49 protein-coding genes and 3 rRNA genes (2 of these 52 cut by a window edge) are annotated in these 57,671 nt (G+C 60.8%); 13 read left to right on the forward strand and 39 right to left on the reverse strand.

The features are described 5' to 3' along the window. From OGM60_09580 to OGM60_09610, 7 genes are all read right to left on the reverse strand, one after another. Positions 1-16, reverse strand: the beginning of a protein-coding gene (locus tag OGM60_09580; protein ID UYI99120.1) for a phospho-sugar mutase. It extends 1,679 nt beyond the left edge of the window; only the first 16 of its 1,695 coding nucleotides appear in the window; it begins with the start codon at positions 14-16; its stop codon lies beyond the left edge, outside the window. Positions 17-263: 247 nt separating this feature from the next. Continuing rightward, positions 264-379 (reverse strand): 5S ribosomal RNA (gene rrf / locus OGM60_09585). A 145-nt stretch (positions 380-524) separates the two neighbouring features. Beyond that, positions 525-3,501: ribosomal RNA gene (locus OGM60_09590) — 23S ribosomal RNA — on the reverse strand. A 396-nt stretch (positions 3,502-3,897) separates the two neighbouring features. Beyond that, positions 3,898-5,403: ribosomal RNA gene (locus tag OGM60_09595) — 16S ribosomal RNA — on the reverse strand. The 16S, 23S and 5S rRNA genes sit together here, the layout of an rRNA operon. 406 nt (positions 5,404-5,809) lie before the next feature. Beyond that, positions 5,810-7,210, reverse strand: coding sequence for a phosphoglucomutase/phosphomannomutase family protein (locus OGM60_09600; protein UYI99121.1), 1,401 nt, complete (start codon positions 7,208-7,210; stop codon positions 5,810-5,812). Between the two features lie 175 nt (positions 7,211-7,385). Beyond that, a complete protein-coding gene (locus OGM60_09605; protein UYI99122.1) occupies positions 7,386-8,279 on the reverse strand; it encodes a homocysteine S-methyltransferase family protein in 894 nt (297 codons plus the stop codon). A gap of 10 nt (positions 8,280-8,289) precedes the next feature. Then, entirely contained in the window at positions 8,290-8,712 is a 423-nt protein-coding gene (locus tag OGM60_09610) for a metal-dependent transcriptional regulator (GenBank protein ID UYI99123.1), read from the reverse strand. Between the two features lie 120 nt (positions 8,713-8,832). Between OGM60_09610 and pepT the strand changes: the two genes are divergently transcribed. Continuing rightward, complete coding sequence (pepT, locus tag OGM60_09615; protein UYI99124.1) at positions 8,833-10,080, forward strand: peptidase T; 1,248 nt, start codon at positions 8,833-8,835, stop codon at positions 10,078-10,080. 252 nt (positions 10,081-10,332) lie between these two features. On the opposite strand, the gene OGM60_09620 is transcribed toward pepT, so the two are convergent. From OGM60_09620 to OGM60_09755, 28 genes are all read right to left on the reverse strand, one after another. Then, positions 10,333-11,559, reverse strand: coding sequence for an LCP family protein (locus OGM60_09620; GenBank protein ID UYI99125.1), 1,227 nt, complete (start codon positions 11,557-11,559; stop codon positions 10,333-10,335). A 12-nt stretch (positions 11,560-11,571) separates the two neighbouring features. After that, positions 11,572-12,855 (reverse strand): UDP-N-acetylglucosamine 1-carboxyvinyltransferase, encoded by a 1,284-nt coding sequence (gene murA / locus OGM60_09625; GenBank protein UYI99126.1) that lies wholly within the window; start codon positions 12,853-12,855, stop codon positions 11,572-11,574. Positions 12,856-12,943: 88 nt separating this feature from the next. Then, positions 12,944-13,336, reverse strand: a complete 393-nt coding sequence (atpC, locus tag OGM60_09630) for an ATP synthase F1 subunit epsilon (protein UYI99127.1) — start codon at positions 13,334-13,336, stop codon at positions 12,944-12,946. 3 nt (positions 13,337-13,339) lie between these two features. Continuing rightward, on the reverse strand, positions 13,340-14,794 hold the full coding sequence (atpD, locus tag OGM60_09635; protein UYI99128.1) for a F0F1 ATP synthase subunit beta: 1,455 nt from the start codon (positions 14,792-14,794) through the stop codon (positions 13,340-13,342). Next, positions 14,794-15,702, reverse strand: coding sequence for an ATP synthase F1 subunit gamma (gene atpG / locus OGM60_09640; protein ID UYI99129.1), 909 nt, complete (start codon positions 15,700-15,702; stop codon positions 14,794-14,796). The genes atpD and atpG overlap by 1 nt, the downstream gene beginning before the upstream one ends. A gap of 5 nt (positions 15,703-15,707) precedes the next feature. Then, positions 15,708-17,306: a F0F1 ATP synthase subunit alpha gene (gene atpA / locus OGM60_09645; GenBank protein UYI99130.1), complete on the reverse strand. Its 1,599-nt coding sequence runs from the start codon at positions 17,304-17,306 to the stop codon at positions 15,708-15,710. Continuing rightward, positions 17,306-17,782: a F0F1 ATP synthase subunit delta gene (locus tag OGM60_09650; GenBank protein ID UYI99131.1), complete on the reverse strand. Its 477-nt coding sequence runs from the start codon at positions 17,780-17,782 to the stop codon at positions 17,306-17,308. The genes atpA and OGM60_09650 overlap by 1 nt, the downstream gene beginning before the upstream one ends. Further along, a complete protein-coding gene (atpF, locus tag OGM60_09655) occupies positions 17,772-18,374 on the reverse strand; it encodes a F0F1 ATP synthase subunit B (protein ID UYI99132.1) in 603 nt (200 codons plus the stop codon). The genes OGM60_09650 and atpF overlap by 11 nt, the downstream gene beginning before the upstream one ends. 15 nt (positions 18,375-18,389) lie before the next feature. Then, positions 18,390-18,584: an ATPase gene (locus OGM60_09660; protein UYI99133.1), complete on the reverse strand. Its 195-nt coding sequence runs from the start codon at positions 18,582-18,584 to the stop codon at positions 18,390-18,392. 124 nt (positions 18,585-18,708) lie between these two features. Then, positions 18,709-19,512, reverse strand: coding sequence for a F0F1 ATP synthase subunit A (gene atpB, locus OGM60_09665; GenBank protein UYI99134.1), 804 nt, complete (start codon positions 19,510-19,512; stop codon positions 18,709-18,711). 3 nt (positions 19,513-19,515) lie between these two features. Then, entirely contained in the window at positions 19,516-19,827 is a 312-nt protein-coding gene (locus OGM60_09670; GenBank protein UYI99135.1) for a hypothetical protein, read from the reverse strand. Between the two features lie 280 nt (positions 19,828-20,107). Further along, on the reverse strand, positions 20,108-20,755 hold the full coding sequence (gene upp / locus OGM60_09675; GenBank protein ID UYI99136.1) for a uracil phosphoribosyltransferase: 648 nt from the start codon (positions 20,753-20,755) through the stop codon (positions 20,108-20,110). 123 nt (positions 20,756-20,878) lie between these two features. Next, on the reverse strand, positions 20,879-22,420 hold the full coding sequence (gene glpK / locus OGM60_09680) for a glycerol kinase GlpK (protein ID UYI99137.1): 1,542 nt from the start codon (positions 22,418-22,420) through the stop codon (positions 20,879-20,881). Between the two features lie 13 nt (positions 22,421-22,433). Beyond that, positions 22,434-23,177 carry an L-threonylcarbamoyladenylate synthase gene (locus tag OGM60_09685; GenBank protein ID UYI99138.1) on the reverse strand — a complete coding sequence of 248 codons (744 nt, stop codon included), beginning with the start codon at positions 23,175-23,177 and terminating at the stop codon, positions 22,434-22,436. 134 nt (positions 23,178-23,311) lie between these two features. Beyond that, positions 23,312-23,803, reverse strand: a complete 492-nt coding sequence (locus OGM60_09690; GenBank protein UYI99139.1) for a type II toxin-antitoxin system HicB family antitoxin — start codon at positions 23,801-23,803, stop codon at positions 23,312-23,314. Between the two features lie 220 nt (positions 23,804-24,023). Next, positions 24,024-25,274, reverse strand: a complete 1,251-nt coding sequence (locus OGM60_09695) for a peptide chain release factor N(5)-glutamine methyltransferase (protein ID UYI99140.1) — start codon at positions 25,272-25,274, stop codon at positions 24,024-24,026. Positions 25,275-25,871: 597 nt separating this feature from the next. After that, positions 25,872-26,939 (reverse strand): peptide chain release factor 1, encoded by a 1,068-nt coding sequence (prfA, locus tag OGM60_09700; protein UYI99141.1) that lies wholly within the window; start codon positions 26,937-26,939, stop codon positions 25,872-25,874. Between the two features lie 249 nt (positions 26,940-27,188). Continuing rightward, complete coding sequence (locus OGM60_09705) at positions 27,189-28,604, reverse strand: M20/M25/M40 family metallo-hydrolase (protein UYI99142.1); 1,416 nt, start codon at positions 28,602-28,604, stop codon at positions 27,189-27,191. Between the two features lie 72 nt (positions 28,605-28,676). Further along, the gene (locus OGM60_09710; protein ID UYI99143.1) at positions 28,677-29,462 is read right to left on the reverse strand and encodes an amino acid ABC transporter ATP-binding protein; all 786 of its coding nucleotides are present in this window, start codon (positions 29,460-29,462) and stop codon (positions 28,677-28,679) included. A gap of 22 nt (positions 29,463-29,484) precedes the next feature. Next, positions 29,485-30,633 (reverse strand): amino acid ABC transporter permease, encoded by a 1,149-nt coding sequence (locus tag OGM60_09715; GenBank protein UYI99144.1) that lies wholly within the window; start codon positions 30,631-30,633, stop codon positions 29,485-29,487. Positions 30,634-30,642: 9 nt separating this feature from the next. Further along, positions 30,643-31,569 (reverse strand): transporter substrate-binding domain-containing protein, encoded by a 927-nt coding sequence (locus OGM60_09720; protein UYI99145.1) that lies wholly within the window; start codon positions 31,567-31,569, stop codon positions 30,643-30,645. Positions 31,570-31,897: 328 nt separating this feature from the next. Then, positions 31,898-32,791, reverse strand: a complete 894-nt coding sequence (locus tag OGM60_09725) for an aldose 1-epimerase family protein (protein ID UYI99146.1) — start codon at positions 32,789-32,791, stop codon at positions 31,898-31,900. A 79-nt stretch (positions 32,792-32,870) separates the two neighbouring features. Continuing rightward, the gene (locus tag OGM60_09730; protein UYI99147.1) at positions 32,871-33,737 is read right to left on the reverse strand and encodes a hypothetical protein; all 867 of its coding nucleotides are present in this window, start codon (positions 33,735-33,737) and stop codon (positions 32,871-32,873) included. A gap of 176 nt (positions 33,738-33,913) precedes the next feature. Further along, complete coding sequence (locus OGM60_09735) at positions 33,914-34,780, reverse strand: MerR family transcriptional regulator (protein ID UYI99148.1); 867 nt, start codon at positions 34,778-34,780, stop codon at positions 33,914-33,916. Positions 34,781-34,871: 91 nt separating this feature from the next. Next, complete coding sequence (locus tag OGM60_09740; GenBank protein ID UYI99149.1) at positions 34,872-35,450, reverse strand: UbiX family flavin prenyltransferase; 579 nt, start codon at positions 35,448-35,450, stop codon at positions 34,872-34,874. Positions 35,451-35,483: 33 nt separating this feature from the next. Beyond that, positions 35,484-36,971: a UbiD family decarboxylase gene (locus tag OGM60_09745; GenBank protein UYI99150.1), complete on the reverse strand. Its 1,488-nt coding sequence runs from the start codon at positions 36,969-36,971 to the stop codon at positions 35,484-35,486. Between the two features lie 142 nt (positions 36,972-37,113). After that, entirely contained in the window at positions 37,114-38,571 is a 1,458-nt protein-coding gene (locus OGM60_09750) for an SLC13 family permease (protein ID UYI99151.1), read from the reverse strand. Between the two features lie 241 nt (positions 38,572-38,812). Next, positions 38,813-39,760, reverse strand: coding sequence for an NUDIX domain-containing protein (locus OGM60_09755; GenBank protein UYI99152.1), 948 nt, complete (start codon positions 39,758-39,760; stop codon positions 38,813-38,815). Between the two features lie 152 nt (positions 39,761-39,912). Here OGM60_09755 and OGM60_09760 point away from each other — a divergent pair, with 152 nt between their 5' ends. The 3 genes from OGM60_09760 to OGM60_09770 all read left to right on the forward strand — a co-directional run bounded on the left by OGM60_09760 (position 39,913) and on the right by OGM60_09770 (position 43,220). After that, positions 39,913-41,175 (forward strand): MFS transporter, encoded by a 1,263-nt coding sequence (locus OGM60_09760; protein UYI99153.1) that lies wholly within the window; start codon positions 39,913-39,915, stop codon positions 41,173-41,175. Between the two features lie 194 nt (positions 41,176-41,369). Further along, on the forward strand, positions 41,370-42,740 hold the full coding sequence (locus OGM60_09765) for an ATP-binding protein (protein ID UYI99154.1): 1,371 nt from the start codon (positions 41,370-41,372) through the stop codon (positions 42,738-42,740). A gap of 33 nt (positions 42,741-42,773) precedes the next feature. Next, positions 42,774-43,220, forward strand: coding sequence for a low molecular weight phosphotyrosine protein phosphatase (locus OGM60_09770; GenBank protein UYI99155.1), 447 nt, complete (start codon positions 42,774-42,776; stop codon positions 43,218-43,220). A 46-nt stretch (positions 43,221-43,266) separates the two neighbouring features. Here the strand turns inward: OGM60_09770 and OGM60_09775 are convergent, their stop codons facing one another. The 3 genes from OGM60_09775 to OGM60_09785 all read right to left on the reverse strand — a co-directional run bounded on the left by OGM60_09775 (position 43,267) and on the right by OGM60_09785 (position 46,055). Next, on the reverse strand, positions 43,267-44,757 hold the full coding sequence (locus tag OGM60_09775) for an ATP-binding protein (protein ID UYI99156.1): 1,491 nt from the start codon (positions 44,755-44,757) through the stop codon (positions 43,267-43,269). 151 nt (positions 44,758-44,908) lie between these two features. After that, positions 44,909-45,238, reverse strand: coding sequence for a TIGR04076 family protein (locus OGM60_09780; protein ID UYI99157.1), 330 nt, complete (start codon positions 45,236-45,238; stop codon positions 44,909-44,911). Beyond that, the gene (locus tag OGM60_09785) at positions 45,231-46,055 is read right to left on the reverse strand and encodes a PfkB family carbohydrate kinase (protein UYI99158.1); all 825 of its coding nucleotides are present in this window, start codon (positions 46,053-46,055) and stop codon (positions 45,231-45,233) included. Before OGM60_09785 ends, OGM60_09780 begins: the two co-directional genes overlap by 8 nt. A gap of 712 nt (positions 46,056-46,767) precedes the next feature. On the opposite strand from OGM60_09785, the gene OGM60_09790 reads away from it, so the two are divergent. The 8 genes from OGM60_09790 to OGM60_09825 all read left to right on the forward strand — a co-directional run bounded on the left by OGM60_09790 (position 46,768) and on the right by OGM60_09825 (position 56,348). Next, a complete protein-coding gene (locus tag OGM60_09790) occupies positions 46,768-47,274 on the forward strand; it encodes a MarR family winged helix-turn-helix transcriptional regulator (GenBank protein UYI99159.1) in 507 nt (168 codons plus the stop codon). Next, positions 47,267-49,081, forward strand: coding sequence for an ABC transporter ATP-binding protein/permease (locus OGM60_09795; GenBank protein ID UYI99160.1), 1,815 nt, complete (start codon positions 47,267-47,269; stop codon positions 49,079-49,081). Before OGM60_09790 ends, OGM60_09795 begins: the two co-directional genes overlap by 8 nt. Further along, positions 49,074-50,993 carry an ABC transporter ATP-binding protein/permease gene (locus OGM60_09800; protein UYI99161.1) on the forward strand — a complete coding sequence of 640 codons (1,920 nt, stop codon included), beginning with the start codon at positions 49,074-49,076 and terminating at the stop codon, positions 50,991-50,993. Before OGM60_09795 ends, OGM60_09800 begins: the two co-directional genes overlap by 8 nt. Positions 50,994-51,258: 265 nt before the next feature. Continuing rightward, on the forward strand, positions 51,259-51,687 hold the full coding sequence (locus tag OGM60_09805; protein ID UYI99162.1) for a MarR family transcriptional regulator: 429 nt from the start codon (positions 51,259-51,261) through the stop codon (positions 51,685-51,687). 120 nt (positions 51,688-51,807) lie between these two features. Further along, positions 51,808-53,565, forward strand: coding sequence for an ABC transporter ATP-binding protein/permease (locus OGM60_09810; GenBank protein UYI99163.1), 1,758 nt, complete (start codon positions 51,808-51,810; stop codon positions 53,563-53,565). Continuing rightward, entirely contained in the window at positions 53,558-55,498 is a 1,941-nt protein-coding gene (locus OGM60_09815) for an ABC transporter ATP-binding protein/permease (GenBank protein UYI99164.1), read from the forward strand. Before OGM60_09810 ends, OGM60_09815 begins: the two co-directional genes overlap by 8 nt. A 279-nt stretch (positions 55,499-55,777) precedes the next feature. Beyond that, positions 55,778-56,041, forward strand: a complete 264-nt coding sequence (locus tag OGM60_09820) for a prevent-host-death protein (GenBank protein UYI99165.1) — start codon at positions 55,778-55,780, stop codon at positions 56,039-56,041. Continuing rightward, entirely contained in the window at positions 56,034-56,348 is a 315-nt protein-coding gene (locus tag OGM60_09825) for a type II toxin-antitoxin system RelE/ParE family toxin (protein UYI99166.1), read from the forward strand. The genes OGM60_09820 and OGM60_09825 overlap by 8 nt, the downstream gene beginning before the upstream one ends. Positions 56,349-56,419: 71 nt before the next feature. Here the strand turns inward: OGM60_09825 and OGM60_09830 are convergent, their stop codons facing one another. Further along, positions 56,420-57,301 (reverse strand): LysR family transcriptional regulator, encoded by an 882-nt coding sequence (locus tag OGM60_09830; GenBank protein ID UYI99167.1) that lies wholly within the window; start codon positions 57,299-57,301, stop codon positions 56,420-56,422. A gap of 233 nt (positions 57,302-57,534) precedes the next feature. Between OGM60_09830 and OGM60_09835 the strand changes: the two genes are divergently transcribed. Beyond that, positions 57,535-57,671, forward strand: the beginning of a protein-coding gene (locus tag OGM60_09835) for an SDR family oxidoreductase (GenBank protein ID UYI99168.1). The gene runs 745 nt beyond the window's last position; the window shows 137 of its 882 coding nt (coding positions 1-137); its start codon is at positions 57,535-57,537; its stop codon lies beyond the right edge, outside the window.

Consider the following 57,671-nt stretch of genomic DNA (forward strand, 5'->3'; position numbering starts at 1 on the left):
CATGAACATCTGCCATGTGAGTCCTTCCGTCACAATCAATAAAACGACCCGTGTAAAACAGGACAAGCGCAGCAGTGCGCTAAAGCAAATATTAGTCCATTGAGAACAGAGAACCGACAAAAGAACGGTGAACGTCTATATTCAGCGGTGGATGATTAAATTGATTTAATTGCAAAAAGAATGTTGCCTATAAACGCAAAAAAGGGGAAGGCCGCGAGGCCTCCCCCTTCTACATTCCCAATGGCGGCTCGGTGCCGTCCACCGGTCAGCGGCGCCCTGGCCTCCCACGGGCTGACCCCGCAGTACTCTCGGCGCGATGGGGCTTAGCTTCCGGGTTCGGAACGGGACCGGGCGTGCCCCCCATGCTCTGGCCGCTGACCGGTGGGCGGCGCCCACCGTTCTCGGTGTCCGGGTGTCCCTCTCACGTGCCCTGGGGGCCGCATGGCGTATAGGAAAGGTGACTCGGGGGCATCCTCGTGCCCGGACCGCGCATGGGCGCTTGTCCCGCGGGCCGCGAGGTGCGGTTCCGGAAGAGCTCGGGCGATTAGTGCGGCTCGGCTGAGGACGTCGCCGTCCTTGCACCTGCCGTCTATCGACCAGGTAGTCTACCTGGGCCCTTACCGGAAGGAGAACTAATCCCTGGAACGGCTTCCCGCTTAGATGCCTTCAGCGGTTATCCGCGCCGCACGCGGCTACCCGGCCGTGCCGTTGGTCGACAACCGGTTCACCGGAGGTGCGTCCACCCCGGTCCTCTCGTACTGGGGGCAGCCTCCATCGATTCTCCTGCGCCCACGGAGGATAGGGACCGAACTGTCTCACGACGTTCTGAACCCAGCTCGCGTACCGCTTTAAACGGCGAACAGCCGTACCCTTGGGACCTGCTCCAGCCCCAGGATGCGATGAGCCGACATCGAGGTGCCAAACCTTGCCGTCGATGTGGACTCTTGGGCAAGATCAGCCTGTTATCCCCGGAGTACCTTTTATCCGTTGAGCGACGGCCCACCCACTCGGGGCCGCCGGATCACTAGAGCCTGCTTTCGCACCTGCTCGGCTTGTGGGCCTCGCAGTCAAGCCCGCTTGTACTCTTGCATTCAAAAGGACGGTTGCCGACCGTCCCGAGCGGACCTTCGCGCGCCTCCGTTACCCTTTAGGAGGCGACCGCCCCAGTCAAACTGCCCGCCTGGCACGGTCCCCGAGCCGGTTGACGGCCTCGGGTTAGGACGCCGGTCGCGCGAGGGCAGTATTCCAAGGGCGGCTCCCCGGGGGCTGGCGCCTCCGGATCGATGCCTCCTGCCTATCCTCTACACGCGGGACCAGCGGCCAATGCCAAGCTGCAGTGAAGGTTCACGGGGTCTTTCCGTCCTTCCGCGGGTAAGTCGCATCTTCACGACCAGTGCAATTTCACCGGGTCCATGGTCGAGACAGCGCCCAAGTCGTTGCGCCTTTCGTGCAGGTCGGAACTTACCCGACAAGGAATTTCGCTACCTTAGGACCGTTATAGTTACGGCCGCCGTTTACCGGGGCTTGGCTTCGGGGCCTCGCCTTAACGGCTAACCCCTCCGCGTGACCTTCCGGCACCGGGCAGGCGTCAGACCCTATACGTCGCCTTGCGGCTTCTGCAGAGTCCTGTGTTTTTGGTAAACAGTCGCTTGGGCCTCTCCACTGCGGCCCGCCTCCGCTCCCGGAGCAAGTCCGTTCACGTACGCGCGGGCACCCCTTCTCCCGAAGTTACGGGGCCATTGTGCCGAGTTCCTTGACCATGGTTGACCCGATCGCCTCGGTATGTTCTACCCACCCACCTGTGTCGGTTTGCGGTACGGGCGCGCACGCGCCTGCCTAGGGGTTTTTCTAGGGACCTCGGGCTCACTCGCTTCGCTCAGTCGCTTCGTCCGGAGCCTCGCCCTCGTGCGGACCGGATTTCCCTGGTCCGCGGGCCGCGCTCCATCACGGGGACGTCCAGAACCCCGCCGAGCCACCCCCATCCGTCGCCCCGTCGGTCGTAGCGCCGCGTGCGCGGTGCAGGAATGTCTGCCTGCTGCGCGTCGGCTACGCCTCCCGGCCTCGCCTTAGCCCCCGACTGACCCTGGGAGGATTAGCCTTGCCCAGGAAACCTCGGGTTCACGGCGGACGAGTTACTCTCTCGTCTCTCGCTACTCATGCCAGCATTCTCACTCCCATGCGCTCCACCGTCGGTCGCCCTGACGGCTTCTCCGCCCATGGGAAGCTCCCCTACCGATTCTAATGAATAAAATCCCGCCGCTTCGGTGTCCAGCTTAGCCCCGTGTATTGTCGGCGCATGTCCACTCGACCAGTGAGCTGTTACGCACTCTTTGAATGCATGGCTGCTTCTAAGCCAACATCCTGGTTGTCTGGGCGGACGCACATCCTTTGCCACTCGGCTGGAACTTGGGGACCTTAGCGGGCGGTCCGGGCTGTTTCCCTCTCGAGCACACAGCTTAGCCCACATGCTCTGACTGCCGCGCTCTGGGCCGCCGGCATTCGGAGTTCGGTTGGATTCGGTAGGCGGCGAAGCCCCCTCGTCCATCCGGTGCTCTACCTCCGGCGGTGAACGCGCGACGCTAGCCCTAAAGCTATTTCGGGGAGAACGAGATATCTCCGGGTTTGATTGGCCTTTCACCCCTATCCGCAGGTCATCGCCGCCGTTTTCAACCGACGTGCGTTCGGCCCTCCACGGGGTCTTACCCCCGCTTCAGCCTGCCCACGGATAGCTCACCCGGCTTCGCGTCCGCGGCGCGGGACTCAAGTCGCCCTGTTAAGGCTCGCTTTCGCTCCGGCTCCCTTTCGGTTAACCTCGCCCCGCGCCAGCGACTCGCTGGCTCATTCTACAAAAGGCACGCCGTCACACCCTAAAAGGGTGCTCCGACTGCTCGTGGGCGCACGGTTTCAGGTACTGTTTCACTCCCCTCCCGGGGTGCTTTTCACCTTTCCCTCACGGTACTGGTGCGCTATCGGTCACAGGGTAGTACTCAGGCTTGGATGGTGGTCCACCCAGGTTCGGACCGGGTTTCACGTGCCCGGCCCTACTCAGGGACCGCGTCGCGCCGTCCGGTCTGGGTTCGCGTACGGGGCTGTCACCCGCTGCGGCCGGCCCTCCCATGCCGTTCCGCTCCCCAGCCGGACCTGCGCCCGGGGGCGGCAGCCCCCGGATGCGCGGCCCTGCAACCCCGTCGGCGGAACCCCTGCCGGGTATGCCCGCTCGACGGTTTGGCCATCGGTCCCCTTTCGCTCGCCGCTACTCGGGGAGTCTCGAGATTGATTTCCTCTCCTCCGGGTACTTAGATGTTTCAGTTCCCCGGGTCGTCCTCCCCGCCCCTATGTGTTCGGGGTGGGGATATCCACACTGCTGTGGATGGGTTCGCCCATTCGGAGACCCCCGGGTCGAAGGATGTGTGCTCCTCGCCGGGGATTATCGCAGCTTGCCGCGTCCTTCATCGGCTCCCTGTGCCAAGGCATCCGCCGTGCGCCCGTGGTATCTTGCGGGACCGCATCGGGCCCGCGGGATATCCACGTGTCGCTAAAATTAATTAATCGATATCATGAATAGCGCTCGTATGTCGCAATTCGGGTATCTCATACCGCGGCACAGTGTATGTACTGTGCTCGCGATCAGATGCTCCTCACTCATATATAAGTGAATTCTTCTTGTTTGGATCGGATGAATGATTGCTATCATTCTCTGTTTAAATCGCAGAAAAGAATCGAGTCTGGAAGAATTGGATCTTCCATCTCTCTCCTATCGCTATGCGGCTCTCAAGGTACGCGGGTGCGACCCCGGGGACCGGGTGCTGCGGGGACGTACCGGGAAGACATCTGCCGGACGGGCTCCTGCCCTCTATTCGAGTTAAGTTGATCTCTCTAGAAGATTTATCTCCCTAGAAAGGAGGTGATCCAGCCGCACCTTCCGGTACGGCTACCTTGTTACGACTTCACCCCCCTCACCCTCCACACCTTCGGCGCCTCCCCCCTTGCGGTTGGGCCGGCGACTTCGGGTGCAGACGACTCGGGTGGTGTGACGGGCGGTGTGTACAAGGCCCGGGAACGCATTCACCGCGGCATGCTGATCCGCGATTACTAGCAACTCCGACTTCATGGGGGCGGGTTGCAGCCCCCAATCCGAACTGGGGCCGGCTTTCCGGGATCCGCTCCCCCTCGCGGGGTGGCATCCCTCTGTACCGGCCATTGTAGCACGTGTGCAGCCCAGGGCATAAGGGGCATGATGACTTGACGTCGTCCCCGCCCTCCTCCGCCTTGACGGCGGCGGTCCCGCGTGGGTTCCCGGCATCACCCGATGGCAACACGCGGCGGGGGTTGCGCTCGTTGCGGGACTTAACCCAACATCTCACGACACGAGCTGACGACAGCCATGCACCACCTGTATGGGCTCCTCTCGGCCACGGGGTCTCCCCCGCTTCACCCATATGTCAAGCCCTGGTAAGGTTCTTCGCGTTGCTTCGAATTAAGCCACATGCTCCGCTGCTTGTGCGGGCCCCCGTCAATTCCTTTGAGTTTTAGCCTTGCGGCCGTACTCCCCAGGCGGGACGCTTAATGCGTTGGCTGCGGCACGGGGGGATCGTCCCCCCACACCTAGCGTCCATCGTTTACGGCTGGGACTACCAGGGTATCTAATCCTGTTCGCTCCCCCAGCTTTCGCGCCTCAGCGTCGGTCTCGGCCCAGAGGGCCGCCTTCGCCACCGGTGTTCCACCCGATATCTGCGCATTCCACCGCTACACCGGGTGTTCCACCCTCCCCTACCGGACCCAAGCCGCGGAGGTTCCGGGGGCTTCGGGGGGTTGAGCCCCCCGCTTCGACCCCCGGCCTGCCGGGCCGCCTACGCGCGCTTTACGCCCAATGAATCCGGATAACGCTCGCCCCCTACGTATTACCGCGGCTGCTGGCACGTAGTTAGCCGGGGCTTCTTCTGCAGGTACAGTCTTGACTCTTCCCTGCTGAAAGCGGTTTACGACCCGAAGGCCTCCGTCCCGCACGCGGCGTCGCTGCGTCAGGGTTCCCCCCATTGCGCAAGATTCCCCACTGCTGCCTCCCGTAGGAGTCTGGGCCGTGTCTCAGTCCCAATCTGGCCGGTCGGTCTCTCAACCCGGCTACCCGTTGTCGGCACGGTGGGCCGTCACCCCGCCGTCTACCTGATGGGCCGCGGAGCCATCCCCTCCCGTCGGGGCTTTAGCCGGGGTGCCATGCGGCACCCCGGGGTATCCGGTATTACCCGTCCTTTCGGGCGGCTATCCCGGGGGAGGGGGCAGGTTCTCCACGTGTTACTCAGCCGTTCGCCACTCGCTTCCCTCCGGAGAGGGGTGCCGTTCGACTTGCATGTGTTAGGCGCGCCGCCAGCGTTCATCCTGAGCCAGGATCGAACTCTCCGTCCAAATATGTTGGGCTTCGAGCCCGTCCGGTCCTCTCAGTCATTCGCTGATCGGTTCCGTTCGATTCATATGGTTTTAGTATAGGAAAAGGAATTTCTCGGGGCCGCCTCTCGGCGGCCTTGCGAAAAACAAATCCAAGTTAGACCATTTCAAATGGTTCGATGTCTGCCCGGATGCGACACTGAAGTAAGTGTCCATCCTCGCAGTATCCGGTTCTCAAGGTGCACGCTGTGCGGTCCATCCGGTTCGACCGGGCCGCGCGGCAAGGAGATATATTGCCAGACCGGAGGGGCCCCGGGGGCGGGAATCTGAGCGCACACATTTCCTACACAACTATGCCTCTGACTGACGTTTGCCAGTCGTTTGCTACCGCTCGCCGAGCACATCTTTATATAGAGAGGCCCCTTGGCTACAGCCGATATGCACCCCTGGCCAAAGCGCAGCCGGCATCCAGCAGCTCATCACGCTCCTCCACCGAAAAGCCCTCGGCGTACACGCGCACCACCGGTTCGGTCCCGCTGGGACGGATCAGCAGCCAGGTGTCATCTTCAAATGCCAGACGCAAGCCATCCATATGACTTACGCTCTGCGGTACCTTGCCGCATATCGACTTGGGATTCACTCCGGGAAGCAGCGTGCGCAACGTCTCGGCATCCTCGGCCTCAAGGCGCAAATCTCGACGTCCGTAACTCGTCTTGCCAAAGCTCGCCTCGAGCTGATCGATAAGCACGCCCAAGGGCGCGCCGGTCTTGGCCATGAGCTCGCACAAAATCAGGCAGGCAAGGATGCCGTCGCGCTCGGGCATGTGCGCGGCGATACCGATACCACCGGCCTCTTCACCGCCCACGAGAACGCCGCCCTTCTTCATCTCGGCGGCTATATATTTAAAACCGACGGGCTTGATGACCACGCGGCAGCCGAGTGCCTCGGCAATGCGACGCACAAGCGTGGAGCATGAAAGGTTGACGACGACGCGTCCCTTCAGATTGCGATACTGGACCAAATCGCCCAAAACGAGCGCCATGATCTGATGTGGATGTATATATCTGCCGCGCTCATCAACCGCGCCGATACGATCGGCGTCGCCATCAGTCACCAGACCGGCGCACGCCCCGTCTTCGACAACTGCGCGCTCACAAGCATCCACCCACGGCTCGACCGGGTCGGGGCAGATATCTCCCCTATCGGTCGTCTCGTCGGCGTGAATCTCATGGACTTCGACGCCAAGCTCTCGAAGCAAGTCGGCAAGATATCCCTGCGCAGCTCCGCCCATGGGGTCAACCACCACACGCATATGCGCGGCGCGAATGGCATCCGCGTCGACAAACGATGCCACCGCTCGCATATAGTCGGGAATTATATCTGCCGTGCGGTATTGCCCCTCAAGCCCCAGCGGCTCGGCGGCCATCGTCTCCTCGAGCTCTTCGATGACATCCTGGTTGGCCGTCGAGCCATCACCCATCCGCAGCTTGAGGCATAGATAGCCCTGCGGATGATGTGAGCCCGTCACCATAAGCGCGCCGCATGCCTCGCCGTCATACGCAGCCGCCCACGTTAGAGCGGGAGTCGGCACCGGTCGAGACACGAGCACGGCATCGAGCCCGTGGGCGGCAATCACGCCCGCCGCGAGCTCGGCGAACTCGCGCGCTTGCGGCCGAGTATCAAATCCTACATATACCGTTTTACCGGGATTCGTCTTTTGCCATAGCCTGCCGATAGCATCAGTGACACGAGCGACGTTGTTGATAGTAAAGTCTCCGTCGACGCGAGCTCGCCAACCGTCAGTTCCAAAGTGAATTATCGCGCACACGCGCAGACACCTCGCAGTGTTTGGATCATGGTACGCATGAGGTATACCCGCAACGGGCATCCGGCAAGCCGCCGGCACGCTCGTTCACCGTTTAGGCAAAAGCGTCGAGGTGCGCACCGACAACAAAAAAACCGCCCCAGCGGGGGCGGTGATTCGATACTCCCATTTTCGGGTTCTATATATTGAGCGCATCTGCCATAGCGGCTGTCGTAACCGCCGTGGTTCCGCAGCAGCTGCCTACCATTGCGGCGCCCGCCCGCTTCCACTCGACGCATGCGCGAGCGAAGGCTTCGGGGTCCTCATGCCACACGGGACCATCCTGTGTCTGAACCGGATTTCCCGCGTTGGGACGCACCGTGACGGGAGTAGTCGCCGATGCAACCATCCTGGACACCGCCGCGTTCGCGGCCGCAAGCGAACAGCAATTAACACCAACCGAGTTTGCGCCGTGTTTTTCGGCGTACAAAACGGCTGCCTCGATGTTGAGGCCATCGCCCAACAGGTCGCCTTTATCGTCAACGACAAAACTCACCAGGACAGGCATACCGTCGGCGGCATCTCGGGCGCCGGCAAGCATGGGCTGCAAATTACGGATAGACGTCACCGTCTCGATCAGCAGACCGTCAACACCAGCATTGAGCAAGGCGTGCGCTTGTTCGCGCGCAATGCCTCGGATTTCACGATACTCGGCAGAGTCCTCGGCAAACCACTCAATACAAATCGGGCCCATCGAGCCCAGCAGCAGCTGTGGGTGCGCCTGGCGAGCATCGTCGACGGCCCCGCGATTGACCTCCGCCACGGACGGCGCAATCTGGTCGTGCTTGAGGGCATAGCTTGATGCCTGAAAGGTGTTGGTAATGAGCACCTGCGCGCCGGCGGCGACATACAAGCGATGGATACGAGAAACGGTCTGCGGCTCTGCCAGATTCCAAAACGCCGGTGGAATGTCGGCGGCATCGTACTCACTCAACAGAACACTGCCCATGGGGCCCTGCGCCAACAAGGTCTCGCTCGACAAGCGGCGCGTAAGTTCCTCGGCACCAAAGCGGTTGTAATAACTCGTATCCATATATATCCCGCTATTCCTCGACGCTGATTCCCTGCTTTTCGAGATAGGCGAGCCAGCGGTTCATCGTGTCCTCGGATAGAGCATGCTCCATCATGCAGGCCTCGGAATCGGCTCGCTCAAATTCGACACCGAGCTCCTGAACCAAAAACGTGCGGACCAGACGATGGCGATACCAGATAGCCGAGCCGACCTCGCGCCCACGGTCAGTCAGGATAACTTTGCCGTAGTGAGACTGTTCGACAAGTTCAGATGCCTTGAGAGCCGAAACCGCCTTGTTGACCGATGCCTTCGAGACGCCAAGGCGCTGTGCGATATCGACCGACCGCACGCCGCCGGTCTCCCCATCTTCGCTTTCGATGCGAACCATGCACTCCAAGTAGTCTTCGTTCGCCACCGTTAGGTGTAGCTCGCGCGAGCTATTTGTCGTATCCATGAACATCCGTCCCTTCTGCACTCAATGGCTGATTCTACCCCATCCAAGCGTCGCGGTATGCCGCGGCATACCGTGCTAGAGTTCTTGTTGCACACGACGACCAAGATTGGAGCGATCTTTATGGAAAACACCACCACGGACCCCGACGTCCTCGAGCGTTTTTTGCGCTATGTCCAGATCAACACGCAGTCCGAGGATGCCAACTGCGACCAGGTGCCGTCGAGCACCGTACAGTTCGACCTTGCCAACGTGCTTGCCGAAGAACTGCGCGAGCTGGGTGCAACCGATGCCCATGTAACCGAAAACGCCTATGTCTGCGCGCACATTCCCGCTAGCGCCGGTTCCGAGAATAAGCCCGCCCTGGGCCTGATCGCGCACCTCGATACCACCGAGGTCGCGCCGGGCGCCGGCGTAGCGCCGCACATCGTGCACTACGATGGCGGCGATCTGGTTTGCGGCATCGTCGACGGCAAGCCCGTGTCCATGAGCACCGCCAAACTTCCTGCCCTCAACAACCTGGTGGGTGAGGACCTTGTCTGCACCGACGGAACTACGCTGCTGGGCGCCGACGACAAGGCGGGTGTCGCCGAAATCATGGCGCTTGTCGCACGCATCGCGCAGGATCCCTCCCTGCCCCATCCCGCGCTCGGCATTTGCTTCTGCCCGGACGAGGAAATCGGTCACGGTGCCGAGCTGTTGGATATCGAGGCCTTCGGCTGCAAGTACGCTTACACGGTCGACGGCGGTCCGGTTGGCGAGCTTGAGTGGGAGTGCTTCAACGCCGCCGAGGCAACCGTTCGCTTTGAGGGCCAGTCCATTCACCCCGGCGACGCCAAGGGGCGCATGGTCAACGCGGGCAACCTGTTCTGCGACTTCAACGCCCTGCTCCCCTACGAGCAGCGCCCGGAATACACCGAGGGCTACGAGGGCTTCTATCACCTTGAGGGCGTCTCGGCAACGGTCGACCATGCCACGGCGCGCTATATCGTCCGTGATCACGATGCCGCCAAGTTCCAGCAGAAACTCGAGCTGATGAATGCCGCCGCCGCACTGCTCAACCAGCGACTGGGCGAGGAGCGCGTAACGGTCGAGATTAAGCAGCAGTATCGAAATATGGCCGAGATCGTTCGTGACTATCCCGAGCTTATTGATGTTGCCAAGGAAGCCTACCTTGCCTGCGGCGTTGAGCCCCAAGTACTGCCGATTCGCGGCGGCACCGACGGCGCACAGCTGTCGTTCCGCGGCCTGCCCTGCCCCAACCTCTCGACAGGCGGCTACTGTTACCACGGCGTCAACGAGTTTGTCCCGGTCAGCTCGCTCGTCAAGATGACCGACGTCCTGCAGGAGCTCGTCGCCCGCTTTGCATAAGCCTGGCTGCATGAGCCCAAGAGACGAATCGCCCCGTCCTCAACCGAGAACGGGGCGTTTTTTGGTGCAAGAAAAGTAGTCGGCATCGCAGGTTGAGCCAACGTCAGCGAGCGACGTCCAGAGCGAACAAGTTGGCATGAAAAAGGCAGGGCATTGACCTTCTGGTCATGCCCTGCCTTTTGAATGACAAATTGTCGCCTTGGGCGGCGCGCAGCGTCGAGCCGTTACGCGGGCTGGTAAGCCCGCGTAACCCTAGTAGTTGGCTTCGTAGCCGTTGCCGTCACCGGTGGGCTCTTCGTAGTAATCGGAGCCGTCGCTCGAATCGTCGGAATCGTCCGAGCCACCCGACGAGGTCGCGGTGCCATATGCGTAGTCCTCGGACGTATTGTTGTTGAGGCCACCGATCGTGGAGCTGGAGCCGTCTGAAAGGCCCATGGTGTTGGGGCCCTTGGGATCCTCACCGGCGTCGACGCGGGCCATCATTTCCTTAAGCTCGTCTTCGTAGACAAAGACATAGCTCACGCCGTCGATCATAGTGCTGTCGTCAGCATACGAAGGCAGGTTGGCCGAGTAGATGCCCTCGACATCCATGCCGCGCATGGCATTAACCGTGGAGACGATATCCTGAACGCTCATATCGGTTACGAGCATATCGGACAGCGAATTAACCAGGCCAAAGATCTTCGTGGCATCGAAGTTATTGAGAATCTGGTTGGCAAGGGCGCCAAGCACCTGACGCTGATGGCGCATGCGCGTGTAATCGCCGTCGGCATAGGTGTAGCGGCAGCGGGCATAGGTAAGGGCAGTAGCGCCGTCCATATGCTGCTGACCAGCGGTAATCTTAATATCCAGGTGCTCGGGATCGTCGACGTCGTCGGTCGCGTTGATGTCGATACCGCCAACCGAATCAATAAGCGACTGCATGCCGTCAAAGCTGACCTCGGCATAGTGAGAAATCTGCACGCCGCACAGCTCGTTGACCGCCTGGACCATGGCCTCGGCGCCGCCAACGGTGTGGCAGGCGTTGATCTTCATGGTCTCGCCCTTGTACACGACCTTGGTGTCGCGCGGAACGGAAATGAGCGTCGCCTGCTTTTGCGTGGGGTCGATGCGTGCCAGGATAATCGAGTCGGCACGATACGTATCCTCGCCCGGACGACCGTCGGTACCAAGAAGCAACACGTAGAACGGATCTTTTGCCTCATCGGTATCGACCAGAATCTGGCGCAGGTTGTTGGTAATGACATTGGAGTCGCCAAGCTTGCCCATGATAGTGGCAAACCACAGACCCGCAGCAGTCGTGGCGCTCAGCAGCACGCCGAGTACGGCGATGAGAGCTACGCGGCGAACCGTGCGGCCGCGACGGCGCTGACGGGCGCGCTCGGAATAGCGTGCGACATTGTCACGGCTGTAGATCTTGGCCTGCGCACCAGTCGAGGGTCTTCGGGTGTTATCCGCTAGGGGTTTCTTGTTAAACATAGGCAACCTGCATTAGTAGATGACGGGATCGGGAACGGTGGCATGTTCGACATGCGCGCCAAGCGCCTGCAGCTTTTCGACAAACTGCTCGTAGCCACGTTTGATGTGATGGATGGCCGAGACCTCGGTAACGCCATCGGCGATAAGACCGGCAACCACAAGCGCCGCGCCGCCACGCAGGTCGGGTGAGGTGACCTGTGCGCCCGAGAAGCCCTTGACGCCGTGAATCATGGCGTGATGGCTCTCGATACGAATATCGGCACCCATACGCACGAGCTCGGAGGCGAACATGAAGCGGTTCTCGAAGATGTTCTCGGTAATTACGGAGCTTCCGTCGGCAAGGGCCGAAAGCACCATGATCTGCGCCTGCATGTCGGTCGGGAAACCCGGGAACGGAAGCGTCTGGATATCGACCGGCCTGATGCGCTCGACGCGATTGACGTGGACGCCGCTCTCGATACGCTCGCACTCGATGCCCATAAGTTCCATCTTTTTGAGCACCATTCCCAGGTGGATGGGGCAGAAGCCCGTAACATCGACGCCGCGCTCATCGGCCATGAGGGCGCCGGCGACGATAAAGGTGCCGGCCTCGATGCGGTCACCCACCACGCAATGGGTAACGGGATGCAGCTCCTCCACGCCCTCGATGGTCACGACGGGCGTGCCTGCGCCGACGATCTTGGCACCCATCTCGTTGAGCATGTTGGCAAGGTCGACGATCTCGGGCTCGCGGGCAGCGTTGTCGATAACCGTGGTGCCCTGTGCGCGCACGGCAGCCATGATGAGGTTCTCGGTGGCGCCCACGCTCGCGAATTCGAGCGTGACGGTGGTGCCGTGCAGACCCTGGGGAGCACTGGCGTTGATGTAGCCGTGGGCGGTGTCGAACTCGACGCCCAGAGCCTCGAGACCCAGGATATGCATATCGATCTTGCGAGCACCCAGGTTGCAGCCGCCCGGCATGGCGATCTTGGCGCGATGGAAGCGACCCAGCAGGGGACCCATCACAGCCGTGGAGGCGCGCATCTTGGCGACGAGCTCGTAGGGAGCCTCCCAAGAATCGACCTGGGAGGTATCGATCTCGAGCGTGTGCTCGTCGAGAACATCGATCGTAGCGCCCATACCCTTGAGCACCTTGCCCATCACGTGGACATCGGAAATATCGGGCACGTTCTGCAGCGTCGTCTTGCCCGGCGCCAGAAGCGTTGCCGCCATGAGTTTGAGCGCGGAGTTCTTGGCACCCGAGACGGGCACGGAGCCTCCGATGGCGTGGCCACCCTCAACGCGGATAATATCCAAGGTCTACCCTTTCAAAAAGCATGCCCGGGGTGGCTGGGCCATCCCGGGCATGATGTGTTCGCAAATGGTCGAACGCTAAATCGTTTGACTATTGGGCAAGCTTGAGCTTACACCATGCGATTTCATTATAGAGGTAGGCGCGGCGTGCATCATCCTCCGACAAATTACCCAGCTTCTCTTCAAAACCTTGAATATCAGCTTTAACCTTGTCGGCATCGACGGTCGCCAAATCGCAAGCGCGCTCGGCGAGAACGGTCACGACATCGTCCGCAACCTGGGCATAGCCGCCGGCCACGGCAAACGTGTGGTCGACAGTGCCCATGGCCTTATCGGAAACGCGAACGTAACCGCGGTCGATCGTGCAGATTTCGCTGGAGTGAGCAGGCAGAACGCCAAACTCGCCATCCGTAGACGGAATCGACACAAACGCAGCGTCACCCTCATAGGCGAGGCTCACGGGGCACACGATGCGGATACGCATAACCTACTTCTCCCCCATCTTGCGGGCGCGCTCGCGCACGTCCTCAATCGTGGAGGCATAGCGGAAAGCCTGCTCGGGCAGGTCATCGGCCTTGCCGTCGACAATCTCGGCGAAGGAGCGGACGGTATCCTCGACACGGACGTAGACGCCGGGGTTGCCGGTGAACTTCTCGGCAACGTGGAAGGACTGCGAGAGGAACTGCTGGATCTTACGGGCACGGTTGACCGTAAGGCGCTGCTCCTCGGACAGCTCGTCCATACCCAGAATGGCGATGATGTCCTGAAGGTCGGAGTACTCCTGCAGGAGCTCCTGGACCTTGACGGCGACACGGTAGTGCTCCTCGCCGACGATCGAGGGATCGAGGGCGTCGGAAGAAGACGCGAGCGGGTCGATGGCCGGGAACAGGCCGAGCGACGAAATGCTACGCGAAAGAACCGTGGTAGCGTCGAGGTGGGTGAACGTCGTGGCAGGCGCCGGGTCGGTCAGGTCGTCTGCGGGGACGTAGACGGCCTGGACGGAGGTAATGGAGCCCGTCTTGGTCGAGGTAATGCGCTCCTGGAGGTCGCCCATCTCGGTAGCCAGCGTGGGCTGGTAACCGACGGCGGACGGCATACGGCCCAGAAGTGCGGAAACCTCGGAACCGGCCTGGGAGAAGCGGAAAATGTTATCAATGAACAGCAGAACGTCCTGGCCACGATCGCGGAAGTACTCAGCGGTGGTAAGGCCGGCCAGACCGATGCGCAGACGCGCTCCAGGCGGCTCGTTCATCTGACCGTAGACCAAGCAGGTCTTGTCGATAACGCCAGACTCGCTCATCTCGAGATAAAGGTCGGTACCCTCACGGGTACGCTCGCCGACGCCGGTGAACACCGAAGTGCCGCCATGCTCCTGGGCGAGGTTGTTGATGAGCTCCTGAATCAGAACGGTCTTGCCGACGCCGGCGCCGCCGAACAGGCCTGTCTTGCCGCCACGGATGTAGGGCTCAAGCAGGTCGACGGCCTTGATGCCGGTCTCGAAGATCTCGGTCTTGGTGGTGAGCTCGTCAAAACGAGGTGCCGCATGGTGGATGGGATAGAACTCCTCCACCTCGGGCATAGGCTTGCCGTCGACGGGCTTGCCCATGACGTTCCAAATGCGGCCGAGTGTCTTGGGGCCAACGGGCATCTTCATGGGCTCACCGGTATCGGTGGCAATGAGACCACGCTGCAGACCGTCGGTCGAGGACATGGCGACCGTGCGGACGACGCCGCCCGGAAGCTGGCTCTCAACCTCGAGGATCGTGCTCAGGTGACCGATCGGGGTCTCGGCCTCGACCGTGAGCGCGTTGTAGATCGGGGGCACCGCACCGTCAAACTTGACGTCGACGACAGGGCCGATGATACGCACGATGCGACCATCACCGGCAGTCGTCTTCTTGGTGGCTTCCTCGACCGCAAGCTTTACGGTGTTATTAGCCATTACTGTTCCTCCAATGCTGAGGCTCCGCCGACGATCTCGTTAATCTCGGTCGTGATCGAAGCCTGGCGCACGCGACTATACGTGCGGGTAAGGGTCGAGATGATCGCGGTGGCGTTTTCCGTCGCGGAGTGCATGGCCTTGCGGCGTGCACCCTGCTCGGCAGCCGCCGAATCGATCAGGGCCTGGTAGATGACCGTCAGGATATACGACGGTACAAGCTTGCCGAGAACATGCTCGGGAGAGGGCACGAACTCGAACGTGGACGAGATGCGCTTAGGGGCGTCGGTCTCGTTCTTACGCGGACCGTGGGCCATAGCGATCATCTCGGGATCGAGCGGCAGCAAGTGCTCGACGCGAAGCTCCTGATCCACGCGGTTCTTGGCGTGGTGGTAGACAAGCTCGACGCGGTCAAGCTCGCCGGCACGATACGCATCGCAGATATGAGAGGAAATCATGCGAGCCTGATTAAAATCGGGCTCGGAGGAATTGCCCTCAAAGTGCATGACGACGTTTGCGCGGTCGCGGAAATACGTGACCGGCTTACGTCCACACGCAATGATCTCGCACTCGATGCCATCGTTCGCCCAAGAAGCGGCGAGCTTTTCGGCCGTGCGCTCCACCGTCGTATTGAAACCGCCGGCAAGGCCGCGGTCCGAGGCAATAACGACAATCAGGCCATGCTTGACGCTCTCATGCTTCTGTAGCATGGGATCGGTGCCCGAGCAGGAGGCGTCGCCGGCGACCGTCAACATGACGTCGGTCAGCGCCTCCTTATAGGGCTCGGCCTGCTTGGAGCGATCGAGGGCACGACGGATCTTGGCCGTAGAGACCATCTCCATCGTGCGCGTGATCTGCTTGGTCGTGGTAACCGAGGAGATTCGCTTCTTAATGTCGCGAAGGTTGGCCATAGGGCTTAGTTCTCCTCTGATCCAGTCGTATCGGCATGGTGCTTGGCCATGAACTGCTGCTTGAAGTCACCGATAACGCGCAGAAGCTCAGCCTTGGTGTCATCGTCGATCTTCTTGGCGCGAACCTTATCGAGCAGCGAGCCAAAGCCGTTGTCCAGGTACTCGATAAGCTCAGCGCGGAAAGGCAGCACGTCGGCGATCTCCAGGTCGTCCAGGAAGCCCTCGTTGCCTGCAAACAGAACTGCAATCTGCTCGCCAACCTCAAACGGCTTGTAGCGCGGCTGCTTAAGGAGCTCAGTCATGCGAGCGCCGTGGGTAAGCTGCTTTTGCGTGGCCTCGTCGAGGTCGGAGCCGAACTGCGTAAAGCCGGCGAGCTCCTGGTACGAAGCGAGGTCAAGACGAAGATTGCCGGCAACCTGCTTCATGGCCTTGGTCTGTGCGTCGCCACCGACGCGGGACACGGAGATACCCACGTCGACTGCCGGGCGCTGGCCCTGGAAGAAGAGCTCGGACTGCAGGTAGATCTGACCATCGGTAATGGAAATGACGTTGGTCGGAATGTAGGCCGAGACGTCGCCGTCCTGGGTCTCGATGATCGGCAGAGCCGTCATGGAGCCGTAACCGTTCTTCTTGGACATCTTGACGGCACGCTCGAGCAGACGAGAGTGCAGGTAGAAGATGTCGCCAGGATAGGCCTCGCGTCCGGGCGGACGATGCAGCGTCAGCGACATCTGACGGTAGGCCACAGCCTGCTTGGACAGGTCGTCGTAGATGACGAGCACGTGGCCGCCGGGGTTGGTCTCGCTGGCGGGCTTGCCGTCCTCGCCGTTGTACATGAAGAACTCGCCGATAGCGGCACCGGCCATAGGCGCGATGTACTGCATAGGGGCGGAATCGGCAGCGGTGGCCGAAACGATAATGGTGTAGTCGAGCGCACCGTGCTGAGCGAGGGTCTCGCGGATGTTGGCAACCGTGGAAGCCTTCTGGCCGATGGCGACATAGATGCAGACCATGCCCTTGCCGCGCTGATTGAGGATAGCGTCGATGGCAATGGCGGTCTTACCGGTCTTACGGTCGCCGATGATAAGCTCGCGCTGGCCGCGGCCGATAGGCACCATGGAGTCGATGGCGAGCAGACCGGTCTGAACCGGCTCGCACACCGGGGTACGGTCGATGACGCCGGGGGCCTTGAACTCGATAGGGCGGCGGTGCGTGGCGACAATGTCACCCAAACCGTCGATGGGCTGGCCGAGCGGATTGACGACGCGGCCGAGCATGGCACGGCTCACGGGGATATCCATAATGCGGCCAGTGGTGCGGCACTCGTCGCCTTCCTTGATGGAGTCGACGGCACCAAACAGAACGGCGCCGACCTCGTCACGGTCAAGGTTCTGGGCAAGGCCGAAGACGGTCTCACCGGTATCGGAGCTCTTGAACTCCAGAAGCTCGCCTGCCATGGCGCTCTTGAGGCCAGTGACGCGCGCGATGCCGTCGCCTACCTCGTCGACCGTTGAAACCTCATGCGTATCGACCGTCGCGGAGAGGCTCGTGAGCTGCTCCTGCAGTTTCTTGGCGATATCCTGGGCATTGAGGGTTTCGGACATTAGGCTTCACCTCCGTACGAATTAGCAGAGTTTGCGAGGGTCTCCTGTGCGATGCGCAGCTGCGTCTTGACGGAAATGTCACGACGCTCGCCGCGAGCCTCGAGCACCAGGCCGCCCACGATAGACGGGTCGACCTGCTCGATAAGGAATACCTTGCGGCCGAAGTCCTGCTCGCATTTCTTAGTGATGGTTTGACGCAGCTCGTCGTCGAGCGGGATCGCCGTGGTGACGGTCACGCCCACTACATCCTCGTCTTCCTCGGCAACATACTTAAAGGCAGCTGCCACCTTGGGAAGAAGGTCGAGCTGGTCGCGCTTGGACATGGTGTCGAGCACGGCGATGATCTCGGGGCTGGCGGAAGCCAGGCGCTCGATCATCTCGAGGTCCTCGAACACATGGTTCTCGGCCTTGGCGGCTTCCAGAAGGGAGCGCGCGTAGGTCTCGAGCACCTTGTCCTGATAGCGGCTAGTCGGCATTCAGGCTACCTGCTTCCTGGATGTAGCGCTCGATGAGCTTCTTCTGCCCGGCCTCGTCCTCGAGTGCCTCGCCCACGATCTTGGTGGCGACGGCAACGGACAGGTCGGCGATGGAGCTCGCGGCACCGGCGTAGATGGACTTGCGCTCGTCCTCGACGGTCGTATGGGCCTTGGCGATGATCTCCTCGGCCTCCTTGTGAGCAGCCTCGATGATACGGGCGCGCTCGGACTCGGCGTCCTTACGGGCCTCGAGAACGATGTCGGCAGCCTGACGACGGGCGTCGGTGACGATCGAGTCGGACTCAGCACGCTTGGCGATAGCCTCCTGCTTGGTCTTCTCGGCCTCGTCGAGGCTCTCCTCGATCTTCTTGCCGCGCTCCTCCATGGTTTTCATGATGCCCGGCAGGGCGACCTTGGCCAGCACGATCCAGATGATCAGGAAGGCGATAAGCGCCGGGATGAACTCCGCCATCTTAGGGATGAGGATGTCCGCACCGGCGGCGCCGTCCTCGGCGAACGCGGAAACCGGCATGAGCAGCGCGGCCGCGGACGCGGAGAGTGCGATCGCGCTCTTCTGGGATGAAAGATTCATACTTGACGCTCCGTGCTATTTAACGATCAGCGCGACAACGAAGCCGATCAGAGCCAGAGCCTCGCCGAAGGCGGAGCCCATGATGAAGACGGTGAACACGCGGCCCTGGACCTCAGGCTGACGGGCCATAGCACCCGTAGCACCCAGAGCAGACAGGCCGATAGCAAGACCAGCGCCGATAACACCGAGACCGTAACCGATAACTCCCACGATTCCTCCTTTGTCGTGCGTGTCTTATTTCACGCAGGATAACCTTTTTATAACTGCCGGGCTCCATGGGGACGGGCACCGGCGGTTTAACGAATTGCCTTACCTTTAAGGCGCGAACGGAAGACTACTCCTCCTCCGCGACCTCCTCTGCCTCGGAGACGTACACGGCGGTAAGGACCGTGAAGACGTAAGCCTGGATGGCGCCGACCACAAGCTCGATCGCATAGATCAGGATGAGGATGGCAAGCCAGGCCAGCGAAGGCAGGGCACCGACGGCGTGGGCCGCGGAAACCTGCTGAAGCAGCGGCTGCATGAACATGCTCGCCATGATGGCGAACGAGCCCATGACCACGTGTCCTGCGAACATGTTGCAGAACAGACGGACGGCGAGCGTGATGAGGCGCAGGAAGGTCGAGAAAAGCTCGACGACCCACACAAGCACGTTCATCGGGAAGCTCACGCCCTGCGGGGCGAGGCTCTTGATGTAGCCGATCACGCCGTGAGCCTTGCATCCGTAGTAGATGAAGTACACGAAGGCGAAGATGGCGAGCGCGGCGGTGGAGCCGATTGCGCCGGTGCCGGGCTTCATTCCCGGAATCAGGCCGATCATGTTATTGATCAGGATGAACAGGAAAAGCGAGCACAGGAACGGGAAGTGCTTCTTCCAGTTCTCACCCACGACGCCCTTGCCGATATCGTTCTCGACGTACTCGATGATGTACTCGAAACCGTTGACGAAGAAGCCCTTGGGAACCAAGGTCTGCTTCTTCTTGAACACGGCCAGGACGATCAGGAGCACGATCGTGGAGACGATCAGCCAAAACGAGTACTGCGTGATGCCGCAGCTTAGATCGCCCACGACGGGGGTGGAGCTGAACTCGCTGACCAGATGATTAATCTCATCAGGCAGCTTTTCAAAAATTTCCACGACTTACCTTTCGACCTCATGAGGATCTCGCAGCGCCTTGGCGACGCGAACCGTGCAGGCGGCCATAAAGGCCACGAAGCCGATCGCCTCGCCCAGAAGGAACATGCGAAATGCCTCTCCGAACAACGCAAACACAACCAAGGTAAAGACGAGCAGGGCGACCGCCGAGACCGCCAGACTCGCCATGCCCTTGAGCATGTCCGCATTCTGCTTATCGTCAAGAACCGGCTTGAGCGTAAAAACAAAGGGAAGAAAGGCGATTGCGCCCGCGATGGCGCCTGCAACGATAGCGAGCAGATCGGCTACCTGAAACACTGGCGTCCTCACTTTCCTTTTTAACGCTTCACAGAACAGTTCCCGCCAAACATTGGTGACTATTGTACGAGCCAATCGCTAAAGTACAACCGAAAAAGCATCGGTTAGTACGCACCTGTTCGTTTTCTTAAGACCTTCTTTATGCCGCAGGTACGGTAACGCGTTTTTCCGTACCCTGCGGGGCGAAACGTCCGTTAACAGGGGTGAGCGCGGTCGCCTTTTATTTGTCCGCGCGCACCGTTTCTTCGTATTTTCGACGTTAGCCGGTTTGGCCCAGAGACTACAGCGTGCCGTAGATGCGGTCGCCGGCATCGCCCAGGCCGGGGACGATGTAGGCGGCCTCGTTGAGGTGGTCGTCAATGGCGCAGGTATAGATATGCACGTCGGGGTCTTTCTCGGTCAGCGACTTGAGGCCCTCGGGGGCCGCGACGATGCACAGCATGCGAATGTCCTTGACACCGCGCTCGCGCAGATAGCCGATAGCCATCTCGGCAGAACCGCCCGTGGCGAGCATGGGATCGACGACCAGGCAGATACGTTGGTCGATATCCCTGGGCATCTTGCAGTAATACTCATGCGGCTCGTGGGTGACCTCGTCGCGCTCCATGCCAATGTGGCCCACGCGGGCAGAGGGCACCAGGTCGAGGATGCCGTCGACCATGCCAAGGCCCGCGCGCAGAATGGGGACGATGGCGAGCTTCTTGCCGGCAAGCTGCTTAAACGTGGCAGTGGTGATGGGAGTCTCGACTTCGACATCCTCCATGGGCAGGTCGCGCATGGCCTCGTAGCCGTCAAAAAGCGCGAGCTCGCGCACGAGCTGGCGGAACTGGTTGGTGCCGGTCGACTTATCGCGCAGGATCGACAACTTGTGCTGGACGAGCGGATGGTCGACAAGCGTCACGCGGGACGCATCGTAGGTAACGGTCATGGGTTGATTGCCCCTTTCGTTGCGGCCGCAAAACGACCTTGCTGACATGACGCACAGCGATGTTGCCGCCGCCCGCCATGCATAAGTTTAGCGGTTTGTTGTATCGAACGCTCCGTCACAACCCTACTGAGTGGTGCTGAGCGAACGCCTGACCGCATCGTGCCAACCGTCCAGGTTGCGCTCGCGACGCTCAACGGACATATGGGGATGGAACGTCTTGACGATCTGGGCGTTTTGCTCCAGCTCCTCCAGATCCTCCCAATACCCAACCGCAAGACCCGCCAAGTACGCGGCACCGATTGCCGTGGTCTCCACCGTCTCGCATTGCAGTACAGGGATATCCAGCAAGTCTGCCTGGAACTGCATGATGAACTCGTTGCGCGAGGCACCGCCATCGACGGACAGGCGCTCAATCGAAAGACCCACATCCTGCTCCATGGCACGCAGCACGTCATAGCTCTGATAGGCCATGGACTCGCAAGCGGCGCGCACGATGGTCGCTCGAGTCGAAGCTCCAGTCAGACCGCATACGATGCCGCGGGCGTGCGCGTCCCACCAAGGTGCACCCAAGCCCGCAAAAGCGGGGACAAAGTAGCATCCCTCGTTATCGCCGATCGAGGAGGCGAGCCGTGCCGATTCGGATACGTTGGAGATAACGCCCATGTTGTCGCGCAGCCAGTTCATCGTTGAGCCGGCGGCAAAAATAGAGCCCTCGAGCGCATAGCTGACCTTGCCGTCCGCAGCGATACCGATGGTGGAGACCAGGCCATTCTTGGATTCGACGATCTCGTCGCCGGTATTCATGAGCATAAAGCAGCCCGTGCCATAGGTGTTTTTGGTCTGGCCGGGATGGAAGCAGCAGTGACCGAACAGCGACGCCTGCTGGTCGCCCGCCACACCCATGATGGGCGGCATGTTGGTCATGATGTCGCTCGCTACGCGGCCGTAGTCACCGGCGCTCCAACGGACCTCGGGCATCATGGCACGCGGGATGTCGAAGAGAGCCAGCAGGTCATCGTCCCAGTCCAGCGTATGAATATTGAAGAGCGCCGTGCGGCTGGCGTTGGTGTAGTCGGTGGCGAAGGTTTGGCCGCCGGTGAGGTTATAGATGAGCCAGGTATCGATGGTGCCAAACATGAGGTCGCCCGCTGCCGCGCTCTCGCGCGCGCCGTCGACGTTGTCGAGAATCCACTGCACCTTGGAGGCCGAGAAATACGGGTCGAGCGTAAGGCCGGTGCGGGAACGCACCAGCTCCTCGCGGCCCTGCTCGGCCAGTTTATCGATTGTCGAGGCGGTGCGGCGACACTGCCACACGATGGCGTTGTAGATAGGCTGGCCACTCACGCGGTCCCACACCACCGTGGTCTCGCGCTGGTTGGAGATACCGATGGCGGCGATGCGATCGGAATGGATGCCGCTCTTAAACTGGACCTCCATCATCACGCCGATCTGGCTGGCAAGCACCTCCGTGGGATCCTGCTCCACCCAGCCGGGGCGCGGGAAGCTGGTTTTGACGCTACGACGTGCCTGGGCGACAATGCAGCCGTACTCGTCGACGATGGTCGCGAGCACCGAGGTGGTGCCGCAGTCGAGCGCCATGATGTAGGAACCGCCAAAGTTAAACGAGGCATCTTCCATGCCCAGGCTGCCCAGATTCAACGACATCGCTTACACCTTTCTATTGCATCGGGTCGGACAGAACCCGCTCGATCTCTGATGCGGGAAGTGCGCCTTGGCGCAGGATCTGAAGCTCGCCATGCTTAAACGTCACGATGGTCGAAGCGTCGCGGCACGGGGTCTCGCCCGCGTCGACGGCCAGATCAACCCCCTCCAGAATACGGTCCTCAACGTCGGCAAAGCTTGCCGGCGCGGGCGTGCCATGCGTATTGGCGCTGGTGCAGGCAAGAGGGCTGCCGCAGGCGCGGATGAGCGCTTGCACCACGGGCGAGGCCGAAGCGCGAAGTGCCACCGTGTCGTCGGCGGCGCGCATAAAGGTCGGCACGCAGGGGGCCGCCTTGACCACGATAGTCAGGGCACCCGGCCAGCATCGTCGGGCGAGCACGCGGGCCTCATGAGGGATATCCACGCCATAGCGATCGAGTGCCTCGGCATCATCAACCAGCCAGGCGACCGTTTGCGTGAGCTCGCGCTGCTTGAGGGTAAAGATACGACGATAGCCGGTACCGAGTGCGGGGACCGCGGCGCCGTTGACGGTGACCTGCGGATCGCGCGGCCACGGCAGAGGTTCACTTGTATCTTGTGGAACGGCATCCGAGAAGACGTTGACTGCCACGGCGACACCGTAGACCGTCTCGGTTGGAATAAGCGCCAGGCCACCGCGACCGAGTAGCTCGGCCGTACGCTCGACGGCGAGCCGATGCGGCTCACGCGTTCCCTCGAATACCCGATAGACCGTCTGCATGTGTATGCCAGCCCCTTACGCTCTGGTGCAAGTTTATTTACTGTGGGGCATTCTCGCACGAAACGTTCAACCTATTTGCCCAGAGCGCATGTTGGTTTGGTGAGCGGCTCTAGTAGTCGGTGAAAGTGAGGGGGTTATTGGACTGCGACGAACTTCTTTGGCCTGCCGGCGTGGCGTTCTTGGGCGGCGTAGCGCTCGATGCTGTCTATCGTTATCATCCGACGGCCGTCGACGAGTTCAACATCGAGCTTTCCTGCTTTGACCAGCGCGGTAATCCGCGAAGCGGAGACTTTGAGGTCCAGCGCTGCGTCTTTAAATGTTCGGCACGCCGCTTCCCGAGCGTCATCGTGGTCGATTTCGACTGAAAGGGCCACGACCTCGGCCGAGCGTTCGTACCCTGCCGGAGTCAAACCGTTGTTGAGGTCGTCGGCCAAAAACGCCATCAGTGCCTCGGTGGCATGGGCAATCGCTTCTTCGCGCGTGTCGCCATCGGCAAAGGTGCCAGGAATCTGCGGGAAGCTAGCGCAGTAACCGTCGTCTTCTTTTATGAGAACGCAGTCATAGGTAAATCGCTGCCTCATTTTGCCTCCAGCTACCATCCAGCTTGGCGACGAATACTTGCCCACGTGCCCTTCTTTGGTCGATCACCACCAGAGCCGTTCGCGGTGACAACACGGTCACCAGAAACATGCTTAGCATGACTACCGACTTGCGCGACCTCCACGAATCCATCGTGCTTGAGTAGGGCAATGATTTCCCGAAAGGTAGGAGGTTGCATGGGCCGACCTCTTTCAGCCGTCCTAATTATAAACTAATTTATAATTTTTGCTAACCAGTTAATAAATATTACTGGCGCTGTTTGGGCTCGGTGACGATGGCTCGGACGATGCGGGGACGATCGGTGAGGTCGCGGACGATGCGCACGTCCGAGAGACCCGCCTGGCGACAGAGCTCGGCCGCGGCATCGAGGGCGCCCTCGTAGAGCTCGCAGGCAAACAGGCCGCCGGCGCGCAGCATATAGGGCGCCGCATTGAGCAGGCGGCGGAAGATATCGAGGCCGTCGGCGCCGCCCTCGAGCGCTAAATCGGGCTCGAAGTCCTTGACCTCGTGCGGCAGCGAGCGCATGACGTCAGTCGGAATGTAAGGCGGGTTGGAGACGAGCACGTCGAAGGTGCCCCATTCCTCGCGGGGGATAGAGCTCACCAGGTTTGTGAGGCTGAAGGCGACCTCATCGGACGTAAGCCCGAGCGCGTCGCGGTTTTTGGTGGCCAGGTCAATGGCACGCGGTTCGATATCGGTAGCGGTGCAGGTGACATGGCCGCGGCGCTCCCAGGCAAGGGAAAGCGAGATGCAGCCCGTGCCGCAGCCGACCTCGAGAACGCGGGCGATACGGGGCTCGACCGGAGCGGGCGCGGCGGCATCCTCCGTCAGAGACGCCTCGTGGTCGGCGCCTTCGATGGCGATGCCGTATTCGTCGAGCTCGGGCTCGGCGGCTTCCGCGGCTTCGGCTTCTGCTATCTGCGTGGCGGCTTCCTCGGCCTCGCGGTCGGCCAGTTCCTCGGCATAGGCACGGCTGCCCAGTACGTCGCCACCCAGCGCAGCCTCATCGGCAGCCGTGAGGTTAGCGGCACGGCGCTCGGCCGTCGCTCGCTCGTCGGCCAATGCGGCTTCGACTTTGCGCGCTTGCTCGACCTCGTCGTTCCAGGGCAGCTCAACGCGCTGACGGGCGGCAGCCTCGGGGCTCAGCACCTCGGCATCCAGATAATTGAGGACTTCCTCGACGAGCATCTCGGTCTCGGGACGCGGAATGAGTACGCCGGGGGCGCACGCGACGTCGATCATGCGGAACTGCGTGCTGCCGGTGATGTACTGCAGCGGCTCGCCCTTGGCGCGGCGGACGACCGCCGCGTGCATGGTCTCGAGCTGCGCCGCATCGAGCGTCTCGTCCATACGCATATATAAGTCAATGCGCGCCAGACCCGTGGCTGCGCACAGCAGCCACTCGGCAGAAAGTCGGGGGTGTTCCTCGCCGCGCTCGGCCAGGTACTCCTTGGTCCACTCGAGACAACGCTTGATGGTCCAGATCTCGTTTGCCATGGGGTCCTCCCCTCTTAAGCGCCGGGCGGCGCGCGAATGTCGGAGCAGATTGTACGCGAGGGCGACGCACGACAAGGGACGATTGAGAGCGATTATCGAGAATCAGCCCAGAATTTTGCTTGGATTGCAATCGAAGCGTTCATTCGCCGACGTTTAAATCTGCATCCGTCAAGCTTTTGGCAAGGTTGCCCCAAAACTGACCAATATCTACCCAAGAACTTGCCACATCGCTTGACGCACGACCCATCAAAAATCGCCCCGCGACTTCTCGGACGCTTTTTCGAGCAATATTTTCGATAGCGGATATATGCCGCTAATTTCTTGAGCAGGTAGCCGGCTTAATGGCCATCAAAGCCGATTAAATAACATCTCAAAGCAATGTACCCAACCTAGTCATTTAAGAACGTCCCCAATGACTACCATGGAAACCCCGCAGGTTGAGCATAAGTCAGCGAAAACGCCCCTAAGCGAGCAAGGTGACGTGAAAGAGGAGGGAAGCGTACTTTTGTACGCGACCGACGATTGAACGTCAGATTGCCGCTTAGGGGCGTTTGCAGCGTCGAGCCGTTACGCGGTTTGGTAAAACCGCGTAACCCGCTACACAGCCTGTGCCAGCTTCTCGGCTCGCTCGGCGGCGGCGAGCGCCTCGATCACGGTGCCGAGCTGGTCGCCCAGAAGGACGCCGTTGTAGGTGGAGTTGAAACCGATGCGGTGGTCGGTCACGCGGTCCTGGGGCTGGTTGTAGGTACGGATCTTCTCGGAACGGTTGCCGTGGCCGATCTGGCTTTGGCGCTCGGCACCAAGCTCTGCCTGCTGCTTCTCGAGCTCCATCTCGTACAGACGGGCGCGCAGCATCTGCATGCAGACCTCGCGGTTCTGGATCTGGGAGCGCTGCTCCTGCGACTGCACCACGGTGTTGGTGGGCAGGTGGGTGATACGCACGGCGGAGTAGGTGGTGTTAACGCACTGACCGCCAGGGCCCGAAGCGCAGTAAGTATCGATGCGCAGGTCGGACTGGTTGATCTGGACGTCAATCTCCTCGGCCTCGGGAAGCACGGCGACGGTTGCCGTGGAGGTCTGGATGCGGCCCTGGGACTCGGTCTTGGGAACGCGCTGGACACGGTGCACGCCGGACTCGAACTTCATGACGGAGTAGACGCGGTCACCCTCGACCTTGAACTCGATGGACTTAAAGCCGCCGGCCTCGCTGGGACTGGAATCGAGCACGGTGGTCTTCCAGCCGCGAGACTCGCAAAAGCGCTGGTACATCTTGTACAGGTCGCCGGCGAAGATGGCCGCCTCGTCGCCACCGGCGGCAGAGCGGATCTCGACGATGGTATTCTTGTCGTCGTTGGGGTCGCTCGGGATGAGCATGTACTTGATATCTTCCTCGAGCTGGGGAAGCTTAGCCTCGTTTTCGGAGATGTCCATCTGGAGCATCTCCTTCTCATCGGCGTCGGTGGTATCGTGGAGCATTTCCTTGGCAGCCTCGATGTCGTCGAGCGCGCCGATGTACTCGCGCGAGGCAGCAATGAGGTCGGACTGGTGCGCGTACTCCTTGTTGAGACGCGTGAACTCCTTGATGTCGGAGGCGACGGCCGGGTCGGACAGCTTCTTCTCGAGCTCCTCGTAGGCCTTGATGATCTTTTCGAGCTTGTCGCGCATGGCAGGACTCCTTTATATGCGTGAAGATGAAAATCGGCAGAGTTGATGGGGCGCATGGCGCCACTGCGGGGGTAAGCCCAGCTAGAACATGTCGATCTTCAGATACATGCGCATCCCTTCGCGTGTGGGGTACATAGTTGCGGTCTAACCCATACATGATAGCGTGCGCAGACAAACCTGCATATAACCCGCACGGAATGATTGGTGCAAACAAACCTGACCCCATTGCATCAAGGGCTTGCTTTTTGGCTAGAGCGTTTGAAGCAGGGCGATGAGGAAGCGAACACCCTGGAGGTAGGCGCGGCGGGTGATGCGCTCGTTGGTGCCGTGGACGCCGCGATCACACTCGTCGTCATCAACCACAAAGGCCGAGAAGCGAATGCACTCAGGGCAAATGTGCTGGTAGTTGGCAGCGTCGGTCGCACCGATCACGGTCGAGGGCACAATTGCCACTGGCTCGAATGATCCATTTTCCTCCGTCCCCTTTGGATCACGGAAATAGCGGGCGGCGATGGAGCGAACCGCCTCGAGGCCGGGGCCACCGATGCGCGGGGACGGCGAGGGTTCGGAGCTGCCGGGGCCTAGCTCCACTTCGACACGACCGGCAAGGTCCGCCCCGGCAACCGCCTCACGGCAGCGCGCCACAACGTCGGCCACGCTCGTGCCCTCGAGCATGCGGAAGTTGATGTTGGCCCACATATCCTGCGGCATTACGTTGGCGCCGGTGCTGCCACCCTCGATCTGCGTGGGTGCGCAGGTGGTCGTCACCAGCGGATAGAGCTTCTTGCTGGCGAGGCAATCGCGGACAATGGCGCCCCCGTTGGCGGCAATTTCATCCGCCGTGTAGAGCCCCAGCTCGACGAGCTGGGCGGCAAGTAAATCGGTCACGCGCGTCGGCCACTCGATATCGCAGATTGCGGTGATGGCACGGCTGAGCACCTCGAGCGACGTGCCGCCGTAGGGGTTAGAAGAATGACCACCCTCACTCTTCGTCTTGAGCACGATATCGGCATAGCCCTTCTCCGCGAGGTCGGCGTGCATGAGCCAACCCTCGCCCGCGCTGTACTCGGCATCCGAAACGATGCGGTAGTCGCCCTCGTCGATCAGGAACTCGAGCTCAACACCGCGCTCCTCGAGCGCGCGGCCGATGGCGCCTGCACCGTACTGCGTTGTCTCCTCGTCCTGGCCAAAGGCCAGGAACAGCGTGCGCTCGTGCTGCCAACCGTGCGCCAGCGCATACTCGACCGCCTCGAGAATGCCTGCGACCTGGTCCTTCATGTCGATCGCTCCACGGCCCCAGATGTAGGTGTCGTCCACGTGCCCGCTAAAGGGGGCGTGCGTCCAGTCGGCCTCGGTACCCGGCACCACGGGGACCACGTCCATGTGGCCCATGAGCATAACGGGCTTGAGGGCAGGGTCGGAACCGCTAAGTGTCACCAATAGCGAATGGTCGATAAGCTCGACCTCGCCCGCCGCAAATACGTACGGCCAGGCCTGCTGCATATAGGCGCGCAGGTCGTCGAACGGCTGCCAGTCCATCGCCTCGGCATCCATGCTCGAGATGGTCGGAAACGACAGCACGCGCCCCAGGCGCTCGCACGCGCCAGTTTCATCCAAATCGGCAAAATCGTCCTCATGCGCAAAGAAGCGCCAAACCTCGGCCATGACATCCTTTCGATTGTGACGACAAAGGCCGCCCCACGGGAGCGGCCCTGCAACGCAAGCGTTTGCGGTCGGTTATTTGTCCTCGAGATAACGCGAGAGGAACTCGCGGGTGCGCTGGTGCTTGGGGTTGCCGAAGAGCTCGGCCGGCGCGGCGTCCTCGAGCACCACGCCCTTGTCCATAAAGACCACGCGGTCGGACACGGTTCGGGCAAAGGCCATCTCGTGCGTGACGACGACCATGGTCATGCCGTCGGCCGCAAGCTTGCGCATGACCTCGAGCACCTCTCCCACGATCTCGGGGTCGAGTGCGGAGGTCGGCTCGTCGAACAGCATGATCTGCGGATTCATGCACAGGGCGCGCGCGATGGCCACGCGCTGCTTTTGGCCACCGGATAGGCGGCCCACGGCGGCGTGCGCGAACTTTTCGAGCCCCACGCTCGTCAGATGCTCCATCGCGACCTTCTCGGCCTCGGCCTTGCTCATCTTTTTGAGCGTGACGGGCGCGAGCGTGCAGTTGTCGAGCACATCCATGTTGTTGAACAGGTTAAAGCCCTGGAACACCATGCCGATGTCCTCACGCAGCTTGTTAATGTTGCAGCGCTCGGCCGTAAGGTCCTGGCCGTGAAACCAGATATGGCCCGCGTCCGGAGTCTCGAGCAGGTTGAGGCAGCGCAGGAAGGTCGACTTGCCCGAGCCCGAGGCGCCGATAATGGTAACGACCTCGCCGGGGTTAACGGACAGGTCGATGCCCTTAAGCACCTCGAGCGAGCCAAAGCTCTTGCGCAGGCCCTCGACGCGGATAAGCGGCTCATTGGTCTGTGCGGCGGCCGCGGTGCCGGTAGTGGCGATATCTGCCATGATGATTCTCCTCGTCTTGAGCCTAGTTGGAGCTGGGCAGCGTGGCAGGGGCCTCGGCGCCGAGCTTTTTGCCAAAGGCTTCGAGCAGGCGGCTCGCCACGAGCGTCAGGATCAGGTAGACCACGAGCGCCACGCAGTAGACCTCCATCTGGCGGTAGTACACGCCGGCGACGGTGGTGGTGGCGTACATGAGGTCGAACACGCCGATGACCGAGAGCACCGACGAGTCCTTGATGTTGATGATGAGCTCGTTGGTGAGCGCCGGAATCGCGTTTTTAATGCCCTGGGGGAACACGACTTTGCGCATGGCTTGCCACTGCGAAAGACCCAGCGAGCGCGCTGCCTCGGCCTGGCCGGGGTCGATGGACTCGATGCCGCCGCGCAGGACCTCCATCATGTAGGCGGTGGAGTTGAGCGAGATGGTGACGAGGCCGGCGGTGAAGGTACTCCAGATCTGGTTGGCCTGGGCGGTCTCGAAGCCCATGCCGCGCAAAACGGTGAAACCCGCGTAATAGATGAGCAGACCCTGGACCATCATGGGCGTGCCGCGCACGATGGTGGAGTAGATGGTCGCAAAGCCGCGGCCAATGCTCTTAAAGAAGCGCACCAGGTCGTTGTCCACGCGATCGAAGGTCTGAATACGCAGGAACACAAAGAGCAACGCCAGGAAGAATGCGATGACGGTGCCGAAGGTGGCAAGCGCGATGGTGATCTCGATACCGCGGATAAAGAAGTCCCCGCTCTTGTAGGTCATGTAGACCAGGCTCGACAAAAAGTCGCTGGGGTTGGAGTCCGAGACGATGCTCACCTGTACCAGGTCGATAAACGACATGACGCAGCGGTCCACGAAAAAGATCGCCGCGATGGCAACCACGACATAGCTGCCCAAGCGTGCGCCACGACGGAAGCGCTCGGATGCGAACGGCGACGTTTCGCGATAGTCATTCCAGTGCATGAGTTTGGTGACGAGCGCCGCCGCCGACACGACGAGCCAGGCCCAAAGGATTGCCCAAAGGCAATCCTGGAAGATACCGGTGGGCGCCAAGAAGCTCAGCGGCGTGGGGTTGCGCTGGCTAAACGCCAGGCCAAGCGCCGCGATGACACTCGTGCCCAGGTACACATAACGGTGGTCGGCCTTGATAAAGGAGGCCAGACGATTGATGGTTTTCATGCTGCCTCCCTATGCCGGCTGGCGGTCGAGGCACGCGTCCCACATTTGGTCGCGTTCCTCTTGGCTAATGCCCTTGAGTGTCTTGTCGATGAGTTTAAGCAGTTTGTCCGAGCCCTTGCGACAGCCGACGTTTGCCGCGACCTCCTGCTTAAAGCCCTCGCCCTCGGCAAAATGAATAGGGACGATACCCGGGTTTTGGGCCATATAGCCCTTCTCGTTCTCGGTGTTGTAAGTCACGGCGTCGCACGTGCCCTGCAGCAGATTCGAGAACACCGTGGGGACGGAGTCGACCGGGTTCTTGTGCACAACGCCCGGAATCTCGTCGATGACGGTGTCGAGCATGGTGTCCTTTTGGCCGAGTACCGTGGCACCGCTAAAGTCGCTGAGCTTGGTGGCGTTTTGGTAGGGGGAACCCTCTTTTACGAACAGGCCAAAGTAGCCAATAAAGTACGGGTCGGAGAAGCCGACCGACTCCTCGCGCTCGGGCGTGGCGCTCATACCGGCGATGATGAGGTCGATCTGGCCGTTGTTGAGCGAATCGATGAGGCCCGAGAAGCTCTGCTTGACGGCAACGGGCTCGCCACCGAGGGCCTTGCAGACGATCTTGGCGATCTGCACGTCGTAGCCATCGGCATAGGCGCCCTGCACGTTGTCGATGGGGATAGTGTACTCACTGGCTTCGGAAACCTGCCAGTTGTACGGGGCGTAGGCCGCCTCCATGCCAATGCGGATCTTGTCCTTGCCGATCACGGAATCGGACAGGTCGTCGCGACCGCCGCCCGTCGTGGGCTGAACTACTTCCAGCGTGGAGGGGCGCTGGCAACCGGCAAGTGCGCCGGCGACGACAGAAGCGCTCGCAGCGAGAGCGCTACCCAAGAAGATGCGACGACTGCACACCGGCTGTGGATGCGCGTCGCGTTGATGGGGAGAATGCATAATCTGCCTTCCCTGTTGAATCGTATGCTGACGACTTAACAGGATATACGCCAGCGACCAGCAGCGCAGCACAAGCTCGAAAAATTAATAGACACACGGTAGTCATTGTGAGCGTCGATGTTTTGGCAATGCCAGCGAGCGACGTCCAGAGCGAACAAGTTGGCATGAAAAATGCGAGGCATAGACCTTCTGGTCATGCCGTGCCTTTTGAATGGCAAATTGTCGCTCTGGGCGGCTCGCAGCGTCGACCGGCCCGCCGTTCGTCAGAACGGCGAAACCTAAGGGCGCAGCGTCGACCGGTCCGTCGTTCGTTAGAACGGCGGAACCTCTAGAGCAGGGTGACGCTAAAGCTGCGGACGTCCGTCTCGCCCGGCGCCAGCGTGATCGTGTTGACCTTGTGCTCAAAAACGTCGTCCTCGGTGTCCATGGTGGTATGACCGGTCCAGGGCTCGAGCGCCACAAACGGAGCGTCGTTGGCGGCAGACCACACGCCGATGTACTTAAAGCCCTCAAAGTCGATCTTGACGCCGTGGCCCGACTTGCGACCGCGCAGCGTGAGCGTGGAGCCCGGGGTATCGGTGAACATGATGGCGTCGTTATCGAAGCTGCGGTGCGTGATGGGCAGCACGTCCGAGTTGTCGGGGGCCTTGTAGCTGCCCTCGAACGTCATAAGGCCATCGGGCGTGATGATGGGGGCCTCGTTCGTCCAGGCCTCGGTAAACGCCAGCTCGTAATCCTCGAATGCCTCGTCCTCGGCACCGGGGGCGGGCACGTTAAACGCGGGGTGGCCGCCCACCGAGAACGGCAGGTCCACGTCGCCGGTGTTGGTGACGGCAAAGGTCTGTGTGAGCGTGGCGTCGCCGGTCAGGGCATAGGTCATGTTGAGCTTAAAGTGGAAGGGGAACGCCTGGAGCGACTCGGGCGTGTCGGTGATCTCGTAGGTGACGGACGAGCCGTCCTCGGAGACCTCGGCCAGCTTGTGCTCCACGATACGCGCGACGCCGTGGCGCGGCATCTCGCAGGTGCCGGCCGCAGACGTCGCCGTGTTGTTACGCAGCGATCCCACGATGGGGAACAGGATAGGCGCATGCTTGCCCCAAAAGGCCGGGTCGCCCTGCCACAGATACTCGTTGCCGTTGAGGGCAAGGCTCGTGAGCTGGGCGCCCATGGAATCGATGGCCGCGGTGAGGCCGCCGCGCTTGATGGTAGTGACGGTGGACATGCTACTTCCTCCAATAGTAAACAACGGTGTCGAGGGCTATTGTCCCACTCTTGGCGGCGGGGTTGAGCGACAGGTGCAGTTATTGAGCAATAGCGTAAAGGTCAAACCCGCCCTGCGGCGTGCTATCGACCGTATCGGGCGCCTGTGAATTAAAACTCACCGGAACCATGCGCTTTGAGGCACGGTAACGCGTGCCGTCGGTGGCGACGGGCGGCTCATCGACCGTGAGCTCGTAGTCGCCGGGCTTGAGCTCGATGCCGTCACCTTCGGAATTGACGTATTGGTACTCGTCGATCGCTTGCCCCTTGAGCGTGCGGCCCACGATATGGACGAGCATTTGGCTGTCGCCGCGCGCGGTATCCCACGTCGCGCCGTCCTTAACCTCGACCGACACATGCACCGAGCGCGTGCGGCTGAGCGATTGCTCGACGGACATCTCGACCTTGGCGGCGTCTTGGCGCTGCCGCTCGACATGACCCCAGATGCTGCCGATTGCCGAGCAGGCGATAACGCCGGCCATGAAGGCGATGAGGATGGGGCCGAGCGGAGAACGGCGGCCCGCGTCTTCCTCACGAGCCAGGTCGGGGCGATGCGTGGGCGCAGGCGCCTGGGCGCCTTGCGCGGGCACGTCGAGAATGCTGAAAGATGCCGTACTGCCGGGGTCGATGGTGTGGCGCGGTTGCGGGGTCTTTGCCGGCGAAATGGACATGTCGGCTGGCTCACCCAGCGTGGCCGTGGCATCGGCCTTTGCCTCGTCGGCCTCGGCCTGAGCCCAAGCCTGTTCAAAGGTCAGGGGCTCGGCGAGGTCGGAAGTGGCATCCGTCTCGACGGCATCGTTGCCGGTCTCGTCCTCGTCGCTCGACACGTCACGCGACGCGGGCTCGTCCCACTCCTCGTCCGGAGCCTCGCCCTCGCTATACCACCATTCAAAGTTATCGATATCCATACGGGGCGCCCCTTAGGCCTCGCAAATAAACACTTGTTAGCCTTATACCCGCAGATGGCGCTGGAGCTCGCACGGAATGCGATAAAGGGACTGCTCCTTTGTCGCATCGAAGTTGCGGTGGAATAGTTCCTGTTTGCACGCCCACTCGAGCTATTTAGGGACTATTTCACCGCAAGTTATTTGAGGGCGACGGGGATTTGGATACAGCAGAAGTCCTCTTGGTGAGACTCGTCGTAGCTCGTGGTGTCCAGGTAGCAAAAATCGAAAGCATTGCCGATGGGCTGGAGCGCGTGCCTGTCCATGCAGGCCACGATGGCGCGGATACCCTCGGGCTCGTACGGCATGCCCCAGCGACTCATGCACAGGTACGTGCCCTCGGGCAGCACCTCGACGCCAATCTCCGCCAGCTCGGCAGGATCGCTCGGCAGTATTTCCTCGGCACCACGCGGCAACACGGCAAAGGAACCGGCACCGGCGATGGGGTCGTCGGAATGCAGCGCCTCGCGACGCAGCATGGCGCCCCAACCGCGCATGGGGCGTGTGCCCGTGAGCGCACGCATGCGCAGAATCGCCCGCATGAGCGTGGGGTGCAGCATCGAGCGGCCACGCTCGATATCGCTCGGGAACTCCTCAAAGACCACGTAGCGGCGCTCGAATTGCTTGAGCTCCGGTTTGCCCTCGCGCTCGCGCCAATAGACCGCCTCGTCGTAAAAACTCAGCCGCTCCTGCACGCTCGCGCGCTCGGCTTTGAGCCCGGCAATCTGCTCGTCGAGCGCCTGCACCCGCGAGCGCAGGTGATCGGTCATCTCTCCAATGTCGAACGTCGAGGTCAGGCGATCGATCTCATCGAGTTCCAGTCCCAAGTCGCGCAGCATGCAGATCAGACGCATGAGCGGGATCTGCGTGGGCGAATAGAAACGGTAGCCTTTTTCGTTAACCACGGCGGGTTTAAACAGACCGATCTTGTCGTAGTAGATGAGCGTTTGGCGCGAAACGTTAAACAAGCTCGCCATCTCGCTAATCGCATACATACCCGTCTGCATAGGTCCTCCCGACACATCCTTTGACACGAAAAGCCCGCCGCCCACAGGGGCAGCGGGCTCAAACACTACTCGTATCCTACCCTAAAGATGCCTATGACCAGCGCTTATAGTTGGCGCACGACACGCCGACGGCCTCGAGTGCCTTGGCGGCGATGTGATGCACCGCCTCATCGAGCGTGGCGGGGCCGTTGTAAAACGTGAGCATGGGCGGCATGAGCATGACGCCCGGCACGCGCGCCAGGCGTGCCATGTTGTCGACATGGATCGCACTGAAGGGCGTCTCGCGCACCATAAGCACCAGGCGGCGCTGCTCTTTCATCTGCACATCGGCCGCACGCAGCAACAGGTTTTCGCTGTAGCCGCTCGCGATGCCGGCGAGCGTCTTCATGGAGCAGGGAGCCACGATCATGCCGTCGACCGGATAGGTGCCGCTTGCGATGGCAGCGCCAATGTTCTTGTTGTCGTAGACCACATCGGCATAGCACGCAAACTCGTCGAGCGTCATGCCGAGCTCCTGCTCGATGGTGATCTCTCCCCCGCGCGTGACGACAAGCGCCGACTCAGCGCCGGCCTGGCGCAGGCATTTGAGGCATTCAAGGCCCAGTGCCGCACCGCTGGCGCCAGACACGCCAACGACAATGCGACGGGGACGAACAGAAGACTCAGGCATGACAACTCCTTAACTACTTGGTAGGGCTACTTACTAGAAGGCGAGCTCGGCGGCCCACTTCTCTTCATCGATCTCCATGAACTGCGAGCGGATGAAGTTCTTCTTGAGGTTAAACGGAACCGTGCAGTCGAAGATGGCCTTGCAGGCGATACCGTGCTCGCGGATCGAAGGATCGAACGCGGGGTCGTTGGACGGATCGAGCACGTGGCAGTGGCAACCTGGGATGGTGATGAGGTCCACGTCGGCCTGGAAGCGTGTGGTCATGGCCCACATCACGTCGCTCATATCGAAGATGTCGACATCCTCGTCGACAAGGATGACGTGCTTGAGCTCGGAGAACGCCGAGAAGGCGAGCATGGCGGCGTTGCGCTGACGGCCCTCGTCATTTTTGCTCGACTTCTTGAACTGCATGATGGCAACGAACTTGCCGCCACCGCAGGGAGCGGCGTGAACGTTGAGCAGGCGGCCCGGGATAGCGGTCTCGACCATCTTGTAGATGGAGGCCTCGGTGGGGATACCGGCCATGGACACGTGCTCGTGCGAAGGGCCGATGCAGCTCTCCATAATGGGGTTGACGCGCGTGGTGACGGCGGTGATCTTGATCACCGGGCAGACCTTGGCGCCACCGGTGTAGCCGGGGAACTCGGGCATGGCGTAGCCGTGGCCGTTGACATCCTCGTTGATGGTCTCGTCGTGCATGAGGTAGCCCTCGAGCACGTACTCGGCATTGGCAATGCACTTCTGCGGAACGGTGACGCAGTCGGCAAGCTCGACGACGCGGCCGCGCAGGGCGCCGGCGATCTGCAGCTCGTTGAAGCCGAGCGGCGTGGTGGGAGCCTCGAAGCCGCAGCACATGTACACGGCGGGGTCCAGGCCGATGGAGATGGAGATGGGCATATCCTCGCCGCGCTGGCAGTACTCGTCAAAGAACGCACCCAGGTGACGGCTGCCCGGGGTGATCCACATGGCGAGCTTGTCCTTGTCGACGCAGGAGAAGCGGTGGATGGTTACGTCGGACTGGGTGCCATCGGGGCTCGTGCCATAGGCGAGGCCCATGGTGATGTAGGGGCCGCCGTCAACGGGCGTGTTGGTGGGAGCGGGAACGATCTTGCGCAGGTCAAAGCCCTCGTCGGTCGCCTTGTACACGACCTCCTGGCAGTCGACGTGCTTGCCCTCGGCGATCTGCTCGGGGGCGATCAGGTTCTCGAAGCGCTTGCCGATCTCGAGGCCCAGGTGCTCCTCGTCCAGGTCGAGCAGGGCGGCAACGCGCTTGCGGCTGGCAAGCATACCGATGCAGACCTTGGCGTCGTCAAAGCCCTTGACGTTGTTGAAGACCATCGCCGGACCCTCTTTGGTCGGGCGCATGACGGTGCCGCCAGCACCGACGTGACGGTAGACGCCCGAGACCTCGGCATCGGGATCGACCTGGGTGTCGGTCTCGAGCAGCTGGCCCGGCATCTCACGCAAAAAGTCGAGCGCGGAACGCAGGTCGTGGATCTGGGAAGCATCGGTAGTGGACATGGCGTACTCCTTTCGGGAGAGTGTCCGGCGACGGGGTGCCGCCGGACGGGGTAACGTAATGGGGCCGCGGCGCTCACAAATGGAGCGCTCGACCACTCGAAGTTCAAGCGCTTGGCTGCTTACAGCCGGGGCGCTCGACCGCTTACATCAGGCCAAAGAGGTGGAACCAGGCGGCCTCGACCAGCACGACGACAAAGACGACCGCGGTGAGGGGGATGCCCATGCGCATAGCCTCTTTGGAGGTGTAGCCGCCGGCGTCCTTGCCTTCGCCGATAAGGATCGGCAGGTTATGGAACGGCAGGATGTAGTGGATGTTGATGGACGTGAAGACGATGAGCGCCACGGCGAGTGGGCTCACGCTGGAGCCGGCGGCAAAGCTGATAAATGCCGGCACGCACACGCCGAGCACGGCCATGACCGAGCCCATGAACATGTGGATGATCATGGAAAGCGCGGCGACGAGCAGGGCGAACAGGAAGATGTTCTCAGGCACGGAGCTGGGGAGCACGACGTCGGCGATCCAGGCGTTCATGCCGGTGGCACCGCCCACGGAGCCCACGGCCATGGCGGCCGTCAGGAACATGAGGGACTTGATGTCGACAGCGTTCCAGCTGGCGGGAGTGAGGACTTCGCCGATGATGGGCATGGCGAGAGCAACGCCAATGGCCAGGGTGACCCAGCCGATATAGTCGCCCGAGACGGTGAGCCACAGCGCGATGGCGATGACAAGCCACACGATGGTGCGGATCTCCTTGACGGAGAGCTTGCCGAGCGCGGCCTGCTTGGCCACGATCTGCTCGCGATCGTAGACGAGCTCCTTGCTGGGCTTAAAGAGGAAAAGGCCCAGGAACAGGGTGCACAGCAGCGCAACCAGCATAGGCACGCTCATGTACAGGAACCAGTCGACGAAGGACGGGCTCATGCCGCCGGCCTCGGCACTGTACTGCGCAACGAGCGGGTTAAGCGTGGAGTCGCCCGTCAGGAAGAACATGGAACCCGGGGCGGCAGCGGCAAACACGAGGAAGCCGAGCTTGCCCTTGTCGTCGTCACCGTAGCCGGCGGACTCGGCGATGACCGAGACGACGGCGAGGATGAGGAAGGCGCGGGGGAACGGATGCGGGATCAGCAGCGACAGCACAAAGGTGAGCGCGAAGATCGAGATGATGAGCGACTTGGCGTCGCGCACGAACTTGAGCATGAACGCGTAGGCGATACGCTCGCCCAGGCCCGACTCCTTGACCGCGCTGGCGATGAGGTAGGCGCCGATGACGAGCCACATGGTGGCCTTGGTCCACGAGCTAAACGTGGAGGCGACCGTCGCCGAGATGCTCGCGGCGCCCGTGTCGTCCACGCACACCTTGAACAGGACGAGCAGTGCGCAGTAGAGCAGGCCCACAAAGCCCGGCTGTGCCACGCCGCATGCCCAGAACACCACCGTGGCGAGCGTCAGTGCCAGACAGGTCTGACCGCCGACCGTGAGCTCGACCGTCGAGCTCAGCTCCGCCAAAGGAAGAAACTTCACCAGCAAAAAGACAACGATACCCAGCACAAAGCCAATTTCGCGCTTGGTGATCTTAAACGCCTTCTTTTCCGCTTCCATCTCCCCACCTTTCTTGTTGGGGGCGCTCCGAATTCGCAGCCATGTTGCCGCTTAAAAAGGGGCGCCCGTTATCGGACACCCCTTACGTTGCGCTGTGTTGCGGCAATACAGTCAAGCGGATTTTTTGGATGAGAAGCGATTCCCTAGACAAAAACCGTCACAACATTCGACGCTTTTCCTCGTTTTCGAGATTTTCGCCGAATGTTGTGACGGTTTGGATGTGGCAAAGGGACTGTCTTTTTTACATAGCGAGGGCCGTGCGGATGAATGGGTCGCCGAGGGCCTCGCGGAGCCAGGGGGCCAGCTGCTCGGGGTGACCCTGCAGGTAGCCTTTGAGCTCGGACGGAGCCACGCGACGCACTTCCGAGGTCTCCTCTTGGTTGATATGCAGCTCGCCCGGCTCAACATGGGCAAGGTAGACCTCGCACCATTCGCACTCGCAGCGACCGTCGCCGTGGTCCTCGCGGTACACCACGTGTCCGAGGTGCTTGAGCTGATCGGGCTCGCGCGTAATGCCGAGCTCTTCGTTGATGCGGCGCGCCGTGGCGGCCGCGACGTCTTCCCCGGGGAGCGGATGGCCGGCGCAGCTATCGGCCAGCACCCCGCCCCACAGGCGCTTGAGCGGACTGCGGCGACAGAGCAGCAGGCGCGCGTCTTCGCCCCGGCCCTCGACCAAAAGCGTCAGAAATGCCTGATGCAGGATGCCCTCACCAGCATGGGCCTCGATGCGGTCGACGGAGCCAAGCGCCTCGCCGGTCGCAGCATCGACCGCCACGACCTCGGCGCCCGCACCGCCCTCATCCCAGCCGGCGCGCAGAATGCGGGCTGCGGCTTCCTCGAGCGCGGCGATGAGCTCCTTGGTGGTGTCGAGCACGCGCTGCAGGTCGTCACCGCTCGCTTGTTCAACATGAAAACCCGTGCTTGCAACTACCGGCACGCCAAAGCGCGTGGCCAGCGCCGCCGCGATATCGTGCGCCGGGATCTCGTCTCGATGGCACGGAACGGCCAGGATGCTCACCGTTGCCGTACGGCCGGGCTCGGGGCGCGGAATGGCCTGCGCCGTGGCGCCCAGGTGCGCAAACTCCGGCGAGCAGGCGTACACCGCCATGCCTCGCGGCGTCACCGTCAGCTGGGCCTCGAGCGCAAACTTGCCCTCGCCCACTGCAACCTTTGTCGTGTGCATACCCATGGGATCTCCTGCCGCCCGCGATGTACCTGAGACCATCTTCGCCTGTATTGCGACTATACAGGCAAGCCCTCCATGTGACAAAGGGACTGCCCCTTTGTCACATTCTGTTAGAGTTGCAGGGATTGAATCCCGCTTATTCATGCGACATTGGAGTGACAACCTTGACCGCCGCAACCACGCCTAAAAGTAAGCCAACCGCCGCCGCGCTCTCCCCCGCGCGCACCAAGCTCTGCCTGGCGCTGCTCGTGCTGTTGGGATTCTCGCTCGGCTGCTCCGAGTTCGTGGTCATCGGCATCGAAAGCGACTTGGCAACGGAACTCGGCATATCACTTGCCACTGCGGGCCAGCTCATCAGCGTGTTTGCGCTCGTCTACGCTATCGCGACGCCGGTGCTCGCGCTCAGCACGGGGCGATTCCGCCGCTACCAGCTGCTCGTGTGCTATAGCGTCGTCTTTGTGCTCGGCAACCTGGTCATGGCGTTGGCTCCCAACTTCCAGGTGCTGTTTATCTCACGCATTGTCCTGGGCTCTGTCTCGGGTGCGCTGCTCGCCGTGGGCGTGACGTACATCCCTGAGCTGCTATCCCCGCAGCAAACCTCACTTGCCATCTCGGTCGTGTACGGCGCGTTTTCCGTGGCGATGGTCTTTGTGACCTCGATTGGCAAGTTTGTGGCCGACACACTCGATTGGCACGTGGCCATGTACGGCACGCTGACCTTTGCCGTTTTGATCTGTAGCGCGCTCGTGGCGTTTATGCCTCGCGCCGGGCAGACCGATGAGCCCGCCACCTTCCGCGAGCAGGCGGGGCTACTACGCGAGCCGAGTATCATCACCGGCATGCTCATCTTCTTGTTTGGCGTGGGCTCGGTCTACGTATTCTACGGCTACGTGACGCCTTATCTGGAGCAGGTGCTGGGCATGGATACCGTTCAGGCGAGCACCACACTTATGGCCTATGGCGTGTTCTGCCTGATCTCGAACATCCTGGGCGGATGGATCGATGCGCGTTTTGGCATGAAGGCGCTGCTGGTTACGTTTGTGCTGCAGGCGGCGGCACTGCTCGGGCTGTTTGCCGTGGGCGCCGCCATGCCGCTCGCGCTGGTCTTTGTCTTTAGCCTGGCGATGCTCATGTACCTGTTCTCGGTCTCATGCATCACGCACTTTATGGACGTGGCACGCAGCCGCCATCCCAAGTCGATGGTACTCGCAAGTTCGGTTGAGCCCATGGCGTTTAACGTCGGCATCTCGTTTGGCACCGCAGTGGGCGGCGCCGTGGTAAGCAGCGTTGGCATTGCGTACGTGGGCGCAGTGGGCGCCGCGTTCTCGCTTGTGGCCTGGGCCCTCACGCTGGTGACGATTAAGCTGGCTCGCTGGGAGCGCCGTCGTCAATCAGCACGGCCCTCAATACGGGCATAGGGGCAAACATAGCCCAAGGTGGCGAGTAACCGGTGAAAACCGCCCAATATGAGTATGTTTATCCGCCTGGAAGCTTCAGCAGTGCAATTTCGTGTATTTGAGATACACGCTTTTCTATTATTTCGTGTATTTCAAGTACATGAAATCGTACTAAACTATGTATCTGAAGTACACGAAATTGGAAAGGTGGCCCCATGCGCAGATCAATCGAGTCCGTTATCGAATCATGGGCGACAAAGGACGCCTCACGCCCCCTCCTCATCCGTGGTGCGCGACGCGTAGGCAAAACGTACGCTGCCGAGGAAATCGGCAGGCGAATCGCCGGCGATGCGTTTGTCAAACTCGACTTTCAGACCGATCTTGAGCTGATCGCTCCGCTGTTCGATTGTCCCACCGACGACGTTGACACCATCGTGGCGCGGATTTCAGACTATAAACGCGCCCCCATTCGCAAAGAAACCACCTTCATCCTGTTTGACGAGGTGCAGCTCTGCGAACGGGCGCTCAACTCGCTTCGCTTTTTTTCGGGTTCGGGCTGGCGCATATGCGCGACCGGCAGTCAGCTCGGCGTCGCCACGCGCAAACGTAAGCTGCCTTTTCCCAGCGGCGTTCGTCAAGAGACCATGCATCCTATGTCGTTCGAGGAGTTTCTCTGGGCGCTCGATGAGGAGCAGATGGCCGATGCCATTCGTACCCACGCCGGCACGCTCGAGACCTACGCCGCGCACCAAGCCGCGCTCAGCCTGTTTCATCGATACCAGATCGTGGGCGGCATGCCCGCCGCCGTCAACGCATATCGCAAGACGTTATCCATCGAGGATGCGCGCGTCGAGCAGCGCGAAATCAACGAGACCTATACCGCCGATATGACCGACCCCGAAAACGGGATCAGCGGCGTGGCGGCACGCAAGGTCTGGCGCTCCATTCCGTCCCAGCTGCTGAGATCGTCCACAAAAAAATTCAAGTACTCCGAGGTCGAACGCGGAGGCCGTCGCGCCAAGCTTATCGAGCCGCTCGACTGGCTCGAAGGCGCCGGTATCATATCGGTCAACAACCTGACCGAAGGCATCGAGCCTCCCCTCGTTCCCTTCGACGACGAAGATGGAAGTTTCTTTAAGGTCTATCTTCTCGATACCGGCCTCATGTTCTACAAACTCGGCATCAACCCGAGGCTCTGGCTCGACCTCAAAGAAGATTCCGCCATAGCGCTATCTTCCGACTTCCGAGGCGCCCTGGCGGAAAACTCGGTCATGCAAGCATTTTCGGGTAACAGCTTGCAGACGTATTACTGGGTGCCGCCGTCGTCTTGGAAGACGACCGGCGAGCTCGATTTTCTACTTCAGACCGACCGTATGGAAATCGTGCCCGTCGAGGTAAAGTCCGCACGCAACGTGCGCGCGAGAACCCTCGGGTCGTTCATGGACAAAGCCCGATCGCCATATGCCTACATTTTGTCCGAGAACAATTTTTTCCGCAGCGAAACCGATGACGGGCGCGAGCTACGCCACCTCCCCTTGTACGCAGCGGGCTTTATTGGAGCAAACTGCCTCAAGAGCAGTCTGTAAGCCCTGCACGACCGCCTAGAAAGGAAACCGCTCATGCAACGCATACTGTTTATCTGCCATGGCAACATCTGTCGCTCGACGATGGCTGAGTCGGTGTTTACCGAGCTGGTGCGGCGCGCCGGGCGCGCGGGCGAGTTTGTCATTGACTCCGCTGCGACCTCGACCGAGGAGATCGGCAACCCGCCACACCACGGTACCGTTGCCAAGCTGCGCGAGGTCGGGATTCCCGTCGTCGCACATCGTGCACGTCAGGTGCGTCGCGCGGAGTATGGCGACTGGGACCACATTGTCTATATGGACGACGAGAACGCGCGTGGCCTGCGTCGCATCTTTGGCGACGACCCCGACGGCAAGATTACGCGCATGCTCGATTGGACCGAGCGCCCCGGCGACGTGGCCGACCCCTGGTACACCGGCAATTTCGATGCCACCTACCGCGACGTACTCGACGGCTGCACCGCTATGCTCGAGCAGCTGTAGGCAATCGAGGTCGCGGGCCACGCCTTTGTCGCATCGGGGACTAGCCCTAGACCGGCTTGACCTCCAGCTTTATCCCCTCGGCGCAGGAGTCGCCCAAAACATCCGAAAGGGCCCAGGTCGCATATAGCGGCAAATAGAGAACCGCTCCGTTGCGCTCAACGTTGCCTCTCGAGAAAACAATCCCGAGCCTTACGCCATATTCAGCCGTATCAAGCACATGACCGAGCGCAGCGTGCGCGTGGTAATAGGAGCCCGATTTAACCTCGATCGGAACAGCCGTCCCATCCGGTCCATCGACCACAAAGTCCACTTCACCGCGCTTTTTTGTCTGATAGTAGTAAAGCTGGCGATTTTGGGCAGCCAGCTGCTGGGCCACCACGTTTTCGTAAATGCCGCCCAGCTTGGGCTCCTTGCTATCAAGATACGCCGCTTGGGCGACTCCGACGGGGTAGCGCGCCATCAACATGCCCGTATCCGATTGATATAGCTTGAACTGCGATGGCCGTGCCGTCTTGAGCAAGGGCGATTTTGGCTCGGTTACGATATCGGCTTTGAGAGCAACGCCGGCATCGACAAGCCATACAAAATCTCGCTGATACTTCTCGTAGTGAGCCTTGGGGTCAATGGAATTGAGCACGAAGCGCTTGTTTTCGCCCTCGAGCATAATAGGGAGCTGATCGTAAATGCTCTGCACCTGAAGGGCTCGCCCGCTTGCATACTTGGAGATATCCCGCCGGTACTGTTCGTTGAGCTCTGACTGTAGCTGACGAACAGAGGCAAGGTCGCCCCGCGTGTCAAGAAAGCGCTGCACGACCTCCGGCATTCCGCCGACAACGGTATAGGTCCTGAAGTTTGCCATCATCGCGTCATGAATGTAATCAGGAATGGGCTTCTCGCTGATACACGCGTCGCGTATCGTTTGGCGAGCTCCCTCGCTCACCCCGATCGCCCAGCAAAACTCCTCAAAATCGAGCGGGAACATCCTAAGCTCGTGAACATATCCCACGGGATAGGACCTAACGCCCTTGAACTGGGTCCCGAGCATTGACCCCGAAAACGCCCAGCGGCACCTCCCGTCCTCAACAAGGAACTTTGCCATCGTCATGATGTCGGGGGCCTCTTGGACCTCATCGATAAACACGAGCGTTTTGCCCGGTGCTATCGGCTTTCCCGAGAGAAGCGTCACCCTGCTGATGAAATCGTCGGCATCCCGTGCCTCGAGAAGAGCATCTTTTGCCTGGCGATTTTCCGCGAGATTGAGCTCGATATAGGTTGCGTAGTTTGACTTACCGAACTCGCGAATCGAGTAGCTCTTACCGATTTGGCGAGAACCCGTGACGAACAACGCCTTTCGTTCAATGGATCTCTGCCAACAATCAAGCTCATCAGCGATTTTCCTGCGCAACATAAGCTCTCCCATCGCCTCGATAAATGAAATGCAGATATTTATATCGACTATTATCGATGAAATGCAGAGATTTTTAGTACCGAAATTGGATGAAATGCAGAAATTTGAGCTTACTCGCGCACAGAACAACGACGCGTGCGCCTAAGCATGGGCATAAGTGAGGTCGGAATTCTCGCATACAAATCGAGCGAGGACTATCTCCCACTTTGAGTGCGAAATTGCGCCCAAAACGGGAGATAATCCACGCTCGATATTTCGACGGGAGAAAATCCTCGCTCGGTTACTCGTCGACGATCTCGGCAAGCCAGACGTTCAACGTGTCGACCTCGGGACAGCAGAACTTTGCCGTGCCGGGCTCGTTGCCAGGCACGGTTCCGCCATAGCGCAGGATATCGATATAGGGAAAGCCCACGTGACATGCCATGGAACACATCTTGCCGCGGTCGCGGTCGAAGTCGAAGACGTCACCCGGCTTGTGCCCGTGATGGCAGCGGCATGTGCCCAGCTGGTCCACGCAGCTCACGCGGATACGCGGACGCTTGCCACGCGGCGCGCCGAGCGGCCTGTTCTCGCCCGCAGGCTTGACGCCGTCCTCGCCAGCATTACTCATGGTCAATCACATCCAGGCAGGCCTCGATGGGAAGGCCAGCCGACTTGTCCTCTTGGTCGGCATTGCGCTCGATAAGCTCAGCCACCACACGCATGGCATCGGACGTCGCGCGCTGCAGACTCCAGCCTGTCATAACGCGGCCGACGAGCACCGCCGAGAACGTGTCACCCGTGCCCGGGAAATAGACCGGAATCAGGTCAAAGGGAATCGTGAAGTACTCTCCCGCCACATGGTCGTAGCCGATGACGGCACTCGCCCCGTCGACCTTCGCGCTCGTAATGACCACCGACTTGGCGCCCAGCGCGAGCATGGCGTCCACGAGCGCACGAGCCTCATCGGCCGTAATCTGCTCGGCCATAGGCGTATCGGTGAGCAGACACGCCTCGGTATAGTTGGGCACCGCGTAGTCGGCGCACTCGACCAGGCTGCGCATAAGGCCGATGGTCGATTCGGGCACGCCGGCGTAGAGCCTGCCGTTGTCGGCCATGATGGGGTCGACGAACACCTTGGTGCCTTTTTGCGAACGGCGGTGGCAAAAGTCCGAGATGATGCGCGCCTCTTCCTCGGTCACGATAAAGCCGGTCGAGATGGCGTCGAATTCAAAGCCGAGCTCCTCCCAGATGGCAAGACTCTGACGCACGTACTCCGTGGTGTCGTGGATGTAAAACTTGGGGTAGTTGAGCGTATCGGAAACGAGGGCCGTCGGCAGGTTGTGGATACGGTAACCCATGTGCGACAGCACCGGCAGCATGGCAGAAAGCGCGACCTTACCGTAGCCGCACATATCGTTGATCAGCAGCAGCTGAGTGTTCTTCATGAGTGTCCCCCTTGGGTCGGGTGCGACGCGACGGCGCCATAGTGCGACTAAGTGTAGCGCAGGGGGCGTTGCAAGCGGGCGCAGGCGCCGAGGAGGGCACATTGTTGCGGAAAGGTTACGGAAATGGGAGGCAAAATCGCGGCGGTAGCGGCACAGTAGCTGCCATCTATTTACTACCATTCCAAAACTATGCCGGATTACTACGATAAACCGTTAGCCTCCAACCACAACGAATTGCACTCCGGCAAAACCGCAGGTAGACAGCTTGTGATTTTACGAAAAACAATGCCGAGGTCTGATATTTCGAATTCATCGTAGTAATCCGGCATAGTTTTGGACAAAGCAACTTCGAAAGGGTGTCACCGCAGCCCAAAATGATTCGTTTTCCTCCGTCCCCCACGGATCACTCAACAAGAGCGTCCCCAACGACTATCCCAACAAGGGCAACGCCGATGTTTTGGCGAAGTCAGCGAAAACCCGTCAGAGCGAGCAAGGTGCCTTGAAGCAAGGCGGCATTGACCTTCTGGTCATGCCGCCGAAGTTGAAAGGCAGATTGCCGCTCTGGCGGGTTTGCAGCGTCGAGCCGTTGCGCGGTTTGGCAAAACCGCGCAACCACTAGTTTGGTACCTTGACATTCATTTCTCATGCTCCTAGATTGGTTAGGCACAAAACAATTCCACTACCTAACTAAAGAAAGGAGCAACACTAATTCATGTGCGATGAACCTCTTAACCTTTGTTCGCACGAGCCCGGCGGCGACCCGTCACAGCCGGCGGATGTACCCGAAGCGGTCAGTGCCGAAGACAAACTCGCCAAGCGCATCCTGAGCGGCCTGGGTTTTTGCGGCCATTACATGCATTTTCATGGCGGAGGCGTGTCCGGCAAGGCGCCCATCATCTGCCTGCTGGCCAAGCAGCCCGGCGGCGAGATGTCGCAGCAGGAACTCGGCATGCACTTTGACCTCAAGCCGGGGTCGCTTTCCGAGATCCTGTCCAAGCTCGAGGTCAACGGTCTCATCGAGCGCAGCCGTAACCCCAAGGATCGACGGCAGCTCACCATTCGCCTGACCGAAACCGGCCGGGAAAACGCCCGCATCGACCAGGCGGCCCGCATCCGCTTTAGAGAACGGGCCTTTAGTGCCCTCACTCACGACGAGCGCGAGCAGCTCGCCGAAATGCTCGAGAAAATCCGTGTAACCTGGGAGGAACTGGATGATTAAAACCCTCATGGGCAGCATCCGCGACTATATGAAAGTCGCTGTTGCCACGCCATTGCTCGTGCTTGGCGAGGTGCTCTGCGAGATGCTGATTCCATTTATCACCGCCAACCTGATCGACGCCATCAAAGACGGCGCCACCGTAGCCGAGATGCTTCCCACCGCGGGCTTTTTGGTGCTCATCGCGCTGACGTCGCTTGCTTTTGGTGCCGCCGCCGGCGTCACCTGCAGCCATGCGAGCTGCGGCTTCGCCAAGAACCTGCGTCACGACCTGTTCTACAAGATCCAGACGTTCAGCTTTGCCAACATCGATGAGTTCTCGAGCTCCTCGCTCGTCACGCGCCTGACCACCGATATCAACAACGTGCAGCAGGCCTTTATGATGATCATCCGTATCGCCGTGCGCGCGCCGCTGGTATTGATCTTCGCCTTTACCATGGCGTTTATCATGGGCGGCAGCGTTGCCATGGTCTACCTGGTCATCATTCCGCTGCTGGGCTTTGGGCTGTTCTTTATCATCTTTAAGGTGCGCCCCATCTTCTCGCGCGTGTTCCACAAGTACGATGCCCTTAACGAGTCCGTCGAGGAAAACGTCACCGGCATGCGCGTGGTTAAGAGCTACGTGCGCGAAGACTTTGAGAAGGAGAAATTCGCGACCGCCGCACGCGACGTCCAGATGGACTTCACCCGCGCCGAGAAGCTGCTCGCCTTTAACAACCCCATGATGAACATCTGCGTCAACGGCGCGTTTGTCGTCATCATCTACCTGGGCTCCAAGCTCATCATCACGAGCCAGGGCGCGCTGTTCGACGTGGGTCAGCTCTCCTCGACCTTTACCTATGGTTTCCAGATTCTCATGAGCCTGATGCAGCTGTCGATGATCTTTGTCATGGTGACCATGGCCGACGAATCGGCACACCGCATTGCCGAGGTGCTGGCCGCCGAGCCCACGATCGCCGATCCCGCTGAGCCCGTGCTCGAGGTTGCCGACGGTTCCATCGACTTTGACCACGTGAGCTTTAAGTATTCCAAGCATGCGAAGCGCCAGGCGCTCGACGATATCGACCTGCACATTACGAGCGGCGAGACCATCGGCATCATCGGCGGCACCGGCTCGGCCAAGTCCACGCTCGTTAACCTCATCGCCCGCCTGTACGACACCACCGAAGGCGCTGTGCGCGTGGGCGGCGTGGACGTGCGCGACTACGACCTGGACGCGCTGCGTCACCAGGTCGCCATGGTGCTGCAGAAAAACGTGCTGTTTAGCGGCACCATCGCCGAGAACCTGCGTTGGGGCGACCCGAACGCCACCGACGAGGAAGTCCGCGAGGCAGCGCATCTGGCCTGCGCCGACGAGTTTGTCGACGGCTTCCCCAAGGGCTATGACACCTGGATCGAACAGGGCGGCTCCAATGTTTCCGGCGGTCAGAAGCAGCGCCTGTGCATTGCGCGTGCCCTGCTGCGTCGCCCCAAGATCTTGATCCTGGACGACTCCACCAGCGCCGTCGACACCAAGACCGACGCCAAGATTCGCGCAGGTCTGGCAAGCTATCTGCCCAACACGACCAAGATCATCATCGCCCAGCGCATCAGCTCCGTGCAGGACGCAGACCGCATCATCGTCATGGAAGGCGGCCGAATCGCGCAGATCGGCAACCATGACGAGCTGCTTAAGACGAGCGAGATCTACCGCGAGACCTTTACCTCGCAAAACAAGATGTCTGCCGAGGGCGAAGGGGCCGTCGAGGCCGACACCGAGGCATCCGCAACGCAAGTTCAGACCCAGGAAGGAGGCGAGGCACATGAGTAAGGCAACGACCGCCGAACGCGCGCTTAACCGCAAGGGCGGCACCATGTCGCGCCTCATCAAGACGCTCTTTGGCTTCTATCCTGTACTTTTGCCCCTCGTCGTCGCCGGCGTGGTGCTCTGCGCCATCATCAACTCCATCGGCGCGACCTTCCTGCAGAGCGCCCTGCAAATTATTAGCGAATCGTGGCAGTCGGGCGATTGGGAAGCCGCGCAGCCCAAGATTCTGCAGCTCGTGACCATCCTCGCCTGCATCTACGGCGTCGGTGTCCTGTCCTCGCTCTTCTGGAACCGCGCCATGGCTATCGTCACGCAGGGCTCGCTCGAGAAGCTGCGCGAGATGATGTTCAACCGCATGCAGGACCTGCCGATCCGCTACTTCGACACGCACCAGCGCGGCGATATCATGAGCCACTACACCAACGACATCGATACGCTGCGCCAGATGATCAGTCAGTCGCTGCCCAACCTGCTCATGACGATCATCATCATCGTCACGGTGTTCTTTATCATGCTGTACTACAGCGTGTGGATGTGCCTGGTCATCATCGCCGGCGTCGCCTTTATGACCTTTATGACCAAGCTGCTCGGCTCCAACTCCGCGCGTTTCTTCATTGCGCAGCAGACCGAACTCGGCGTGGTCGAGGGCCATATCGAGGAGGTCATGAACGGACAGAAGGTCGTCAAGGCGTTCTGCCACGAGTCTGCCGCCGAGGCCGATTTTGACGAGCGCAACGAAAAGCTCTTCGAGGTCTCCCAGAAGGCCAACATGTACGCCAACATCCTCATGCCCATCCTTATGAACCTGGGCAACCTGCTCTACGTGCTGGTCGCACTGGCAGGCGGCATTTTCCTGGCGCTGGGCGTGCCCAACCTGAGCATCTCGGGCATGGCGCTGTCCATCGCCGTCGTGGTGCCGTTCCTCAACATGACCAAGCAGTTCTGCGGACAGATCGGCCAGATCTCGCAGCAGATCAACGCCGTGGTCATGGGCCTCGCCGGCGCCGACCGCATCTTTGAGCTCATCGACGAGGAGTCCGAAGCCGACGAAGGCTACGTGACGCTCGTCAACGCGCAGGTCAACCCCGACACCTGGCAGCTCGAGGAGGCTGACCACCACACCGGCATGTGGGCGTGGAAACATCCGCACCGCGCAACCGGCGAGATCGAGTACGTGCCGCTGCGCGGCGACCTAGTCATGGATAACGTCGACTTTGGTTACACGCCCGACCACGAGGTGCTGCACGGCGTGTCCGTGTTTGCCAAGCCGGGTCAGAAGGTCGCGTTTGTCGGCGCCACCGGTGCCGGTAAGACGACCATCACCAACCTCATCAACCGCTTCTATGACATCGCCGATGGCAAGATCCGCTACGACGGCATCAACGTCAACAAGATTCGCAAGGCCGATCTGCGCCGCTCGCTGGGCGTCGTGCTACAGGACGTGAACCTGTTCACCGGCACCGTGATGGATAACATCCGCTACGGCAACCTGGATGCGACCGACGAGGAGTGCATCGCGGCGGCCAAGCTCGCGGGCGCGGACGACTTTATCACCCGCCTGCCCGACGGCTACGACACCATGCTTACCGGCAACGGTGCCCAGCTGTCGCAAGGCCAGCGCCAGCTGATTTCGATCGCGCGCGCCGCCGTCGCCGATCCGCCGGCAATGATTCTGGACGAGGCCACGTCGAGCATCGACACCCGCACCGAGGCCATCGTGCAGGCGGGCATGGATAAGCTCATGGAGGGCCGCACCACGTTTGTCATCGCGCACCGTCTCTCCACCGTGCGCAACTCCGACGCGATCATCTGTCTGGATCACGGCCGCATCATCGAGCGCGGCAACCACGATGAACTGATTGCCAAGCGCGGATATTACTACCAGCTCTATACCGGCGCGTTTGAGCTCGAGTAGGACCGGTTACTGACGGAGGGTTCCCCGGGGCGGCGGGGTAATTCCTCCGTGCTCAAACATTCTCGCTGCGCTGCGAAACTGCGCGCGGAGGAAATACCCCGCCGCCCCGGGGAACCCTCCTGCGCGCAATCAGCCCGTCATTTAGAAGGAAATAAAAGTTTGTGAGCCCCTGGCCGGTTGGCCAGGGGCTCGTTTTGTGTAAATTTGTCGCATGCTTCGGGTTGTGATATAAACGTAGCATGCTACAGAAAGGATGGTGGCTGGAATGGTTCCCGAAGATGCTGTTGGACCCCTGTTTAAGGTGATCAACGAGCGCATGCAGGCGTCTGCCGACGCGGACCTCAAGGAGCAAGGACTCACTTTTGCGCAAAGCCAGGTGATCGTCTACCTCATTGAGCATGCGGGCCGAGCGCTCCAAAAAGAGATCGAAACTAACCTCAAGGTTTCCCACCCAACGGTCTCGGGTCTCGTGAGCCGGCTCGAGAAAAACGGCTTTGTGTGCACCTGGGTAGCCGAGGATGACCGACGCAATAAGGTCGTTGAGCTTACGGACAAGGCACACGATGCTGGCGACCGCATGCGTGCCACAATGCGCGAACGCGATCGAGAACTGCTCGCCGGCCTTGATGAGCGCGAGCAGACGGAGCTCATCCGCATGCTCAGGCGGGTCTACGCCAACGTCTGCAAACAATAAACAACAGCTTCATCAGCACCCGTCGCCCACCGGATTCGATCCGCCTGCAACGGGCTTCTTTACACCCTATTCCGTAGCTTGCTACGTATTTCTGCCCGATTCGTACAGAAAGGAACATACATGATACGAACGCTTGCACGGAGCCTGCGGCAATATCGCAAGAGCTCCGTCACCGCCATCCTACTTTCCATCCTGGAGGTGATACTCGAGATCGCCATCCCGCTCGTCATGAGCGACCTCATCGACCGCGGCATCCAAGCCGGCAACATGGGCGAGGTCTGGCGGCTTGGCATCGCGCTGCTCGTCCTAGCCATTCTCGAATTTGGAGTGGGCGCCGGCGGCGCTTGGATGGGCGCACGCGCCTCAGTGGGTTTCGCCGCCAACCTGCGCGACGATATGTACGACAACGTGCAGACTTTCTCTTTCGGCAACATCGACAAGTTCTCTACCGGCTCGATCGTCACACGCCTCACCACCGATGTCACCAACGTGCAAAACGCCTACATGATGATCATCCGCATGGGCGTGCGCGGACCCGTGATGCTCGCGTTCTGCTGGATCGTGTCGTTTACCATCAACCGGCAGATTTCGTTTGTGTTCCTGGCCGTGATCCCCATCCTTGCCATCGCGCTCGGACTCATCATGTGGCGCGTAAGCAGCATCTTCAACCGCGTTTTCGCTACCTACGACACGCTCAACAACGTGGTGCAGGAAAATGTCGCAGGCATCCGCGTGGTCAAGTCGTTCAACCGCGAGGAGCACGAGATTGGCAAGTTCGGCCGTATCAGCCAATGCATCTACGAGGACTTCGCCCGCGGCGAGCGCCTCATCGCACTCAATACGCCGCTCATGCAGGCCTGCATGTACGCATGCATGATACTCATCTCGTGGCTCGGCGCTAAGGCCATCGTGGCCTCGGGCAACAACGCCGCGCTCGGCCTCACCACAGGACAGCTCACCGCACTCTTTACCTACGCCACGCAAATCCTTATGGCGCTCATGATGCTCTCCATGGTCTTTACGCTTATCGTGATTGCCCAGAGCTCGGCCAAGCGCATCGCCGAGCTACTCAACGAACAGAGCGACATCGCGAGCCCCGAGCCCGGTCGCGCCGTCACGCAGGTTGCGGACGGTTCCGTGGAGTTTGACCACGTGAGCTTTGCCTACGCGAGCAAGGCCGAGAAAAACGTACTCGAGGACGTAAACCTCACCATCAAGAGCGGCGAGGTCGTGGGCATCATCGGCGGCACGGGTTCGTCCAAGTCGAGCCTTGTGAACCTCATCGCCCGTCTCTATGACGTCACCGCGGGCACCGTGCGCGTGGGCGGCATCGATGTGCGCGACTACGACCTCGATGCGCTGCGCGGCCAGGTGGCCATGGTACTGCAGAAAAACGAGCTCTTTAGCGGCACCATCGCCGAGAACCTGCGCTGGGGTGACGCCGAGGCCAACGATGCAGAGCTGGTGCGCGCCTGCGAGCTCGCCTGCGCGGACGAGTTTATCGACCAGCTGCCGGACGGTTACCAGACCATGATCGAGCAGGGCGGCACCAACGTCTCGGGCGGGCAGAAGCAGCGCCTGTGCATCGCCCGCGCGCTCGTGGCCAAGCCGCGCGTGCTCGTGCTCGATGACTCAACGAGCGCCGTCGACACCAAGACCGACGCCAAGATCCAACGCGGCCTTGCCGAGTACCTGCCCGCCACGACCAAGATCGTAATCGCGCAGCGTGTGAGCTCGGTCATGCACGCTGACAAGATCGTCGTGATGGACGACGGCCGCGTGAGCGCGGTGGGCACGCATGAAGAGCTTTTGCACACAAGCGATATCTATCGCGAGGTCTTTGAGTCGCAGCAGAAGGGAACGGCAGAGGATGAGTAAGCAGAATAAACGCCCCGCAAACGGAGCGGCACCGGGCGCCGACATGCCCGCGATGCAACTCGACATGGCAACCGTCAAGCGACTGCTCTCGTATATGTCCTGTTACCGAGGACAACTTGTACTCGTCGTCGTGTGCATTCTGCTCTCTGCCATCGCGAGCGCCGCGTCGTCGATGTTTTTGCAGGCACTCATCGACGACTACATCGTCCCGCTTTTGGCGACCGACGCTCCCGTATGGACGGGCCTTGCGCACGCGCTCATCACCATCGGCGCCGTCTATGTGGTGGGCGTTGCGGCCACGCTCGTCTACAACCGCGCGATGGTCACCGTGGCGCAGGGCACGCTCAAACGCATCCGCGACGATATGTTCTCGCACATGCAGACGCTCCCCTTGCGTTACTTCGACACACACGCGCACGGCGACATCATGAGCCTCTACACCAACGACACCGACACCCTGCGCCAGATGATCGCGCAGTCGCTCTCGCAGCTCGTAAGCTCGGTATTCACGCTGGTCGCGGTCTTTGTGTGCATGCTTTGGACGAGCGTGGGGCTCACCGTGGTGGTCTGCGTGCTCATGGCGGCGGTGCTCGTGTTCGTGGGCCGCATCACGGGGGTCATCGGGGCGTTTTCTATCGAGCAGGAAGATACGCTCGGCGCGCTCAACGGCTACATCGAGGAGATGGTCGGCGGGCAGAAGGTCATCAAGGTCTTTTGTCACGAGGACGCCGCACGCACCGGAATGGGCAAGCTCAACCGTGCCTGGGCAAAGGCTGCGACGAACGCGCAGGGCGTGGGCAATTCGATCATGCCCATGATGAACGCACTTGGCTACCTGATCTATGTGGTGGTGGCTGTGCTCGGCGGCTACATGGCCATCGCGGGGACACCCAACCTGGGACTTACCGGTTTCGACACGTTCACGCTCGGCGCCATCGCATCGTTTTTGACGCTCACGCGCAACTTTATGAACCCCGTGGCGCAAGTGTCCAACCAGCTCAACTCGATCATCATCGCGCTTGCGGGCGCCGGGCGCATCTTTACGCTCATGGACGAGAAGCCCGAGTCCGACGACGGTTACGTGACGCTGGTCAACGTGCGCGAGGACGCGGACGGCGCGCTTGTCGAAACGAGCGAGCGAACCGAGCGCTGGGCCTGGAAGAACCCACATCACGATGGCGGCTGCGGGCTCGTGCCGCTCAAGGGGCATATTATGCTCGATCATGTGAGCTTTGGCTATGTGCCCCAAAAGCTCGTGCTGCACGATATCGAGCTCGAAGCCGAGCCCGGGCAGAAGATCGCGCTCGTTGGTGCGACGGGCGCCGGCAAGACCACGATCACCAATCTTATCAACCGCTTCTACGACATTGACGACGGCAAGATCCGCTACGACGGCATCAACGTCAACAAGATCCGCAAGGCCGACCTGCGCCGTTCGCTCGGTGTGGTGTTGCAGGACGTGAACCTGTTCACCGGTACCGTCATGGACAACATTCGCTACGGCTGCCCCGGCGCCACGGACGAGCAGTGCATCGAGGCAGCGCGGCTTGCAAACGCCGACGGGTTTATCCGCATGCTGCCGGCGGGCTACGACACCGTGCTTGAGGGCGATGGCAGCGGACTCTCGCAGGGCCAGCGCCAGCTGATCAGCATTGCGCGCGCCGCGGTGGCCGACCCGCCCGCGATGATTCTGGATGAGGCCACGTCGAGTATCGACACCCGCACCGAGGCATTGGTGCAGCGTGGCATGGATGCGCTGATGGAGGGCAGGACCACGTTTGTGATCGCGCACCGTCTCTCCACCGTGCGCAACTCTGACCTGATCTGCGTGCTGGATCACGGGCAGATTATCGAGCGCGGCAGCCATGACGAGCTGATTGCCAAGCACGGGTATTACTACCAGCTGTATACGGGTGCGTTTGAGCTCGAGTAGGACCGGCTACTGACGGAGGGTGCCCCGGGGGCGGCGGGGTAATTCCTCCGTGCTCAAACATTCTCGCTGCGCTGCGAAACTGCGCGCGGAGGAAATACCCCGCCGCCCCGGGGAACCCTCCTGCGCGCAATCAGCCCGTCATTTGAATGGAATAAAAGTTTGTGAGGCCCTGGCCAACTGGCCAGGGCCTCGTTTTGTGTGGGGATGTTTTGGCTGGCGGGCGCTGCATATTATTCGTATAATTTATCGTAAGTTCCCGTACATCGATTGGAGCCTTATATGCCTGCCATTAAGCCTGTTTCCGATTTACGCAATTACAACGAGGTGCTCTCCGATGTCCACGAGGGCTCCCCGGTGTTCCTGACCAAAAACGGGCACGGTTGCTACGCGGTGCTCGACATGAAAGATTACGACCGGTTTTGCGCCATCAGCACGCTGATGTCGGAGCTTGAGCGCGGGCGCAGCTCGGGTGACGAGAGCGGATGGGTCTCGTCGGACAACGTCGCCGAGCACTTCCGCCGCAAGGCCGCAAGCCATGCATAGCTGCGAGGTCGTCTACTCTCCGCTGGCTCTACAAGATCTCGACGACATCTGGGACTACATTGCCGTCGAACAGGACAATCCCGCAGCAGCGGAGAGAATCGTAGAGGGCATCCTCGCTCGGATAGACCTGCTATCCAGCTTCCCAGAGTCGGGTACGCCACTATCTTCAATCTATCCCCTGCGCTCCGATTACCGGTTCGTGGCCTGTGACAACTATCTCGCGTTTTACCGTTTCCACAAGAAGGTCTATATCGACCGCGTCCTCCACAGAAAGCGCGATTACCTGCAGGTGCTGCTTGCCGAATAAACAGGCCCCGATATAATTCGACCCCTTATCCGGGACCATGCCCGATGCAGCTAAAAGAGCCCCGTCCTAAATTAGCTACTGAGGAGTTGGGCCATGGCGTTGACGAATTTTTGGACTTGAAGGGTTGGCTCGAGCGGATAGTGCAAAAAGACCGGCACCTCTCGCCCGCACAGGAACGGCACGCCCACAAAGGCCGGGTGCACCCCTGACCATGCGCCACAGGTGAGTACCGCATCGCCCTTTTCCTCGGCTTCGTTAAAGAGCGCAAAGTCAAAGCTATCCACATCGATCACGTCCACGCCGCCGTCGGCCAAAAGGTCGATGCGTAGGCTGTCCATGGCGTCGTTGCCGTGGCGCAGTACGCGCAGACGCATACCCTCCAAATCGGCGACCGTAATGCGATTCTTGCGCGCCAGCGGGCTCGTGCGCGGCAGGTCGATATAAAACGGCACGTTAACGATGCGGAGCTTTTGGCAGGCGTCACCCCAGCGCGGGGTCGAAAAACTCGACTGCACCACATCGACCTCGCGGCCCAAGCTGCGCATGACGGATTCGCGCTCGTCATAGAGGTCGCTCACCGGCACGATCTCAAATCGCAACGACGGTTCCAGATCGTGGATGCCCGTCCACATCGACAGCGTCTGGCGTCCTGGGCACATCATCGATACGCCCAGGCGCACGGCACCGCCATCGACCGCCGCGCGTCGGGCACGGCGCAGCGCGTCCTCGGACTGCCGCATGATCGAGCGCGCGTCGTCCACCAGCAGTGCGCCGGCCGGCGTCACCTTGACGCCCGAGTGCGAGCGCTCGAACAACGTGATACCAAACTCGGCCTCAAATCCCGACACCTGCTTGACGAGCGCCGGAGTCGACACGCGCAATTTTGCCGCTGCACGCGAGAAGCTTCCCAGCTCCGCGGCGGCCGATATGGCCTCAAGTCGTCGATCGTACACGTCAATCTCCCGTTTTCGCGCCCGTGGCCACATGGTGCCACAGGGGGTTGTTTTCGCAGGTCACGCGCTCAGTTGAGCATAAACTGCATCGCACAGTGTAAACCTACGGTTAACGCCATTCTAACAAATATGCAATTCATCTGCGCAAATGCAAAGCATACGATAACCTGCGAAAACCACGTGGGTCGATTAATGGGAACGACCCACAGGGAGGCACAAGAAGGGAAGTTCCTATGAGCAACTGGCTTAAGCTCGAGGGCGATGTCTGCGCCGTGACCGGCGCACTCGGCGGTATGGGCGTCGAGATTTGCCGCGAGTTCGCCCGCAACGGCGCCAACGTCGTCCTGCTCGACCTGGACGAGGAAAAGGT

This window comes from Coriobacteriaceae bacterium, assembly GCA_025757745.1.
Taxonomy (GTDB): Bacteria; Actinomycetota; Coriobacteriia; order Coriobacteriales; family Coriobacteriaceae; genus Collinsella.

What these genes read in the sequence shown, in the direction of transcription:
- OGM60_09605 (UYI99122.1), bottom strand. Translation starts at nt 8,279, where the DNA reads ATGGATACGAGTTATTACAACCGCTTTGGTGCCGAGGAACTTACGCGC.
- OGM60_09610 (UYI99123.1), bottom strand. Translation starts at nt 8,712, where the DNA reads ATGGATACGACAAATAGCTCGCGCGAGCTACACCTAACGGTGGCGAAC.
- pepT (UYI99124.1), top strand. Translation starts at nt 8,833, where the DNA reads ATGGAAAACACCACCACGGACCCCGACGTCCTCGAGCGTTTTTTGCGC.
- OGM60_09620 (UYI99125.1), bottom strand. Translation starts at nt 11,559, where the DNA reads ATGTTTAACAAGAAACCCCTAGCGGATAACACCCGAAGACCCTCGACT.
- atpC (UYI99127.1), bottom strand. Translation starts at nt 13,336, where the DNA reads ATGCGTATCCGCATCGTGTGCCCCGTGAGCCTCGCCTATGAGGGTGAC.
- atpD (UYI99128.1), bottom strand. Translation starts at nt 14,794, where the DNA reads ATGGCTAATAACACCGTAAAGCTTGCGGTCGAGGAAGCCACCAAGAAG.
- atpG (UYI99129.1), bottom strand. Translation starts at nt 15,702, where the DNA reads ATGGCCAACCTTCGCGACATTAAGAAGCGAATCTCCTCGGTTACCACG.
- atpA (UYI99130.1), bottom strand. Translation starts at nt 17,306, where the DNA reads ATGTCCGAAACCCTCAATGCCCAGGATATCGCCAAGAAACTGCAGGAG.
- OGM60_09650 (UYI99131.1), bottom strand. Translation starts at nt 17,782, where the DNA reads ATGCCGACTAGCCGCTATCAGGACAAGGTGCTCGAGACCTACGCGCGC.
- atpF (UYI99132.1), bottom strand. Translation starts at nt 18,374, where the DNA reads ATGAATCTTTCATCCCAGAAGAGCGCGATCGCACTCTCCGCGTCCGCG.
- upp (UYI99136.1), bottom strand. Translation starts at nt 20,755, where the DNA reads ATGACCGTTACCTACGATGCGTCCCGCGTGACGCTTGTCGACCATCCG.
- glpK (UYI99137.1), bottom strand. Translation starts at nt 22,420, where the DNA reads ATGTCGTTGAATCTGGGCAGCCTGGGCATGGAAGATGCCTCGTTTAAC.
- OGM60_09685 (UYI99138.1), bottom strand. Translation starts at nt 23,177, where the DNA reads ATGCAGACGGTCTATCGGGTATTCGAGGGAACGCGTGAGCCGCATCGG.
- OGM60_09695 (UYI99140.1), bottom strand. Translation starts at nt 25,274, where the DNA reads ATGGCAAACGAGATCTGGACCATCAAGCGTTGTCTCGAGTGGACCAAG.
- prfA (UYI99141.1), bottom strand. Translation starts at nt 26,939, where the DNA reads ATGCGCGACAAGCTCGAAAAGATCATCAAGGCCTACGAGGAGCTCGAG.
- OGM60_09705 (UYI99142.1), bottom strand. Translation starts at nt 28,604, where the DNA reads ATGGCCGAGGTTTGGCGCTTCTTTGCGCATGAGGACGATTTTGCCGAT.
- OGM60_09710 (UYI99143.1), bottom strand. Translation starts at nt 29,462, where the DNA reads ATGGCAGATATCGCCACTACCGGCACCGCGGCCGCCGCACAGACCAAT.
- OGM60_09715 (UYI99144.1), bottom strand. Translation starts at nt 30,633, where the DNA reads ATGAAAACCATCAATCGTCTGGCCTCCTTTATCAAGGCCGACCACCGT.
- OGM60_09720 (UYI99145.1), bottom strand. Translation starts at nt 31,569, where the DNA reads ATGCATTCTCCCCATCAACGCGACGCGCATCCACAGCCGGTGTGCAGT.
- OGM60_09725 (UYI99146.1), bottom strand. Translation starts at nt 32,791, where the DNA reads ATGTCCACCGTCACTACCATCAAGCGCGGCGGCCTCACCGCGGCCATC.
- OGM60_09730 (UYI99147.1), bottom strand. Translation starts at nt 33,737, where the DNA reads ATGGATATCGATAACTTTGAATGGTGGTATAGCGAGGGCGAGGCTCCG.
- OGM60_09735 (UYI99148.1), bottom strand. Translation starts at nt 34,780, where the DNA reads ATGCAGACGGGTATGTATGCGATTAGCGAGATGGCGAGCTTGTTTAAC.
- OGM60_09740 (UYI99149.1), bottom strand. Translation starts at nt 35,450, where the DNA reads ATGCCTGAGTCTTCTGTTCGTCCCCGTCGCATTGTCGTTGGCGTGTCT.
- OGM60_09745 (UYI99150.1), bottom strand. Translation starts at nt 36,971, where the DNA reads ATGTCCACTACCGATGCTTCCCAGATCCACGACCTGCGTTCCGCGCTC.
- OGM60_09750 (UYI99151.1), bottom strand. Translation starts at nt 38,571, where the DNA reads ATGGAAGCGGAAAAGAAGGCGTTTAAGATCACCAAGCGCGAAATTGGC.
- OGM60_09755 (UYI99152.1), bottom strand. Translation starts at nt 39,760, where the DNA reads ATGGGTATGCACACGACAAAGGTTGCAGTGGGCGAGGGCAAGTTTGCG.
- OGM60_09765 (UYI99154.1), top strand. Translation starts at nt 41,370, where the DNA reads ATGCGCAGATCAATCGAGTCCGTTATCGAATCATGGGCGACAAAGGAC.
- OGM60_09770 (UYI99155.1), top strand. Translation starts at nt 42,774, where the DNA reads ATGCAACGCATACTGTTTATCTGCCATGGCAACATCTGTCGCTCGACG.
- OGM60_09780 (UYI99157.1), bottom strand. Translation starts at nt 45,238, where the DNA reads ATGAGTAATGCTGGCGAGGACGGCGTCAAGCCTGCGGGCGAGAACAGG.
- OGM60_09785 (UYI99158.1), bottom strand. Translation starts at nt 46,055, where the DNA reads ATGAAGAACACTCAGCTGCTGCTGATCAACGATATGTGCGGCTACGGT.
- OGM60_09790 (UYI99159.1), top strand. Translation starts at nt 46,768, where the DNA reads ATGTGCGATGAACCTCTTAACCTTTGTTCGCACGAGCCCGGCGGCGAC.
- OGM60_09795 (UYI99160.1), top strand. Translation starts at nt 47,267, where the DNA reads ATGATTAAAACCCTCATGGGCAGCATCCGCGACTATATGAAAGTCGCT.
- OGM60_09800 (UYI99161.1), top strand. Translation starts at nt 49,074, where the DNA reads ATGAGTAAGGCAACGACCGCCGAACGCGCGCTTAACCGCAAGGGCGGC.
- OGM60_09805 (UYI99162.1), top strand. Translation starts at nt 51,259, where the DNA reads ATGGTTCCCGAAGATGCTGTTGGACCCCTGTTTAAGGTGATCAACGAG.
- OGM60_09810 (UYI99163.1), top strand. Translation starts at nt 51,808, where the DNA reads ATGATACGAACGCTTGCACGGAGCCTGCGGCAATATCGCAAGAGCTCC.
- OGM60_09815 (UYI99164.1), top strand. Translation starts at nt 53,558, where the DNA reads ATGAGTAAGCAGAATAAACGCCCCGCAAACGGAGCGGCACCGGGCGCC.
- OGM60_09820 (UYI99165.1), top strand. Translation starts at nt 55,778, where the DNA reads ATGCCTGCCATTAAGCCTGTTTCCGATTTACGCAATTACAACGAGGTG.
- OGM60_09825 (UYI99166.1), top strand. Translation starts at nt 56,034, where the DNA reads ATGCATAGCTGCGAGGTCGTCTACTCTCCGCTGGCTCTACAAGATCTC.